The 57,671-nt window shown below is 75.2% G+C and carries 55 protein-coding genes (1 of these 55 running past the window's edge); 29 read left to right on the forward strand and 26 right to left on the reverse strand.

The annotated features are described in order from the left end of the window. Positions 1–66: 66 nt before the first annotated feature. The 10 genes from IEY37_RS14805 to IEY37_RS22825 form a co-directional block, all read right to left on the reverse strand. The gene (locus IEY37_RS14805) at positions 67–555 is read right to left on the reverse strand and encodes a hypothetical protein (protein WP_188942900.1); all 489 of its coding nucleotides are present in this window, start codon (positions 553–555) and stop codon (positions 67–69) included. Positions 556–695: 140 nt separating this feature from the next. Then, a complete protein-coding gene (locus tag IEY37_RS14810; protein WP_188942902.1) occupies positions 696–2,120 on the reverse strand; it encodes an NADH-quinone oxidoreductase subunit N in 1,425 nt (474 codons plus the stop codon). A gap of 5 nt (positions 2,121–2,125) precedes the next feature. After that, a complete protein-coding gene (locus IEY37_RS14815; protein ID WP_188942905.1) occupies positions 2,126–3,619 on the reverse strand; it encodes a complex I subunit 4 family protein in 1,494 nt (497 codons plus the stop codon). Positions 3,620–3,621: 2 nt separating this feature from the next. Beyond that, entirely contained in the window at positions 3,622–5,568 is a 1,947-nt protein-coding gene (locus tag IEY37_RS14820; protein WP_229674459.1) for a proton-conducting transporter transmembrane domain-containing protein, read from the reverse strand. 25 nt (positions 5,569–5,593) lie between these two features. Continuing rightward, complete coding sequence (locus tag IEY37_RS14825) at positions 5,594–5,896, reverse strand: NADH-quinone oxidoreductase subunit NuoK (protein WP_188942907.1); 303 nt, start codon at positions 5,894–5,896, stop codon at positions 5,594–5,596. After that, the gene (locus IEY37_RS14830) at positions 5,893–6,456 is read right to left on the reverse strand and encodes an NADH-quinone oxidoreductase subunit J (protein WP_188943129.1); all 564 of its coding nucleotides are present in this window, start codon (positions 6,454–6,456) and stop codon (positions 5,893–5,895) included. The genes IEY37_RS14825 and IEY37_RS14830 overlap by 4 nt, the downstream gene beginning before the upstream one ends. A 106-nt stretch (positions 6,457–6,562) precedes the next feature. Further along, complete coding sequence (locus tag IEY37_RS22180) at positions 6,563–7,507, reverse strand: complex I subunit 1 family protein (RefSeq protein WP_373298351.1); 945 nt, start codon at positions 7,505–7,507, stop codon at positions 6,563–6,565. Next, positions 7,504–8,736 (reverse strand): hypothetical protein, encoded by a 1,233-nt coding sequence (locus IEY37_RS22190; RefSeq protein ID WP_229674462.1) that lies wholly within the window; start codon positions 8,734–8,736, stop codon positions 7,504–7,506. The genes IEY37_RS22180 and IEY37_RS22190 overlap by 4 nt, the downstream gene beginning before the upstream one ends. Continuing rightward, positions 8,727–9,077 carry an NADH-quinone oxidoreductase subunit A gene (locus IEY37_RS14840; RefSeq protein ID WP_188942911.1) on the reverse strand — a complete coding sequence of 117 codons (351 nt, stop codon included), beginning with the start codon at positions 9,075–9,077 and terminating at the stop codon, positions 8,727–8,729. Before IEY37_RS14840 ends, IEY37_RS22190 begins: the two co-directional genes overlap by 10 nt. Positions 9,078–9,116: 39 nt before the next feature. Beyond that, the gene (locus IEY37_RS22825; RefSeq protein WP_373298352.1) at positions 9,117–9,521 is read right to left on the reverse strand and encodes a four-helix bundle copper-binding protein; all 405 of its coding nucleotides are present in this window, start codon (positions 9,519–9,521) and stop codon (positions 9,117–9,119) included. Between the two features lie 182 nt (positions 9,522–9,703). Between IEY37_RS22825 and IEY37_RS14850 the strand changes: the two genes are divergently transcribed. Beyond that, a complete protein-coding gene (locus IEY37_RS14850; RefSeq protein ID WP_229674463.1) occupies positions 9,704–10,039 on the forward strand; it encodes an ArsR/SmtB family transcription factor in 336 nt (111 codons plus the stop codon). A gap of 59 nt (positions 10,040–10,098) precedes the next feature. Here IEY37_RS14850 and IEY37_RS14855 read toward each other — a convergent pair whose 3' ends face one another. The 5 genes from IEY37_RS14855 to IEY37_RS14875 form a co-directional block, all read right to left on the reverse strand. Then, on the reverse strand, positions 10,099–10,308 hold the full coding sequence (locus IEY37_RS14855) for a hypothetical protein (RefSeq protein ID WP_188942915.1): 210 nt from the start codon (positions 10,306–10,308) through the stop codon (positions 10,099–10,101). Positions 10,309–10,440: 132 nt separating this feature from the next. Next, on the reverse strand, positions 10,441–11,079 hold the full coding sequence (locus IEY37_RS14860; protein WP_188942917.1) for a hypothetical protein: 639 nt from the start codon (positions 11,077–11,079) through the stop codon (positions 10,441–10,443). Next, complete coding sequence (locus tag IEY37_RS14865) at positions 11,076–11,666, reverse strand: C40 family peptidase (RefSeq protein ID WP_308426390.1); 591 nt, start codon at positions 11,664–11,666, stop codon at positions 11,076–11,078. The genes IEY37_RS14860 and IEY37_RS14865 overlap by 4 nt, the downstream gene beginning before the upstream one ends. A 629-nt stretch (positions 11,667–12,295) precedes the next feature. Next, positions 12,296–12,871 (reverse strand): GNAT family N-acetyltransferase, encoded by a 576-nt coding sequence (locus tag IEY37_RS14870; protein WP_229674464.1) that lies wholly within the window; start codon positions 12,869–12,871, stop codon positions 12,296–12,298. Positions 12,872–13,033: 162 nt separating this feature from the next. Beyond that, on the reverse strand, positions 13,034–13,318 hold the full coding sequence (locus IEY37_RS14875; protein WP_229674465.1) for a PIN domain-containing protein: 285 nt from the start codon (positions 13,316–13,318) through the stop codon (positions 13,034–13,036). Positions 13,319–13,556: 238 nt separating this feature from the next. On the opposite strand from IEY37_RS14875, the gene IEY37_RS14880 reads away from it, so the two are divergent. Beyond that, positions 13,557–14,411: a hypothetical protein gene (locus tag IEY37_RS14880; RefSeq protein ID WP_188942919.1), complete on the forward strand. Its 855-nt coding sequence runs from the start codon at positions 13,557–13,559 to the stop codon at positions 14,409–14,411. A 22-nt stretch (positions 14,412–14,433) separates the two neighbouring features. Here IEY37_RS14880 and IEY37_RS14885 read toward each other — a convergent pair whose 3' ends face one another. Then, positions 14,434–15,843: a purine-cytosine permease family protein gene (locus tag IEY37_RS14885; RefSeq protein WP_188942921.1), complete on the reverse strand. Its 1,410-nt coding sequence runs from the start codon at positions 15,841–15,843 to the stop codon at positions 14,434–14,436. 199 nt (positions 15,844–16,042) lie between these two features. On the opposite strand from IEY37_RS14885, the gene IEY37_RS14890 reads away from it, so the two are divergent. From IEY37_RS14890 to IEY37_RS14925, 8 genes are all read left to right on the forward strand, one after another. Beyond that, a complete protein-coding gene (locus IEY37_RS14890; RefSeq protein ID WP_229674466.1) occupies positions 16,043–16,759 on the forward strand; it encodes a class I SAM-dependent methyltransferase in 717 nt (238 codons plus the stop codon). Positions 16,760–16,956: 197 nt separating this feature from the next. Next, entirely contained in the window at positions 16,957–18,618 is a 1,662-nt protein-coding gene (locus tag IEY37_RS14895; protein WP_188942925.1) for a carbamoyltransferase family protein, read from the forward strand. A 65-nt stretch (positions 18,619–18,683) separates the two neighbouring features. Beyond that, positions 18,684–20,351, forward strand: a complete 1,668-nt coding sequence (locus tag IEY37_RS14900) for an HAD-IIIA family hydrolase (RefSeq protein WP_188943136.1) — start codon at positions 18,684–18,686, stop codon at positions 20,349–20,351. Continuing rightward, positions 20,348–21,463, forward strand: coding sequence for a glycosyltransferase family 9 protein (locus IEY37_RS14905; protein WP_188942927.1), 1,116 nt, complete (start codon positions 20,348–20,350; stop codon positions 21,461–21,463). Before IEY37_RS14900 ends, IEY37_RS14905 begins: the two co-directional genes overlap by 4 nt. After that, complete coding sequence (locus IEY37_RS14910) at positions 21,460–22,416, forward strand: glycosyltransferase (RefSeq protein ID WP_188942929.1); 957 nt, start codon at positions 21,460–21,462, stop codon at positions 22,414–22,416. The genes IEY37_RS14905 and IEY37_RS14910 overlap by 4 nt, the downstream gene beginning before the upstream one ends. Continuing rightward, entirely contained in the window at positions 22,413–23,669 is a 1,257-nt protein-coding gene (locus IEY37_RS14915; RefSeq protein WP_188942931.1) for a glycosyltransferase, read from the forward strand. Before IEY37_RS14910 ends, IEY37_RS14915 begins: the two co-directional genes overlap by 4 nt. Next, complete coding sequence (locus IEY37_RS14920; RefSeq protein ID WP_229674468.1) at positions 23,666–26,032, forward strand: PfkB family carbohydrate kinase; 2,367 nt, start codon at positions 23,666–23,668, stop codon at positions 26,030–26,032. The genes IEY37_RS14915 and IEY37_RS14920 overlap by 4 nt, the downstream gene beginning before the upstream one ends. A 26-nt stretch (positions 26,033–26,058) precedes the next feature. Next, positions 26,059–27,108 carry a glycosyltransferase family 9 protein gene (locus tag IEY37_RS14925; RefSeq protein ID WP_188942932.1) on the forward strand — a complete coding sequence of 350 codons (1,050 nt, stop codon included), beginning with the start codon at positions 26,059–26,061 and terminating at the stop codon, positions 27,106–27,108. Positions 27,109–27,141: 33 nt separating this feature from the next. On the opposite strand, the gene IEY37_RS14930 is transcribed toward IEY37_RS14925, so the two are convergent. The 4 genes from IEY37_RS14930 to IEY37_RS14945 form a co-directional block, all read right to left on the reverse strand. After that, the gene (locus IEY37_RS14930) at positions 27,142–27,480 is read right to left on the reverse strand and encodes a DUF3140 domain-containing protein (RefSeq protein WP_188942934.1); all 339 of its coding nucleotides are present in this window, start codon (positions 27,478–27,480) and stop codon (positions 27,142–27,144) included. Between the two features lie 71 nt (positions 27,481–27,551). Then, positions 27,552–29,381 carry a putative bifunctional diguanylate cyclase/phosphodiesterase gene (locus tag IEY37_RS14935; RefSeq protein WP_188942936.1) on the reverse strand — a complete coding sequence of 610 codons (1,830 nt, stop codon included), beginning with the start codon at positions 29,379–29,381 and terminating at the stop codon, positions 27,552–27,554. 102 nt (positions 29,382–29,483) lie between these two features. Beyond that, positions 29,484–29,999 (reverse strand): MarR family winged helix-turn-helix transcriptional regulator, encoded by a 516-nt coding sequence (locus IEY37_RS14940; protein WP_188942938.1) that lies wholly within the window; start codon positions 29,997–29,999, stop codon positions 29,484–29,486. An 11-nt stretch (positions 30,000–30,010) separates the two neighbouring features. After that, positions 30,011–30,907 carry a glycosyltransferase family 2 protein gene (locus IEY37_RS14945; protein ID WP_229674469.1) on the reverse strand — a complete coding sequence of 299 codons (897 nt, stop codon included), beginning with the start codon at positions 30,905–30,907 and terminating at the stop codon, positions 30,011–30,013. A gap of 245 nt (positions 30,908–31,152) precedes the next feature. On the opposite strand from IEY37_RS14945, the gene IEY37_RS14950 reads away from it, so the two are divergent. Next, positions 31,153–31,905, forward strand: coding sequence for an SDR family NAD(P)-dependent oxidoreductase (locus IEY37_RS14950; RefSeq protein ID WP_188942940.1), 753 nt, complete (start codon positions 31,153–31,155; stop codon positions 31,903–31,905). An 87-nt stretch (positions 31,906–31,992) separates the two neighbouring features. Here IEY37_RS14950 and IEY37_RS14955 read toward each other — a convergent pair whose 3' ends face one another. Further along, positions 31,993–33,684 carry a CYTH and CHAD domain-containing protein gene (locus IEY37_RS14955; RefSeq protein ID WP_188942942.1) on the reverse strand — a complete coding sequence of 564 codons (1,692 nt, stop codon included), beginning with the start codon at positions 33,682–33,684 and terminating at the stop codon, positions 31,993–31,995. A 62-nt stretch (positions 33,685–33,746) separates the two neighbouring features. Here IEY37_RS14955 and IEY37_RS14960 point away from each other — a divergent pair, with 62 nt between their 5' ends. From IEY37_RS14960 to IEY37_RS14975, 4 genes are read left to right on the forward strand one after another with little or no spacing between them, the layout of a single operon-like run. Further along, a complete protein-coding gene (locus IEY37_RS14960) occupies positions 33,747–35,030 on the forward strand; it encodes an amidohydrolase family protein (protein WP_229674470.1) in 1,284 nt (427 codons plus the stop codon). Further along, positions 35,027–35,440 (forward strand): TIGR04076 family protein, encoded by a 414-nt coding sequence (locus tag IEY37_RS14965; RefSeq protein WP_188942945.1) that lies wholly within the window; start codon positions 35,027–35,029, stop codon positions 35,438–35,440. The genes IEY37_RS14960 and IEY37_RS14965 overlap by 4 nt, the downstream gene beginning before the upstream one ends. A 26-nt stretch (positions 35,441–35,466) precedes the next feature. Then, a complete protein-coding gene (locus IEY37_RS14970) occupies positions 35,467–36,468 on the forward strand; it encodes an LLM class flavin-dependent oxidoreductase (protein WP_229674471.1) in 1,002 nt (333 codons plus the stop codon). After that, positions 36,465–38,138 carry a DUF885 domain-containing protein gene (locus tag IEY37_RS14975; protein ID WP_188942949.1) on the forward strand — a complete coding sequence of 558 codons (1,674 nt, stop codon included), beginning with the start codon at positions 36,465–36,467 and terminating at the stop codon, positions 38,136–38,138. Before IEY37_RS14970 ends, IEY37_RS14975 begins: the two co-directional genes overlap by 4 nt. A 22-nt stretch (positions 38,139–38,160) precedes the next feature. On the opposite strand, the gene IEY37_RS14980 is transcribed toward IEY37_RS14975, so the two are convergent. Continuing rightward, the gene (locus IEY37_RS14980) at positions 38,161–38,988 is read right to left on the reverse strand and encodes a helix-turn-helix transcriptional regulator (protein WP_188942951.1); all 828 of its coding nucleotides are present in this window, start codon (positions 38,986–38,988) and stop codon (positions 38,161–38,163) included. Positions 38,989–39,599: 611 nt separating this feature from the next. Between IEY37_RS14980 and clpB the strand changes: the two genes are divergently transcribed. Continuing rightward, a complete protein-coding gene (clpB, locus tag IEY37_RS14985; protein WP_188942953.1) occupies positions 39,600–42,218 on the forward strand; it encodes an ATP-dependent chaperone ClpB in 2,619 nt (872 codons plus the stop codon). 203 nt (positions 42,219–42,421) lie between these two features. Here the strand turns inward: clpB and IEY37_RS14990 are convergent, their stop codons facing one another. After that, on the reverse strand, positions 42,422–42,844 hold the full coding sequence (locus IEY37_RS14990; RefSeq protein ID WP_188942955.1) for a hypothetical protein: 423 nt from the start codon (positions 42,842–42,844) through the stop codon (positions 42,422–42,424). Between IEY37_RS14990 and IEY37_RS14995 the strand changes: the two genes are divergently transcribed. The 8 genes from IEY37_RS14995 (at position 42,837) to IEY37_RS15030 (ending at position 50,499) form a co-directional block, all read left to right on the forward strand. After that, the gene (locus IEY37_RS14995) at positions 42,837–43,181 is read left to right on the forward strand and encodes a hypothetical protein (RefSeq protein WP_188942957.1); all 345 of its coding nucleotides are present in this window, start codon (positions 42,837–42,839) and stop codon (positions 43,179–43,181) included. The genes IEY37_RS14990 and IEY37_RS14995 overlap by 8 nt on opposite strands. 72 nt (positions 43,182–43,253) lie before the next feature. Continuing rightward, entirely contained in the window at positions 43,254–43,412 is a 159-nt protein-coding gene (locus IEY37_RS15000; protein ID WP_188942959.1) for a hypothetical protein, read from the forward strand. Between the two features lie 284 nt (positions 43,413–43,696). Then, complete coding sequence (locus IEY37_RS15005) at positions 43,697–44,725, forward strand: chorismate-binding protein (RefSeq protein WP_229674472.1); 1,029 nt, start codon at positions 43,697–43,699, stop codon at positions 44,723–44,725. Positions 44,726–44,864: 139 nt separating this feature from the next. Further along, positions 44,865–46,202 carry an MFS transporter gene (locus tag IEY37_RS15010; protein WP_188942961.1) on the forward strand — a complete coding sequence of 446 codons (1,338 nt, stop codon included), beginning with the start codon at positions 44,865–44,867 and terminating at the stop codon, positions 46,200–46,202. Beyond that, positions 46,189–47,883, forward strand: a complete 1,695-nt coding sequence (locus IEY37_RS15015) for a metallophosphoesterase (RefSeq protein WP_188942963.1) — start codon at positions 46,189–46,191, stop codon at positions 47,881–47,883. The genes IEY37_RS15010 and IEY37_RS15015 overlap by 14 nt, the downstream gene beginning before the upstream one ends. After that, on the forward strand, positions 47,880–48,602 hold the full coding sequence (locus IEY37_RS15020) for an MgtC/SapB family protein (RefSeq protein ID WP_188942965.1): 723 nt from the start codon (positions 47,880–47,882) through the stop codon (positions 48,600–48,602). Before IEY37_RS15015 ends, IEY37_RS15020 begins: the two co-directional genes overlap by 4 nt. Positions 48,603–48,621: 19 nt before the next feature. Then, positions 48,622–49,632 carry a LacI family DNA-binding transcriptional regulator gene (locus tag IEY37_RS15025; protein WP_188942966.1) on the forward strand — a complete coding sequence of 337 codons (1,011 nt, stop codon included), beginning with the start codon at positions 48,622–48,624 and terminating at the stop codon, positions 49,630–49,632. 93 nt (positions 49,633–49,725) lie between these two features. Next, a complete protein-coding gene (locus IEY37_RS15030) occupies positions 49,726–50,499 on the forward strand; it encodes an SDR family NAD(P)-dependent oxidoreductase (RefSeq protein ID WP_188942968.1) in 774 nt (257 codons plus the stop codon). 54 nt (positions 50,500–50,553) lie between these two features. Here the strand turns inward: IEY37_RS15030 and IEY37_RS15035 are convergent, their stop codons facing one another. After that, positions 50,554–51,627 (reverse strand): alpha/beta hydrolase, encoded by a 1,074-nt coding sequence (locus tag IEY37_RS15035; RefSeq protein ID WP_229674473.1) that lies wholly within the window; start codon positions 51,625–51,627, stop codon positions 50,554–50,556. Positions 51,628–51,725: 98 nt separating this feature from the next. Here IEY37_RS15035 and pyrE point away from each other — a divergent pair, with 98 nt between their 5' ends. The 3 genes from pyrE to IEY37_RS15050 all read left to right on the forward strand — a co-directional run bounded on the left by pyrE (position 51,726) and on the right by IEY37_RS15050 (position 53,418). Further along, the gene (gene pyrE / locus IEY37_RS15040) at positions 51,726–52,310 is read left to right on the forward strand and encodes an orotate phosphoribosyltransferase (RefSeq protein ID WP_188942970.1); all 585 of its coding nucleotides are present in this window, start codon (positions 51,726–51,728) and stop codon (positions 52,308–52,310) included. 107 nt (positions 52,311–52,417) lie between these two features. Continuing rightward, positions 52,418–53,023, forward strand: coding sequence for a TrmH family RNA methyltransferase (locus IEY37_RS15045; RefSeq protein ID WP_229674474.1), 606 nt, complete (start codon positions 52,418–52,420; stop codon positions 53,021–53,023). A 125-nt stretch (positions 53,024–53,148) separates the two neighbouring features. After that, positions 53,149–53,418 (forward strand): hypothetical protein, encoded by a 270-nt coding sequence (locus IEY37_RS15050; protein ID WP_188942971.1) that lies wholly within the window; start codon positions 53,149–53,151, stop codon positions 53,416–53,418. Between the two features lie 104 nt (positions 53,419–53,522). Here IEY37_RS15050 and IEY37_RS15055 read toward each other — a convergent pair whose 3' ends face one another. After that, positions 53,523–54,176: a DedA family protein gene (locus tag IEY37_RS15055; RefSeq protein ID WP_188942972.1), complete on the reverse strand. Its 654-nt coding sequence runs from the start codon at positions 54,174–54,176 to the stop codon at positions 53,523–53,525. A gap of 133 nt (positions 54,177–54,309) precedes the next feature. Between IEY37_RS15055 and IEY37_RS15060 the strand changes: the two genes are divergently transcribed. Continuing rightward, a complete protein-coding gene (locus tag IEY37_RS15060) occupies positions 54,310–55,743 on the forward strand; it encodes an FAD-binding oxidoreductase (RefSeq protein ID WP_188942973.1) in 1,434 nt (477 codons plus the stop codon). A 223-nt stretch (positions 55,744–55,966) separates the two neighbouring features. Here IEY37_RS15060 and IEY37_RS15065 read toward each other — a convergent pair whose 3' ends face one another. After that, the gene (locus IEY37_RS15065; RefSeq protein WP_188942974.1) at positions 55,967–56,848 is read right to left on the reverse strand and encodes a manganese catalase; all 882 of its coding nucleotides are present in this window, start codon (positions 56,846–56,848) and stop codon (positions 55,967–55,969) included. A 243-nt stretch (positions 56,849–57,091) separates the two neighbouring features. Between IEY37_RS15065 and IEY37_RS15070 the strand changes: the two genes are divergently transcribed. Then, positions 57,092–57,671, forward strand: the 5' portion of a protein-coding gene (locus tag IEY37_RS15070; protein WP_188942975.1) for a lysylphosphatidylglycerol synthase transmembrane domain-containing protein. The gene runs 1,814 nt beyond the window's last position; the window shows 580 of its 2,394 coding nt (coding positions 1–580); its start codon is at positions 57,092–57,094; its stop codon lies off the right edge, out of view.

The raw sequence follows: 57,671 nt of genomic DNA on the forward strand, positions 1-57,671 counted from the left end.
TCCCCCAACAAGATCAATCAGATCGTGTCGCAACACCCGTTCAACCAACGTCTCCGGTCAGTACATCTAGACCCGGATCACGCACAAGGCCTCCCGAGGCCGGTTCTGACCCGGTGGACCACGGCGCCGCACCGGCCCCCATGACGTCAACGCTGCCAGCCGCGCTGCAGGATCGCGCCAGAGCCGGCCGGACAGCAGCAGCGCGAGCGTGAGCGCGGTGCCGGTGACCAGGAACAGGACGCAACCGGCCAGGTCGCCATGATCAGTCGGAGAATCCGCAGGCTTGGGCGCCGTCGCAGGACCATGCGCAGGATCGTTCACCGCGGGTGGCGCCACCTCTGCGGTCATCGCATCGACTTGGTCGTCGACGGTGATCATCATCGCGGTGGCGTCCCCGGTGGGCCGCTCAGTGGTCGCGTGGGTTGACTGCACTGCGTGTACACGGTCGGATGTACCGCTGGCGCCGGCGGGCAGCAGCGCGCCGTGCCCTCCGGCTGAGTCCTCAGCGGTGAGTACGTGCATGCCGAACAGGCCTGCGAGCACGGCGAGCAGCATCGCGCACCGCAGCGGCAGCGGCGCCCGCCGCCAGCTGACTCGCTGCCTACCGCCCCGCACGTGTTCAGTGTTCCATTCGATGCCCGGACGACCCGGCTTCCTCGACGTCCCGCGAGCACGCGTCTGATCCGCGGCCCGGGTCACGGGATGGCACCCAGGATCGGCAGCGAGCCAGCTCCAACACCGAGGAGCAGCACACCAGCGGCGGCGAGGACCACGGTCCGCTCCGCCCATGGCCGGCGCTCCGAGATGTCGCGTCGATCGACGTGTCCCTCAGCGCGGTCGCCTGCTCGCGCCGGGCGGGCGAACGTCGGGGCGAGCCAGCGCAGGAAGTAGAACAGGCTGGCCACGGTGTTGACCGCGGCGACGATGACGAGCCAGGCCAGTCCCCCGTCCCAGGCGGCGGTGAAGGTGGTGAGCTTGCCCAGGAACACCGCGGTCGGGGGGGTGCCGACCAGGGACAGCAGCGCGACCAGCAACGCTCCGGCCAGCCAGGGCCGGCTCGTGCCCAGACCTCGGTAGGCGGCCAGGTCGGTGCGGTGGGGCACCGCCGCGACGACGGCGAAGGCGGCGAGGTTGCTCACGGCGTACCCGGCCAGGTAGAGCAGCAGGGACGGTTCGGCCAGCGGGGTGCGGCCGGCGACGGCCACGGGCAGGAGCAGGAAACCGACCTGGCTGACGGTGGACCAGCCGAGCAGGCGCCGCGGGTCCCGCTGGGCGAAGGCGGCGAAGGTGCCCACCGTCATGGACAGCGCGGACAACGCGGCGACCAGCAAGGGCCAGTCGGCCACTCCCGGAAGCGCGTCGATGAGACGGTACATCGCCACCAGCGCGCCGACCTTGGGCACGGTGGTCAGGAACGCGGCCGCGGCGGTGCTGGCGCCCTGGGCGGCGTCCGGGACCCAGAAGTGCCCGGGCACCGCGCCGGCCTCGAACAGCAACCCGGCCAGCACCGCCACCGCACCGACAGCGACCACCGCCGGCACGACCGAACCCGAAGTGCTTGAGCCGGCGTACCCGGTGCCGCCGGTCATGGCGAACAGCAGGGTGACCCCGAGCAGCATCACGATGCCGAACAACGCCCCCAGCAGGTACGTCTTCATCACCGCTTCTGCGGCCCGGGCGGTGCGGCTGATCCCGATGAGCGCGTACAGCGGGATGCTGGTGAGCAGGTAGGCCACCGCGAGCACCATCAGGTCGGTGGTGCCGGCCAGCACGACGGCCCCGGTCGCGGACAGCAGCACCAGGCAGCAGGTCTCGCTCTCCCGCGGCGACCCGCGCAGTTCCTCGGTGCCCAGCAGCAGCACCAGCGCCGTGGCCACCGCGATCACCAGCCGGACGGTGCCGGTGGCCGCGTCGACGGCGTAGCTGTCGGCGAACACCGACCGGTCCGGGCCGGCCAGCGCGACGACGGCGGCCGTGGCGGCCGCCCCGCAGGCCGCCAGGGCGACGATCCGGGCGATCCACTGCCGCTGCCGGGGCAGGAACGAACCGGTCAGCAGGGTGGCGATGGCGCCGGCGAGCAGGCAGATCTCCGGGAGCAGGGCGAGCGGGTCCTCGCCCATGCCCGTCACCGGCCGACCAGGGAGACCACGACGTCCGCCGCGGGCTCGATGACCTCCAGCAGGAACCGGGGCACGATCCCGATGACCACGGCCAGCACCAGCAGCGGGCCGGCCGACAGCAGTTCGACCGGTCGCAGGTCGGCGAAGCCGGCCGACTTCGGACCCGGTGCCCCGGTGAGCAGCCGCTGGATCGCCCGCAGGAACAGCGCCGCGGTGATGAGGATGCCGGGCAGCGCCAGCGCCGCCCACCCGGTGGCGCCGATGCTGCCGGTGAAGACCTGGAACTCCGCGATGAACCCGCTGAACCCGGGCAGCCCGAGGGAGGCGAACGCCGCGACGGCCAAGAAGCCGGCGAAGCGCGGCGCCGGTCCGGCCAGCCCGCCGAAGTCGGCGAACTCGTAGCTGCCGGCGCGCCGGTGCAGCACCCCGGCCAGCAGGAACAGCGCACCGGTGATGAGCCCGTGGCTGACCATCTGGGTCACCGCGCCGGACACCGCGACCTGCCGGGCGGCGGCGTCGGTCCCGGTGACCACCCCGGCCGCACCGACGGCCAGGACGACGTACCCCATGTGATTCACCGAGGTGTAGGCGATCATCCGCTTGACGTTGCTCTGGGCCAGGGCCACCAGCGCCCCGTAGAGCACGGACACCACACCGACGGCCACGACGACACCCGCCCAGGCCCGCCAGGCGTCCGGCAGCATCGGCATGGCGATGCGCACGAAGCCGTAGGTCCCCAGCTTCAGCAGGACGCCGGCCAGCACCGCCGACCCGATGGCCGGAGCGTCGGTGTGGGCCGGCGGCAGCCAGGTGTGGAAGGGGAAGGTCGGGGTCTTCACCGCCAGTCCGACCAGGACCGCGGCGAGCACCAGACCGCCGACCGCTCCGCTGCCCTGCAGGGGGGCCGCGGCGATCAGCGCAGGGATGTCGAAGGTGTGCGGGTCGGCGGCCAGGTACAGCCCGATGAAGCCCACGAGCAGGGCGAGGGACCCAAAGAACGTGTACAGGAAGAACTTCAGCGCCGAACGGGCCGCGGTGACGCCGTGTCCCCAGCCGGCGATGACGAAGTACATCGCCACGATCGACAGGTCGAAGAACAGGAAGAACAGGATGAGGTCCTGCGCGACGAACACCCCGAGACAGGTCGTCTGCAGGAAGCAGAACAGCGCCGCCTGGGTCCGCGGCCGGGTGCGTTCGGCCAGCGCGTACACCGCGCAGGCAGCGAAGACGACCGTGGTCAGCGCGAGCAACGGCAGAGACAAGCCGTCGACGCCGACGTGGTAGCTGCTGCCCACCGACGGCAGCCACCGGACCTGCTCGACGAAGGCCAGCCCGCCGTCCGGCGGCGTCCGGTAGGCGATCCACAGTCCGACCACGATGCCCAGGTCGGCGACCGAGATCCCGACCCAGGTCCACCGGGCGACGCCGTCGGGCAGCCGGCGCGCCGCCGCGAGCACCGCAGCGCCGACCAGGGGCAGGAACACCAACACGCTGAGCACGTTCATCCTCCAAACACGAACAGGACGCTCACCGCGGCGAGCGCCGCTGCGGCGGTCAGGACGATGACGACCTGGGCGTAGTACTGGTGCAGCTGGCCGGTCTGCGGGCGCCGAGCCAGGGTGCCCAGCCCGCGGGCACCGCGCGCGATGCTCTGCACCGCGCGGTCGATGCCGGCCCCGTCGACCCGAGCGGTGACGCCGGCCAGTCGGACGCCGCCGCGCGCGGTCCCGTCCACCGCGCGATCGAGTGCCCGGTCGTCGAAGCGGGCCGCCCACCGACCGGCGGCCAGCACCGACGACGCCGCGGCGCGCACGCCGGCGTCCACCACGCGGTCGTCGAACCGAGCCAGCTGCTGCGCCAGGGCCAGGACCGGCCCGACGACCACCCGGTGGGCCGCGCCCTCCAGGCCGAGCCAGCCCACCGCCCAGCCCAGCCGAGGCGCTCCGCGCCACAGCACCAGCACGACCACGGCCACCGACACCACCCCGGACAGCAGCAGCGACGTCCAGTCGGCCGTGGGACTGGTGGTGTCCCCCAGCACCCGACGCACGGCCGACCCAACCGGCGGCAGCGCCAACACGCTCAGCACGGACGCCGCCCCGGCCAGCGGCACCATCGGCCACCGCTCGGCCCACCCGACCCGGCGGGTGCCCCGTTCCTGCCGGTCGTACCGGTCCTGGACCCCAACCGGAGCCGGAGCCAGGACGACCCGCAGCACCTTCGCCGCGTACGCCGCCGACAGCACCGCACCCACGAGCCCGGTCAGGTACAGCGGGAGCGAGGTCTCCCGGGCAGCGGCCAGGACCTCGTCCTTCGTCGCCCACAGCGAGAGTGGCGGCACACCGGCCAACGTCACCGCCCCGACCCCGGCGCACCCACCGACCAGCGGCCACCGCCGCCCCACCCCACGCAGCGCGGCAAGCTCTCTGGTCCCCAGCGCCGACAGCCAGGCCCCGGCGGCCAGGAACAGCAACGCCTTGGTGGCGGCGTGCGCGATGAGGTGGGCGGTGCCGCCGGCCACCGCCGACACTCCGGCGGCCAGCACCACGAAGCCCAGCTGGGCCGCCGTCGACGCGGCCAACAGCTGCTTGAGGTCACGCTGGGCCACAGCCACCAGCCCCACCAGCACCGCGGTCACCGCACCGGCCCACGCCGCCACCTGTGCCGCCCAGCCCGCCGCGGCCAGCAGCGGCGCCGTACGCAGCAGCAGGAACCCGCCCATCGCGACCATCGCGGCCGAGTGCAGCAGCGCGCTCACCGGGCTGGGACCCTGCATGGCGCGCGACAGCCAGAACGAGAACGGCAGCTGCGCCGCCTTGCCCAGCGCGGCGACCAGCACCCCACCGGCCGCCACGTGGAGCCAGATCCCGGACGCGGCGGGCAGGTCCGCCAGCGCCCAGCCGGCGCTGCCGGCCAGCGCCGCCGCCGCGGCCGCGTACAGCCCGAGATCGGCCAACCGGGTGGTCAGGAAGGCCGTCCCGCCGGCGGCGACGTCCTCGGGCCGGTGCCAGCGGAAGCCGATGAGCGCGTACGACGTCGCGCCCATCACCTCCCACGCGACCAGCAGCGTGGGCAGCGTCGTCGCGGTCACCGTGACGGTCACCGCCGCGGAGAACAGCAGCATCAGCCCGAAGAACCGACCGGTCGCACCACCGATGTCGCCGCCGGCGAACACCAGCACGAACAGCGTGACAGCCGCGACCGCGGGCAGCACGAGCGCCGCCAGACCGTCCACGGCCAGGGCGAAGTCCGCGCCGGCCAGGAACGGCACCGACACCACCGGCCGGGCCAGAGCCACCACCACCGCCAGCACCAGGTCGACGACGGCGACCGCGACGGCGACGGCCGCAGGACGCCGACCGTCGGACCCGAGCAGGCACAGCACGACCCCGGCCGTCGCCGGGAGCAGCACCGCGGCCACCAGCGCCGCCTGGCTCACCACGGCCACCGCCCCGAACCCCGGTAGGTGGGCGTCATCCGGCGAGGTCCGCAGCCATGTCGGTCATGTCCGACTGCCGAGAACGGTGCAACACGGTGGCCACGGCGAAGCCCATGGCCATCTCCACGGTCATCGCGGCCAGCACCACCAGCAGCAGCACCGCACCGTCGATCTGCGGAGCCAGGAACCACAGCACTGCCGCGACGGCCAGGATCACCGCGTTCAGCATGAGCTCCAGCCCCATCATCACCATCACCACGACCTGCTGGGACAGAGCGCCGTACAGGCCCACGCAGAACAGGGCCGCCACCACGATCAACACGGCCGGCAGGCTCACCGCCCCACCCCGCCCCGTTGCGGGTCGGTGGGCGGGCGCCGCCGCAGGTCGTCGCCGAGCCGGTCGTACCGGCCGCGCGGCATGGCCAGCACCAGGGCCGCCACGATCGTGGCGAACAGCACCGGGCTGACCGTGAGCATGACCAGCATCTTGGGTCCCATGATCGATTCGCCGAGCGCTCTGGTGACGTCCGCGATCGGAGTGCCGCGTCGAGATGGCCACGGCACCAGCAGCACCCCGACCGTGAGCACGACGAAGAGCCCGACCGACAGGCCCAAGGCGGTGCGCCTGCCGTGCACCATGCTCATCGGCATCAACGCCGGGTTCATGCCCATGAACATGACCATGTAGACGGCCATGATCGCCATCTCCATGATCATCATGAGGGCGGTGACGACCCCCAGGTAGTCCTGCCGGAACAGCACCAGGACCACTGCCACCGCGACGAACGAGGCAGCCAGGCAGTACGTCGCCCGCGCCATCGAGTCCACGCGGAACACCAGCGCCCCGAACACCACCGCGACGCCGGCCAGCACCCAGAACGCCACCGTGCTCAGCACTCCCACCGCTCCTCCTTCCAAATGCGGTCCCGGGGAGCCCGAGGACGCGCCGACGCCGCCCCGGTTCCTGTCGCTGTCGCTGTCGCTGTCGCCGTCGCCGTCCCTGTCACCGAGCCACCACCACGACCGAGACCACGAGCAGCTGCAGCAGTGTCACCGGCACCAGCACCAGCCACCCGACCTCCATGAATCGGTCCGGTCGCAGCACCGGCAGCCGGCGCCGCAGCACCACCAGCGCGGACAGCACGGCAAGCGTCTTGAGGGCCATCCACGCCCATGCGGGCAGCAGCGGTCCCGCACCGCCGCCGAGGAACAGCGCCGCGGCGAACCCCGAGCCCGCGGTGAGCAGCAGGTACCGGCCGGCCAGCACGATCAGCCGGTCGACGCCCGAGGCCTCGGCCAGCACGCCTCCGGCGATGTCCGAGCCGGCCGGGGCGCTCAGCGGTCCAAACACCGAGAAGCCGGCCACGCCCAGGCAGAAGGCGAGAAAGGCGACCGGCATCCACACCACGAACCACAGGCTCTGCTGGGCCTGCACCACCCCACCGATCCGCAATGTTCCCGCGGCCACCGCCGGTGCCGTCAGCGCGAACATCAGGGGAAGCTCGTAGGCAAGCGCCTGGGCCAGGAAGCGGTACCCGCCGATCAACGCGTGCGCGCTGTTGGGCCCCCATCCGGCCAGCCAGACCGCCGCCCACACCGCCACGTCCACCGCGTTGAACCACACCACGCCCACCGGCCAGTCGACGAGCGTCCAGCGGCCGAGCGGCAGCACCGCGGCCATGAGCAGCGCCGCGACCGGCAGCGCGGCCACCCCGATCCGCCACAGCAGCACGTCGGCCGCCACGGGGACCCGGCGCCGCTGCCGGAGCAATCGCGCCACCGCAGCGGTGACCGTGCGACGCCGACCCGGTCGAGCCCGGTCTGCCCGACCGGCCGGCACCGAGTCCAACGCTGCGTCCAGGGCCGCCGCGACCACCGCGCCGGCCAGCAGGACCAGGGCGACCACCGGCGCCCACCCCGCGCTCAGCGGCGTCACGCCCCCGGTCACGAGCCGGCCCCCGGATGCCGACGCACGATGGACGCGTCCGGGTCCAGGCTGGCCACGACCAGGCGTGCCGCGGCGAGGTCGAGCCCGGTCACCAGCTCGGGCAGCCGGTCGAGGCGTTGTCGTTCCAGCTGCGGATCGGCCGGTTCCCCGGCGCCTCGGTCCAGCAGCAAGTCCCGTGCGTGGTCGAGCCGCGTGAGCAGCCGGTCCCGCACGTCCCCGCGCAGCAGTGCCGGAACGTCGTCGGGGACGCCGCCCGGCGGCCACGGTGCCCGACCGAGCACGCCGAGCCCGCGCACCGACCAGCGCAGCAGCCGCGAGCGCCGGACCTGGCGGGTCACCTGCGCCACCTCCTGCGCGCAGTCCTCCAACGGTGCTCTGTCCAGGATGCCGTCGCGGACCCGCCGAAGACGCTGCGACAGGTGGTCCCAGCCCGCGACGGCCAGGAACCGCGCGGCGCTGTCGCACTCGGCGGCGGCGCGCCGGGCCTGCCATCCCTCCGTTGTGCCTGCCATGATCTTGGGCGCGTGGTCCGCAGCTGGTCCCAGCGTTGACACCTGGGCTTGGACCACAACGTCACCGTGCAGCACGCACCGCACGACCAGCCCGGCCGGCCAGTGCGGCAGCACCGGTCCCAGCGGCACCGTGAGCTCATCCATCTCCAGGCCGTCGCGGTCGTCCTGCGCTCCGCTCGCCAGCGGCACGCCGCCCGGCATCGGCATGTCCATGTTCATGTCACCGGAGTCGTCCATGTCGTCCATGTCGTCCATGTCGTCCATGTCGTCCATGTCGCCCGAGTGATCCACATGGTCAGATCGATTCTGATTGCCATCGGACTCGGCGGGTGCGGGTGCGGGTGCCAAGCTCGATTCCTCGAGATCGGTGGCCTGCCCTCGGCTGCCGGCGTCAGCGCGCTGTCGAGGGGTATCCAGCAGGGCAGTAGCGGCCTGCTCGAGAACGGCGGCGCAGTCCCGCACGTCGTCCACCAACACCCGCGCCCGAGGCCCCGGCAGCTGCATCCACACCGCCTGCACCGCCTGAGCGAACTCGCGACCGGGACGGCCGCAGACGGCCAGGACGTCCGCGTCGGCCGGGCTGGTCGCGAGTCGCCAACCGCGGCACCGGACCTGCCGCTCCACCGCGACCCGCGTGTCGGCCCACCCCGGAACCTCGACGAGCAGCACCGACGCCGCCCGCACCGCCGCTCCCGTCACCCGCTCGCTCAGACCCATCGCAGCGCTCCCTCACGCCACGCCCACAGCACACCGAGCAGGAGGAGCCCGAGGAACACGAACATCTCGACCACCGCGCCGGCGCCCACCTCCCGGACGACCACCGCCCAGGGGTACATGAAAACCATTTCGACGTCGAAGGCCAGGAAGATCAAGGTCGCTGGGTACCAGCGGACGTGGAACCGCGAGAGCGCGTGCTCGTTAGGGCGCCAAGCGGACAGGAACGGCAGCACACCCAGCGGGCGTGGGTCGACCGCGGTGCGGAGGGCGACCCACCACAGGAGGGCGACCGAGACAAGGGCGGTGAACAGCATCGAGGCCACCCCGACCAACGTCGACATTCAGCCCTCCTCACCACCGTGCCGAACCGGGCATGACGATCAGCCGAGGCTGTCGAGCAGTTGGCGGCACGCCTGCTCACAGCGCCGGCATGCCTGAGCGCAGACGCGACAGTGGCCGTGCATTCCAGCGTGCGACTCACACTCATTCCCGCACGCCTTGCACGCCGCCGCGCATGCCTCCAACACAGCGCGAGTCGCGCTCGCGTCGGACCCGGCAAGCCGAGTCAGCACCCGCCCGGTCGCCTCACACACGTCCGCGCAGTCCAGGTCGGTCCGGAAGCACGTGACGAGCTCGACGACCGTGTCCTCACTCACGCAGGCGTCGGCGCATGCCGCGCACGCCTGCGCACACTCCGCGCACGCTTGGATGCACTGCACCAGGACGTCCCGGTCGACTCCGGCCAATCCTCTGGTGCTGAGCACCGCGTCCGGACCGCTCATCATGGGTGCTCCCTTCCGCTCGAGTCGCGGGCACGCCCACCCTCTGACCTGTCCTCTCCCGTCACAATCGAGAGCGACTCACGCACGCACAATAACCGCAAACTCGTACGGATAACCGGCTGAGAGGCAACTCCACCATGACGTCGGACGCCGAGCCGCACCAGCACCCCGTCGACCCTGTGCGAGTGCAGTGCGCCCGCGACCATCTGCCCCCCCTGGAGGACGTCGCGCGCACCGCGAGCATCTTGAGCCTGCTCGGCGACCCCACTCGTGCCCGTGTCCTGTATGCCTTGGACATCGTCGAAGAGCTGTGTGTCGGTGATCTTGCCCTCGCCCTGGACAGCAGCGAAGACGCCATCGGCTACGCCCTACGGATCCTGCGCACCGCCGGCCTGGTCAACAACCGCAAACAAGGGCGCGTCGTCTACTACCGCCTCGCCAGCGGCTTCCCTGAACCACTGCTGGATCACTGCCTGCGCCGCCTGGTCGACCTGTCAGCGGACACCGAACCGGACGAGTGACCAGCTCGCGCCGGCCAGCTGACGCACCGGCGGTCGTGATGGTGCCGGCCGCGTACGGGCTACCGCTCGAGGTCTCGGCCGTCGTCCGCGGCTTCGAGGTGCCGGTCGTCATCGCGGACTCGGAGCCCGTCGACGCTGCGTCGCGCTGCCGCCGACCGCTGCTGCTGTTGCTGTTGTTGCAGGTTGGCGCGGTACCGCTCGGTCATCCGGGCGGTCCGTTCGTTGAGGTCGACGAGTCGTTCCAGGGCCTGGATCAGCCGCTCGGCCACCGGAGCCGTCGACCATCCACCGGGTGGCGGTGACCCGGGGAACGGCAGCCTCGCCCGCGGAAGCAGCGGATCGGCGTCACGGTCGGGTCGGCGTGGGGGTCCGGGTGCAGTCATCGCGGAGGGTCCTTTGCGTCAGTAGTCGCGGCTGGCGATGCGCCAGCCGTCGGCGGTGCGGACGGCGGTGAGGGTGACCGCCAGCGCCTCGTCGGGCGGGTCGCCGCCGGTGGCGCAGGTGGTGTGCAGGGTGCCGGCGGCCTGGACGTGGGCGGTGCTGTCGGTGCGGGGCGCTTCGGGCGGGATCACGGCGGCGGCGTCGACGACGCGGGCGGTGCAGCGGCGGTCGACGAAGTCCTGCCAGGCCACGCCGGGGCCGCGGCCGTCCCGTCGCAGCTGAAGGTTCTGCTGCGCGAGCTGCTCGGTGACGTAGGGGGCGGTGCGGTCGATCCAGGCATCGGCCGCGCCGGTGAAGCTGGCCGTCCGGTAGGCGACCAGCCAGGCCACCGCCAGCTGCTCGACCGCGGCGGTCGGTTCCTCGGCCGCTGAGAAGCCGGCCGAGTTCGTCGGCGGGGATGGCGGCGCGGCGACCCTCGTCTGGATGCCGGTCGGGCTGGCAGTGCCAGACGGTGTGGGGCTGGGAGCGGCGAGGCGGACGGTCGGCGGCGCGCCCGCCGTGGGTGTGCCGGCGGGCGCGGTGCACGCGGCCGTCCCCGCGGCGATCGGGGCGGCCAGCAAGGTCAGCAGCAGCCGGCTGGCGCCGGCGCGACCGCTCATGCGCCCGGCCGGACGGCGCCGATGAACTCGGCGCCGCGGTTGCCGCCCCAGATGCCGCTGCTGATCTTGACCACATCGCCGGACTGCGGCGCCTCGACCATGCGGTCGTCGCCGAGGTAGATGCCGACGTGGTGGATGCCGTTGGCGGCGCCGTTGCTGGAGTACAGGAGCAGGTCGCCGGGCTGCAGGGCGGCTCGGTCGGTCAGGTGACCGAAGGCGGCCCAGATCGCCTGGGTCTGGTGCGGCACGGCGACGCCGATGCCGGCGTAGGCGTACAGCGCGAGGCCGGAGCAGTCGAACCCGACCTTGGCGTAGTCGCCGTGGGCGTCGGCCACTCCCCCGTCCCGCATGCCCAGGGTGGGGCCGTTGGCGTCTCCGCCGCCCCATGAATAGGTCACGCCGAGCTGGCTCAGCGCCCGGTTGATCACCGCCTCGGCGCGCGGGTTGCTGGGCAGGCTGACCGACGTGCCGCCGCCAGGACCGGCCCCGGCGGAGGCGGTGCAGGTGCGGCCCTCGACGGCGCCGACGACCTGGTTGGCCGGCTGCTCCCACTTGGCGTAAGCGTCGGGGGTCTCGGACTGCTGCACCCGCTGCGCGGCCACGGTGACCGGCAGCTGCTCCAGCCGGCAATGTCCGGCAGGCCGGTGTAGAACATCGCCGCGGACTTCGCCGGGTCGAGCCGGTCAGCCAGCGGTCCAGGCATCGAGCTGCTGGAACAGCCCCCGGGAGGACGACATCGGGCCGTTTGTGATCGTCGCGCCGGTCCTGGTGGACCTCGGGTCCCAGACCCTGGCGCGTAGGGCGAAAGGTTGAGGATTAGCGCGTCACCGGTCGGGGGGGGGTGGGACGGGACGTCCTCGGCGCCGCTCGGGGTGGACGCTTGTGCCGCCGCGGCCTTGGCGCTGAGCAGGGCACCGGTGACGAGCAGGGTCCACGTGGAACCCGTGGCGATCCGGCCGGTGCTACGAGTGGTGGGGGGAACTGAGTTCCTCCAGTGCGTCATGGCGACCGGTGTGGTGCCGGCCGCCGGCCGGGCCCGTCCCGACACCCGTGAACCTGGCGGGGTGCGGCCGCCGGCGAGCCGGGTGATCGGCCGATGACCAGGGGAACGCGACTCCGTTCATCGATCGATCGATCGACCGACGGACCGACGGACGGTGCACAGCCGTGAGCGCCGTCCACGCCGGCCGCACGGTCCGCAGGACGGAGCGCCCGGTCAGTCGGCGAGGTGGCGCCACCAGGTGACGCCGTCGCCGATCCGGCGGAACCCGGCGGTCCGGTAGAGCAGCTCGCCGTCGGGGGTGGCGTTGAGCACCGCATGCCGCGCGCCGGCGCGCCGCGCACCCGCGCACACCGCCGCCAGCAGGGCGGTGCCCAGCCCGCGCAGCCGGAACGGCGGCCACACCTCCATGTCGAAGACGCCGGCCAGCTCGCCGTCGACGAACGACCAGGCGTGACCTGCGAACCGGCCGTCGACGTGCGCGCCCGCGTACCACGCGCGGGTCGGCTGCTCGCGAGCCAGCGCCAGGAGCCGGCCGTACGCCGCGTGCTCGCCCTGGTAGTCATCGGTCTCGAGCTGGAGGCGGACCCGCTGGTCGGCCTCGGCCGGGACGTCCACCAGCTGGGCGGCCATCCACCACGGCGACCAGCCGCGCTCGAACCCGACCTGTTCCAGCGGCGCGGGATTTACGTCCGGGCCGAGCCACGCCCCGACGACGTCCCGACCGAGCCCGCGGGCGCGGGCGACACCGCGACGGAGCGCCGGCGCGTCGAGGAGCGTCGGCAACAGCACGTTCCTGCCGTCAGGGCCCGTCCATCCACGACATCCCGCCGTCGTCCACACAGTCCCTCCGTCCGCGCGGGCTTGACTGCTGAACCACGCGGCCTGCACTCGCTCGCAGTCGGCCACCGTCACCGCGGGTGGGGAGGGCCGGCCCCCCGAACCCCGGCCGGATCACGACACCGAGAGCGACTCGACCGGCGCGAGCGGCACCACCCCCCGGGCGCGCGCGGCCATGTCCGGGTCCACCGTCACCAAGGCGTCCGCCTGCAGCCGCGTCACGGCCAGGTACTCGGCGTCGACGGTGGTGTCCCAGCCCTGCTCCTGGGCGATCCGCCAGGCGGTGCGCCGGGAGACCCGGTCGCCGAGCAGGCGCATCTTCAGCTGGGTCAGCCCCTCGTGCCGCTCCAGCGCGTCGGCCTCGGTGAGATCACCGCGCCGCACCGCGGCGAACAGCAAGGCCAGCGCCTGGGAGCACGGTGGCCGGCGCGACCAGGCTGTGCGACGGATGCACCTCGACCCCGGACGAAACGACGTGCAGCAGGGTGGGCGCGTCGAGCACGTACCGGGTCATGACGCAGGCCGGTCGGAGTCGATCATCCGCCGAGGGTAGGACCGGTTCAGGACGGCGGCCGTCCGGAACGGCCGGCACCGCGCGACCCTGCCGGTCCGCCTGCGCCGCGCCTACCGTGGAGCCGTGCGGACGGGACGCGGCGCCGGGGGACTCCTCCTGCTGGTGGCCGTGGCGGGCATGGTTGCGGTGGCCGCCTGGATCCGGCCGCCCATCTCCGGGTCGCCCGCCGCCGAGCCGGTGCCGGCCCCGCCCGCGGTGGGGGACTGCCTGCTGGTGGACCCCGCGGACGCCGTCGGCCCGCCGACCGGCCCCTGCACGCAGCGGCACCTCGGCGAGGTCGTCGCCGTGCAGCCCCGGGCGGCCGTCGGCCCCGAGTTGTCGGTGTGCTCGACGCCGGGCGCGGTCACCTACCTCGGCCTGCAGCCCGACGGCACCCTCGACGGCACCTGGTCCCCGGCGACGTTCGTCGCCGACCGCCAGATCGGGCCCAGCCGGCGCCAGCGGGCGGCCGGCCAGCAGTGGACGGCGTGCGTCCTCGTCCCGGCGCTGCCCGCGGCCGACACCACCTACACCGGCACCGCACGCGGCGCCTTCGCGGGCGGCCGGCTCCCGCAGGTGTACGCCGTCTGCGCCGGGACGGTGCTGGGGGAGCGGCCGATGCCGTGCGGGCGTGCGCACACCGTGGAGGTGATCGGTTCGACCTGGGTGACCGGTCCGGTGGACCGCGCCCGGCTGGCCCGGGGGTGCGCCGACCTGGTCCGGCGGGTCACCGGGCTGGCAGACCCGACGGCCGCAGGGGCGCTCACCCTGTCGTCCGAGGTCGTGGGCTGGTCCAGCGACGGCATGACCGGCGATCCTGCGGACGAGTCGGTGCGGGCCCGGTCGACCGGGACGGCGCTGTGCGCCGTGCACGCGTCTCGCGAGCTGCGCGCGACGCTCGTCGGGATCGGTGACCGCCCATTGCCGTGGGAGCGCTGACGCGACGACCGGACCGCCGAGGTCAGCGAGCCGGTGATCCGGGCCGATCCGCGGCCGCCGGGTCGGTGGGCGCCAGCCGCAACGCGAGGAGGTAGAAGACCACGCCGGCCACGCCGCCGACGATCCACGACACGTCGACGCCGCCCAGCCGCTCCACCAGCGGGCCGGTGTAGAAGGTCTGCGCGATGAACGGCACCTGCGCGGCGACGGCCAGGACGTAGGCGACCAGCCCGGGCCACAGGAAGCCGCGGTAGCGGCCGGCCGGGGTGAAGAACGACGGGACGTCGTAGTCCCCGCGTCGCACCAGGTAGTAGTCGGTCAGGTTGATCGCGCTCCACGGGATGAGCACGTAGAGCAGCACGCTGAGGAAGTTCTCCAGGTTCGCGACGAACTCCCGGTAGCCCAGCAGCGCGCACAGGGTGCCCACCGCGATGACCGCCAGCGAACCCGCCACCCGCACCACCACGGACCGGCGGACCGTCCGGAAGCAGCTCACGATGCTCGCGACGGCGAGCATGCCGGTGTACGAGTTCACGACGTCCGACCCGATCAGGCTCAGCGCCAGCACGGGCAGCACCCACCGGCCGGCCACCTCGCCGATCGCCGCGACGGTCGACTCCGCGTCCGGCAGCAGGCTGGTGACGTACGCGCCGAGGAAGGCGCACAGGAAGGTCGGGACGGCGATGCCGGCCGCCACCGCCCAGAACGTCCGGGCCAGGTTCACCGTCGGCGGCAGGTAGCGGGAGTAGTCCGAGACGTACGGCGCCCAACTCACCACGGTCACCACGAACAGCCCGGTCGCGGCCATGAACGTCGGGAACGACGGCGCCGCCGTGTCCGCCGCCGTGCCACCGGGCGAACCGTGCAGCAGCGCCTGCACCAGCACGACGACGAACGTCACCGCGAGCACGGGGGTCATGACCTTCTGGAACCGGTGGATCCAGTCGTAGCCGAACACGGTGAGCACCACGACCGGGACCGCCAGCACCGCGATCCACACCGGCACGCTGACCGATGACACCAGGAGGTTCAGGGCGTCGGCCTGGATGACCAGCTGCGCGGCCAGGAACCCGACGTCCAGCACGATCGAGGCGACGAGCACCAGCACCGCGCCGTAGAAGCCGAACTGGCCGCGGCTCTGGATCATCTGCGGCACGCCGAGCCGCGGTCCCTGGATGGCGTGGAACCCGACCAGGGTCAGCCCGACGAGCACACCGACGACGATGGCGATGCTCGCCCAGAGCAGGTTCAGCCCGAGGAACACCGTCACGCCGCCGAGCACGACGACGAAGATGTTGGCGTTCAGCCCGAACCACAGCGTGAACTGGTCCCGGACCCGCCCGTGCCGCTCGGCGAGCGGGATGGCCTCGATCGAGCGCACCTCGATGCCGCCCGGTCCCGTCGCCGGTCCTGCCGTCGTCCCAGTGCTCACGTGCCTCCGCCGGCTCTCTGCGCTGCGACATCACCGTCGATGGGAGGCGACGGTCGCCTCCGTCACGACCGTAGCGGGATCGGCGACCCGGTCTCGCAGCACGAGGACGGAGGTCGCGCGACCACGGCATCACCGCACCGGCGTTGCCGCGCACGCAAGACGACGCCCGACGCGCGCCTCGGTGCGCCACGGTGGACCGGTGACCGACCCCGCCGCGCCCAGCCCTCGTTCCGCCGCCCCGTCCACCGACCCCGTCCCGCCGACCCACGGCGTCCCGGCGCCGACCGATCCGGCCGCCCTCGCTCCGGGCGGCACCGAGGAGCAGGCCTGGGACCGGCGCTACCTGGAGCGCGAGCAGGTCTGGAGCGGGCAGCCGAACGGCGCGCTGGTGGCCGAGGTGGCCGGGCTTCCGCCGGGGCGGGTGCTCGACGTCGGGTGCGGGGAGGGCGCGGACGCCGTCTGGCTGGCCGCCCGCGGCTGGGACGTCACGGGACTCGAGGTGTCCGGCGTCGCGCTCGCCCGGGCCGCCGAGCACGCGGAGCGGGCCGGGGTGTCGGTGCGGTGGGTGCACTCCGGCCTGGTCGACGCGGGGTTGCCGGCGAAGGCGTTCGACCTGGTCTCGGCCCTGTACCCGGCGCTGCTGCGGGCGCCGGACCGGGCCGCCGAACGCGCGCTGATCGACGCTGTCGCCCCGGGCGGCCGGCTGCTCGTCGTGCACCACGCCGGTATCGAGGACCAGGAGCCGCACGACGGGTTCGACCCGGCGGATTACGTCTCGCCGCGGATGGTCGCCGAGCTGCTGGACGACGGCTGGGCGGTCGAGGTCGACGAGCGCCGCGCCCGGGTGGTCCCCCAGGGCGGGGGCGGTGCGCACCACACCGAGGACCTCGTGCTGCATGCGCGCCGGCTCGCCTGAGCCGTCCGACACCGCCGAACGGAGTCACCTTCCGTTGAGCAGTGCAGGTCGGAACGGGTGAAACACTTCGACGCTGAAGAGATGGAGGTTGACGCGGGCCCGTCCCGGGCACCAGAGTCCGAGTCGGATCGGTTCGAAGCCGAACCGATCACTGCACCGGACACTGCGGCCGGTCGTCTGCTGGGAGGGCTCTGCCTGTGCGAGTGCTGGGCGTCAACGCGATCTTCCACGACCCGTCGGCGGCGCTCGTCGTCGACGGCGAGGTCCGCTCGGCGGCCGAGGAGGAGCGCTTCAGCCGGCGCAAGCACGGCAAGCGGCCGGTGCCGTTCTCGGCCTGGGAGCTGCCGGAGCTGGCCATGCGCTGGTGCCTGTCCGACGCCGGGCTCTCCGTCGACGACATCGACGTGGTCGCGTACTCCTTCGACCCCGCGCTGGCCAAGTCGGCCGACGAGATGGGGCTGTCGGACCCGTGGGACCACCTGCGGGTGACCTACGCCGAGCGCGCGCCCGGCTTCCTCGCCGCCGCGCTACCCGGGCTGGACCCGGCGAAGGTGCGGTTCGTCCCGCACCACGTCGCGCACGCGGCCTCCGCGGCGCTGGCCTCGCCGTTCGCCGACAGCAGCGTGCTGGTACTCGACGGCCGCGGCGAGCGGGCGTCGCACCTGGCCGGGCGGTACACCGGCGGGCGTCTGGAGTACCTGGCCAGCCAGGAACTGCCGCACTCTGTGGGGCTGCTGTACGAGTCGCTCACCGAGCACCTGGGGTTCCTCCGGTCCAGCGACGAGTACAAGGTGATGGCGCTGGCCTCCTACGGCCGGCCGCGGTTCCTCGAGGAGCTCCGGGAAACCGTCCGGGCCACCGACGACGGCGGGTTCCTCGCGCCGATCCCGGACTGGGAGCGCTGGGCGCCCCGTCGCATCGACGACGGCACCTGGGGCGGCGTGCACGCCGACCTGGCCTGCTCCGTGCAGGCCCGCCTCGAGGAGGTGCTGGTCGACCTGGCCCGCTGGCTGCACGCGCAGACCGGGGACCGGGTGCTCACCATGGCCGGCGGTACCGCGCTGAACTGCGTGGCCAACTCGCGGATCTGGCGCGAGACGCCGTTCGAAGAGGTGTGGGTGCAGCCGGCGGCCGGTGACGCCGGCACGGCCCTCGGCGCCGCGCTGCAGGCCGGCGCGGATGCGGGCGACGAGGTGCTGCCGATGCCTGGCGCGGACCTGGGCCGGAGCTGGTCGGACGACGACCTGGCCGCCGTGCTGCGCACCGCGGCGGTGCCCTTCGAGACACCCGACGACCTGCCGGCCGCGGTCGCCGACATCCTCGCGGCCAACGGGATCATCGCCTGGTTCGACGGGCGCAGCGAGTTCGGGCCGCGGGCGCTGGGCCACCGGTCGCTGCTCGCGCACCCCGGTCCGATGGAGAACCTGGAGCGGCTCAACGACGTCAAGGGCCGCGAGCAGTTCCGCCCCGTCGCTCCGATGGTGCTCGCCGAGCACGCCGCCGAGATCTTCTCCGAGGGCCCCATCCCCAGCCCCTACATGCTGTTCGTGCACCGCGTCGCGCCGCAGTGGCGGGAGCGGATCGCCGCCGCCGTCCACGTCGACGGGACCGCCCGGATCCAGACGGTGGACCCGGCGACGCAGCCCCGGCTCGGCGCGACCCTGGAGGCCTTCCGGGCCCGCACCGGGCTGCCGGTCGTGATCAACACCAGCCTGAACACCGCGGGCCGGCCGATGGTCGACGACCCGCGGGAGGCACTCGAGCTGTTCGGGTCGGCGCCCGTCGCGGCGCTGGTCCTCGGGCCGCACCTGGTCCGCCGGTCGGCGCTGTTCGGGTCGGCGCCGGCCGCACGCGCGTGACGGTGGACGCGGCGGTGACCCGGCGGACGCCGGTGGCGGCGACCGAGCCGGTGGCCGGCACCGGTGTGCCCGAGGTCGCCGTCGTCGTGCCCACCATCGGCCGGCCGTCGCTGCGCCGCCTGCTGGACAGCCTGGGCGCGCAGGCCGCCGCCGCACCGGTGACCGCCGGGCCGGAGGGTGCTGCGGCCGCGGGACCTATCGAGGTCGTCGTGGTCGACGACCGGCCGCTGGAGCCCGCCGACCGCACCACCGGCCGCACCGCCGGCGTCCCGCCGGAGCCGCTCGACGTCCCCGCGCTGCCCTGGCCGTGCCGGGTGCTGCGGTCCGGCGGCCGCGGTCCGGCGGCCGCCCGCAACGTCGGCTGGCGGGCCACCGGCGCGCGCTGGGTGGCGTTCCTGGACGACGACGTGGTGGTGCCCGAGGACTGGTACGACCTCCTGCTCCAGGACCTGGCCGATGCCGAATCCGACCGGCCGGCCGGCGCCCGGACGTCCACCGGCGACACCGCCGCGGGCGCTTCGACGCCGGTCGGCGGGGTGCAGGGCCGGCTCGAGGTGCCGCTCCCCGTGGATCGCCGGCCCACCGACTGGGAGCGGAACACCGCGGGGCTGCGGGATGCCGCGTGGGCGACCGCCGACATGGCCTACCGGCGGGACGCGCTCGTCGGGGTCGAGGGCTTCGACGAGCGCTTCCCGCGGGCCTACCGCGAGGACGCCGACCTCGCCGCGCGGGTCCGCGCCGCCGGCTGGACGCTGCGGCGCGGGGGGCGGACGACGATCCACCCGGTGCGGCCCGCCGACGGCTGGGTCAGCGTCCGGGTGCAGGCCGGCAACCGGGACGACGCCCTGCTCCGCCGCCGGTACGGGCGGGACTGGCGCACGGTCACCGCGGCCGGTCCCGGTCGGGGGCCTGCACACCTGGGCACCGTCGCCGCCGCGGCGGTCGGGCTGGCCGGCCTCGCGGCCCGCCGCCCGCGCGTCGCGGCCGCCGGTGCACTGACCTGGACGGCGCTGACCACCGACTTCCTGCGCCGGCGGGTCGCCCCGGGACCGCGGCCCCGCGAGGCCGGCGGGACCGCCGAGCTCCGCCGGATGCTCGCCACGAGCGCGGTCATCCCGGTCGTCGCCGTCGCGCACCGGCTGGCCGGCAGCTGGCGCCACCGGACCGCCACCGCCTGGCCGCCGCCCGTCCGGGCCGTGCTGTTCGACCGGGACGGCACCCTGGTCCACGACGTCCCCTACAACGGCGACCCGGCCGCCGTCCGGCCCGTCGCCGGGGCCCGCGAGGTGCTCGACGGGTTGCGGGCGGCCGGCCTGGCGATCGGCGTGGTGAGCAACCAGTCCGGTATCGCCCGCGGGCTGCTGACCGCCGGGCAGGTCGACGCGGTGAACCGGGAGATCGAGCGCCGGGTCGGTCCCGTCGGCACCTGGCAGATCTGCCCGCACGGGCCGGACGACGGCTGCCCGTGCCGCAAGCCGTCGCCGCTGCTGGTGCTGCGCGCCGCGCGGGCGCTGGGCGTCCAGCCGTACGAGTGCGCCGTCGTCGGCGACATCGGCGCGGACGTCGAGGCGGCCAGGGCCGCCGGCGCCGTCGGCGTGCTGGTGCCCACGCCCGTCACCCGGCAGGCCGAGATCGACGCCGCCCCGCTCGTCGCCGCCGACCTGGCCGCCGCCGTCGAGCTGGCGCTCGACCGGACCGGCGGGTCGCGCCCGGTGCCAGGAAGCGTCCGGTGACCCGGGTGCTGGCCGTCCGGCTGGACAGCGACGGCGACGTGCTGCTGGCCGGCCCGGCCGTCCGCGCCCTGCGGCACGGCGGTCCCGGCACCGGCCCGGTCGAGCGGGTGGACCTCCTGGGGTCCCCGGCCGGGCGGCAGGCGGCCGGGCTGCTGCCCGGGGTGGACGACGTGCTCGTCTTCGATGCGCCGTGGACCGGCTACCGGCCGTCCGCCGTGAACCCCGCGGCGGTGCAGGCCCTGGTCGCCGACCTGGCCGCCCGCCGCTACGACCGGGCCGTCGTGTTCACCTCGTTCCACCAGAGCCCGCTGCCGATGGCGCTGCTGCTGCGGCTGGCCGGCGTCCCGTTCGTCGCCGCCGACAGCGCGGACTACCCCGGCGCGCTGCTGGACGTCCGGCACCGCCGCGCCGAGGTCCACGAGGCGGTCGCCGCGCTCCAGCTGGCCGAGGCGGCCGGGGGAGCCTTGCCGCCGGGCGATGCGGGGCTGCTCGCCGTCCGGCGGCCGCTCCCGCCGGTGGCGGCGCTCGTCCCCGCGGGGCCGTACGTGGTGCTGCACCCCGGCGCGTCCGTCCCGGCCCGGGCGCCGCTGCCCGGCCACGCCGCCGCCCTCGCCGCCGCGCTGCGGGACGCCGGCTGGCCCGTCGTGGTCACCGGCGGTCCGGCCGAGCGGGACCTGGGCGCGCGGGTGGCCCGGCAGGCGCGGGCCACCCGGGACGGCGTCACCGACCTGTCCGGCCGCACCGACCTGGCGCAGCTGGCGGCGGTGCTGGCCGGCGCGGCGGCGGTCGTCGTGGGCAACACCGGACCGGCGCACCTGGCCGCCGCGGTCGGGACACCGGTGGTGTCGCTGTTCAGCCCGGTGGTGCCGGCCGCGCGGTGGGCACCGTACGGCGTGCCCTCGGTGCTGCTCGGCGACCAGCAGGCGCCGTGCCGGGGCAGCCGGGCCCGCGACTGCCCGGTGGCCGGTCACCCGTGCCTGACGTCCATCGCCCCGGAGCGGGTGGTCGCCGCGGTGGCCGGGCTCGCCGGACCGCCGCGGCGCGTCGGGCGGGCACCGTCCGCGGGTACCTCCCACCGACCCGCGGCGACGACACGAGAGGTGGCGGTGTGAAGATCCTGGCCTGGCACGTGCACGGATCCTGGATGACCTCGTTCGTCCAGGGCCCGGACAGCTACCTCCTGCCGGTGCTGCCCGACCGCGGACCGGACGGCGTCGGGCGGGCCCGCACCTGGGACTGGCCGGCCAGCGTCACGGAACTCCCGCCCGAGCAGCTGCGGGACGCCGACGTCGACGTCGTCCTGCTGCAGCGCCAGCACGAGATCGAGCTGGTCGAGCGGTGGACCGGGCGGCGTCCCGGCCGGGACGTGCCCGCGGTCTACGTCGAGCACGACGCGCCGCGCGGCGGCCCGGTCGACAGCCGGCACCCGCTCGCCGACCGCACCGACATCCCGGTCGTCCACGTGACCCACTGGAACCGCGAGATGTGGGACAACGGCGTCGCCCCGACGTCGGTGGTCGACCACGGCATCGTCGACCCCGGCCCGCTGTACTCGGGTGAGCGCGACGGGCTGGCCGTCGCGGTCAACGAGCCGGTCCGGCGCACCCGGGTCGCCGGCACCGACCTGGTGGTCTGGATGGCCGACCGGGTGCCGGTCGACGTCTACGGCATGGGCACCGACCTGCTCGCCGCGCAGGCCCCGGCGCTCGCCGGCCGGGTGCACAACCTGTCCCAGGACGAGCTGCACCACGAGATGGCCCGGCACCGGGCCTATTTGCACCCGTACCGGTGGACCAGCCTGGGGCTGTCCCTGCTGGAGGCGATGACGATCGGCATGCCGGTCGCGGTCTTCGCCGGCACGGCCGCCCCCGAGGCGGTGCCCCGGGACGCCGGCGTGGTCAGCGCCGACCGCGAGGTCCTGCTCGCGGCCGCCCGGCGCTGGCTGGCCGACCCCGACGAGGCCCGGGAGGTCGGCGCGGCCGCCCGCCGCCACGCGCTGGCGCACTTCGGTCTCCAGCGGTTCCTGTCCGATTGGCAGCACGTCCTGACGGAGGTGGTCCGGTGAGGGTCGACCTGGTGTCCGAACACGCGAGTCCGCTGGCGACCCTTGGCGGGGTCGACGCCGGCGGGCAGAACGTGCACGTCGCGGCGCTGGCGGCGGAGCTGGTCCGGCAGGGCCACGACGTCACCGTGCACACCCGGCGGGACGCGCCGGACCTGCCCGGGACCGTCCGCACCGCGGCCGGGTACCGGGTGGTGCACGTGGACGCCGGCCCCGCCGAGCCGCTCGGCAAGGACGACCTCGCGGTGTTCATGCCGCAGTTCGGCCGGGAGCTGCGCCGGTCCTGGCTGCGCACCGGCCTGCCCGACGTGGTGCACGCGCACTTCTGGATGTCCGGCGTCGCGGCGCTGGACGCCGTCCGCGGCACCGCCGTCCCCGTCGTGCAGACCTTCCATGCGCTGGGCACGGTCAAGCGCCGCCACCAGGGCGACGCCGACACCAGCCCCGCCGACCGGGTCACCACCGAGACCCGGGTCGGCCGCCGGGTGCAGCGGGTGGTCGCCACCTGCTCGGACGAGGTGGCCGAGCTCGACCGGATGGGCGTCCCGGCCGACCGGGTCCGGGTCGTGCCGTGCGGGGTCGACGTCGAGCACTTCACGCCGCGACCGGCCGCCGACGGAACCGGTCCCGCGGCCACCGACCGGATCGACCCGGTCGGCAGCCGCGGCCGCCCGCGGTACCGGCTGCTGTCGGTGGGCCGGCTCGTCGGGCGCAAGGGCGTCGACACCGTGATCGAGGCCCTGCCCGCCCTGCCCGACGTCGAGCTGGTGGTGGCCGGCGGCCCGCCCGCCGCGGATCTGCACCGCGACCCCGAAGCCGTGCGGCTGACCCGGCTCGCGGTCCGGCTGGGGGTGGCCGACCGGCTGCGGCTGCTCGGCAGCGTCGGCCGCGCCGAGCTGCCCGACCTGTACCGGTCGGCGGACGTCGTGCTGGCCTGCCCCTGGTACGAGCCGTTCGGCATCGTGCCGCTGGAGGCGGCCGCGTCCGGCCGTCCGGTCGTCGGCTCCGCGGTCGGCGGCCTGCTCGACACCGTGCTGCCCGGCGTCACCGGGCTGCTGGTGCCGCCGCGCGACCCCGCCGCGCTGGCCGGCGCGGTGTCCGGGTTGCTCGCGGACCCGGCCCGCCGGGAGGCCCTCGGTCGGGCGGCCCGCCGGCGCGCCGTCGACCGCTACGCCTGGCCGGCCGTGGCCGCGGCCACCGTGGACGTCTACCTCGAGGTCGCCGAGCCAGCCACGGTCGCGGCGGTGGCCCGATGACCGGGTGGGCGTGGTTCGAGACGCACGGCGGCGAGTTGGAGCAGGCCCTGGCGTCGTTGCGGACGCACGAGCAGCGGCTGCTGGACTGGGGCCGTGAGCTGGCTGGGGTGCTCGACCGCGGCGGCCGGTTGCTGGCCGCCGGCAACGGCGGCAGTGCGGCCGAGGCGCAGCACCTGACGGCCGAGCTGGTCGGGCGGTTCGTCGACGAGCGGCGGCCGCTGTCGGCGATCGCGCTGGCGGCCGAGACGTCGAGCCTGACGGCGATCGTCAACGACTACGGGATCGACGCCATGTTCGCCCGCCAGGTGCAGGCGCACGGCCGGGCCGGCGACGTGCTGGTCCTGCTGTCGACCTCGGGCCGCAGCCCCAACGTGCTGCAGGCCGCGGAACGGGCCCGCGAGCTGGGCATCCGCACCTGGGCGCTGACCGGGCCCGGCCCGAACCCGCTGACCGAGCGGTGCGACGACGCCGTGGCGATCGACGCGCCGTCCACCTCCGCGGTGCAGACGGCGCACCTGGTCGCGGTGCACGCCCTGTGCGCCGCGGTCGACGAGGTGCTGGTGCCGGCGGCGGAGCGCCGGACGGCGATTGCGGCCGGTGCGCGTGCGGTGGCCTCGCCGCCGAGGACCGCGACCCCGGCAGCCGCGGCGCCGGTCCCCGGAGCGGGTGCAGGCAGCGGTACGGCCGCGCCGGTCGTCCGGTCGGGCGTCACCGACCCGTTCGCGGTGCCGGGACCCGTCCCGGAGCCCCGGGCGGCCGAGCAGGCCCGCCCGTCCGGCCCGTCCGCGGCATCGCCGTCCGCGGCGTCAGACGCGGCGCCGGACGCGCCGCTGCCGGACGCGGCGCCGCACGTGGTGGTCGTCGGCGACGTCGTCCTGGACCGTGACGTCGACGGCCGGACCGAGCGGATCAGCCCGGACGCGCCGGTGCCCGTCGTCGACGTGACCGCCGTCCGGGAGAGCCCGGGCGGTGCCGGACTGACCGCGCTGCTGTGCGCCGCGTCGGGCGCTCGGGTGACCCTGGTGGCGCCGCTCGCCGAGGACACCGGCGGCCGGCGGCTCCGTGACGAGCTGGCGGCCGGCGGCGTCGCGGTGGTCGGGCTCGGCCACGAGGGTGGCACTCGGACCAAGACCCGGGTGCGCAGCGCCGGGCAGTCGGTCGTCCGGGTCGACGACGGCGGCCCCGGCGCGCCGGCCCCGGTCGACGGCGAGCTGGCCGCGGTCGAGGCGGCGCTGGCGGCGGCGGACGTGGTGCTGGTCTCGGACTACGGCGCCGGCGTCACCCGGCACCCGGAGGTGCGCCGCCTGCTCGGTGCCGCGGCGGCCCGCACTCACGTGGTCTGGGACCCGCACCCGCGCGGCGGCGACCCGGTGCCGCGGTGCGTGCTGGTGACGCCGAACCTCGCGGAGGCGGCCGCGGCGGTGGCCCGCGCGGGCGGTGCCGCGACGGGCGGCCGGCATCCCGACGAGCTGGCCGTCCGGCTGCGCACCGAGCTGTCGGCGACCGGCGTGTGCGTCACGGCGGGCGAGGCCGGCGCCTACCTGGCGCTGGCCGGCAGCGACCCGTTGTTCGTGCCGGCGGCGGCCGTCACCGGCGGGGACCCGTGCGGGGCGGGGGACCGGTTCGCCGCGACCGCCGCCGTGGCCCTGGCCCGCGGTGCGGTGCTGTCCGAGGCCGTGCAGCGGGCGGTCGGTGAGGCGTCGGCCTGGGTGGCGACGGGCGGCGCCGACGGTTTCCGGCGACGCCGGGACGAGGCACCGGTCCGCGTCGGGTCCGGGCCGGACGGCGGCGGACCGGACGGCGGATCCGCCGGGCTGCCCGTCGGGGTGGCGTCGGTCGCCGGGCTGCCCGGCATCGACGCCCCGGCCGACGGGCCCGACGAGGTCCGCCGGCTGGGGGACCGGCTGCGCTTGCGCGGCACCGTCGTCGCGACGGGTGGGTGCTTCGACATCGTCCATCCCGGTCACGTGGCGACCCTGCAGGCGGCCCGACGGCTCGGCGACGCCCTGGTCGTGGTGATCAACTCCGACGAGTCGGTGCGCCGGCTCAAAGGTCCGGACCGGCCGGTGGTGGGCGTCGAGGACCGGGCCAGGGTGCTGCGGGCCTTCGACTGCGTCGACGCCGTCGTGGTGTTCGACGAGGACGACCCGCGGCAGGTGCTGGACCTGTTGCGGCCGGACGTCTGGGCCAAGGGCGGCGACTACGGCGCCACCCCGCTCGTCGAGTCCGGGACGGTGCGCCGGCACGGCGGCCGGGTCGTCCTGCTGCCGTACCTGGACGGCCGGTCGACCACCGGCATCCTGCAGCGGTCCCGGGCAGCCGGAGACGCCCGGCCGGCCGTGCCGGCCGCGCCGCCGGAGTGAGCGGCGGGATCGGCGGCCTCACGGACATGCCGGGACCCGGTGCCGGCGGCATCGGGTCCAGGGGCGACGACGGCCCCACCGGCGGCCGGGCGCTGGGGCCCGGAGACGTGCTGGTACTCCGGGCGCTCGGGCTGGGCGACGCGCTGGCCGGGGTCGCGGCGCTGCGCGGCGTGCGCCGGGCCTGGCCGGACCGGCGCATCGTGCTCGCCGGCCCGGCACACCTCGGCCGCTGGCTGCAGGGGTACGGGCTGGTGGACGCGGTGCTGCCGGCCCACGACCTGGAGCCGCTGGCGCTGCCGCCCGGCGGCGGGCACGTCGGGGTGGACCTGCACGGGCGCGGGCCGGCCAGCCACGCCGTCGTCGCGGCGACCCGACCGGAGCGCCTGGTCAGCTGGGCGTCACCGGAGGCCGGCTACCCCGACGGCCCGGTCTGGCGGCGCGACGAGCACGAGGTGGACCGGTGGTGCCGGCTCGTCACCTGGGCCGGCGGCCCGTGCGGGCGCGACGACCTGCGCCTGCCCAACCCCGCCGCGCCCGGCGACGCCGTCGTCGTGCACCCCGGCGCCGCCTTCGGGTCCCGCCGGTGGCCGCCGGACCGGTGGCGCGCCGTCGTGACGGCGCTGGCCGGCGCCGGGCATCCGGTGCTGGTGACCGGTAGTGCCGCCGAGCGGGACCTGTGCGCGGCGGTGGCCGGCACGGCACCTGCGGGCGGCCCCGTCGGCGGATCCGCGGCGGTGGACCGCGGCGAGGTCCGCGACCTGTCCGGCCGGCTGTCCGTGCCCGAGCTCGCCGAGGTGGTCGGCGCGGCCCGGCTGGTGGCGTGCGGCGACACAGGCGTCGCGCACATCGCCACCGCGCTCGGAGTGCCCTCGGTGCTGTTGTTCGGACCGATCCCGCCGGCCTGGTGGGGACCAGCGGTCGACCCCGAGCTGCACACCGTCCTCTACCGCGGCGACCCGGCCGCGCCCGGCGACCCGCACGGCAGCGCGGTCGATCCCGCGCTCGCGCGGATCACCGTCGACGAGGTGCTCGACGCGGTGGACGCGCAGCTCGGCGCACCCGTGGCGGGCCGCTGACCCGGTTCCGCCGGAACCGAGCCCGCACGGTGCCTAGCGGGCCGGCTTGAGCGGGTCGTGCCCGACGGTCATCAGCCGGTACCGCCAGTGGGCCTCGCCGGCCACCGGCTCCAGGTCCTCGCGCCGCTCGCTGCGGACCAGATCGACCACCCTGCGCATGACGCGGGCGTCGTCCTCGGTGAGGTCCGTGCGCCGCTTGCGCAGTACGCCCAGCACCGCCTGGCCGGTGGGTGTGCCGGCCTCGTCCGGCACCGGCTCGGCGTCCGGACCGGAGTCGCGCACCTCGAGCCACTCCTGCAGTTCCCGGGACGTCATGTTCACCACGGTGTGGAACTCGTCCCACAGTTCGTCGTCGACGTGTGACTGCGCCATCCCGCCATGCTGCCGCATGCCGTCGCGGGCCGCTGGATCGCGTCCGGGTGCCGGCCGCCCGGCGCAGCGGCTCAGTGCGCCGGCACACCGCTCGCGGTCAGCAGTGCCGTGACCTCGGTCGCCGCCATCGGCGCGCCGCACCGGAACCCCTGGAGCAGGTCGGCGCCGGCCTCGACCAGGCAGCGCGCCTGCTCGGGGGTCTCGACGCCCTCGCCCACCAGCTGCAGCCCGAGCCCGGTGGCGATGGCCGCCACCGCGTCCACCACCGTGCGGGCGCGCCGGTCCGCCGGCAACCGCGCGGTGAACGACCGGTCCAGCTTCAGGTGGCTGACCGGTAGCTCGACCAGCCGGTGCAGCGACGAGTAGCCGACGCCGAAGTCGTCGATCGCGACGGGGTGACCGGCGCTGCGCAGGCGGTCGAGCACGGGGACCAGCCGGTCGTCGCCGAGGTGGCTCTCCAGGACCTCGACGCCCAGGTCGGCAGCGGTCAGCCCGTCCGTCGCCAGCACCGTCGCGATGTGGTCGATCAGGTCGTCATCGACGATCTCGCGCGGGCACAGGTTGCAGAACACCGTCCCGGGTGCCGTGTCCGGGAGATCGGCGCGCCACCGGCGCAGCTGGCCGGCCACCTCCGTGAGCAGCCAGCGGCCGATGGGCACGATCGCCCCGGTGGCCTGCGCGGCCTCGATGAACCGGACGGCCGGGAGCAGCCCCTCGTCGGGGTGCTGCCAGCGCAGCAGCGCTTCGACGGCCACCACGCCGCCGTCGGTCGTGACGATCGGTTGGTAGTGCACGCGGAACTCGCCCCGATCGAGCGCCTCGTACAGCCGGCGGCGCTGCACGGCGCCGCCGGGCGTCGGCGGCACGAACCGGCGGACCACCGTCCGGCTCCGGCCGGCGGCCTTCGCCGCGTACATCGCCGCGTCGGCGTGGTCCAGCAGGTCCGTGGCCGCCGGCCGGTCGGTGGTGACGGTGATGCCGATGCTGGCGGACACCGTGACGTCCGTGGACCCGGCCGGGACGGGCGTCGCCACGGCGGCGGACACCCGGTCGGCCAGTGCCACCAGGTGCCGGTGCTGCTGGTCGGCCTCGGCGGGCAGGTCCTCGACCAGGACGGCGAACTCGTCCCCGGACAGCCGGCCCACGGTGTCGGCCGACCGGACCGCGGCGCGCATCCGGCTCGCGACGGCCTGCAGCACCCGGTCGCCGACGGCGTGCCCGTGGGTGTCGTTGACCTCCTTGAACCGGTCCAGGTCGACGAAGAGCACCGCCACCGGGCGGCGGTGCCGCTCCGCGGCGGCCAGGGCGTGGTCGATCAGCTCGTGGATCAACCCGCGGTTGGGCAGGCCGGTCAGCTCGTCGTGCAGCACGCGGGCGGCCAGGTGCTCCTTGTCGGCCAGGACGTCGGCCCGGTCGGCGGCCATGACCAGGTAGGAGGTGGCGACGTCGGCGAGCAGCTGCGCCCCGACCCGGTCCGCCGCGGTCCACCCGCCCGGGGCGGCCCGGTAGAGGTCCAGCGTCCCCCAGCAGCGGTCGCGGGCGGTGAGCGGCAGCACGGCCAGCGACCCGACGCCGGTGTCCGCGGCACCGGCACCGACGCCCGACCAGCGCCGGGCGATCTCCTCGGCGCCGTCGGCCGACACGGCGACCCGGCCGTCGACCGCTTCGCGCCACGGTCCGCCGTCCGGCGGCTGCAGCAGCCGGGTCAGGGGATTCCCGGGCGGGCAGGCGTGGGCCAGGGTCGGGGACCCGGTGTCGACGACCCGCACGGCGACCCCGTCGGCGTCCAGCGAGGTCACGGCGACCTCGCAGAGGCGGCGCAGCACCTGGTCCGCGGCCGGCGCCCCGACGGCCGTCCGGGCCAGGGCGCCCACGGCCAGGCTCAGTCCGGTTCCGTCCACTCGACCGTCCCTCCGGCAGGATCGCCGCTGTCGGACGACGCGCGAGCGGTACCCAGGGCGACGGGCCCTACACGTCCGTTTCGCGACACCGGACCGGCTCGCTCAGTCGGCCGACAGCGAGCCGGACAGCCTCCGCAGCACCGCGTCCATCCGGGCGGTCTCCACCGGCGACAGCGCGGCCAGGATGCGCTGCTCGGCGGCGAGCCGGTCCGCCACGGCCGTCTCGACCACCGTCCGGCCGCGCTCGGTGAGCAGCAGCGACAGGTTGCGCCGGTCGGGGTGCACCCGCTGCCGCAGCACCAGGCCGGCGGCCTCCAGCCGGTCCACCCGGTGCGTCATGGCCGCGGCGGACAGCAGCAGCTGCGCGCCCAGCTCGCTGATCGACATCGGCCGGCCGGCCGCACCGGCCCGCAGCAGCGACAGCAGGTCGAACTCCCCGGCCGTCAGCCCGTGCGCGGCCACCGCCGCCTCGACCTGGCGGTTGACCAGGGCGGCCACCCGCACCAGCCGCGCCAGCGCCGCCGAGCCGGACCAGTCCAGGTCGGGACGGACGGTGCGCCACCGCTCCACCGCCTCGTCCAGCGAGTCGGCGGGCTGGGATCGACGTTGCGTCACCATGGCGGGCCGGATCACTCCAGCATCCGGCGCAGCGCCCGGACGTGCGGCGGGACCACCCGGCGGGCGCGCAGCGCGGCCGCCAGGTCCGGCAGCGCGGCCCGCACGCCGGCCCGCGTCGCGGGCCCCCCGCGCACCGCCCGGAGCAGGGCGCGGCCGACCCAGGTCCACGGCAGCCGCTGCACCGCGGTGAGCAGGGCGGACCGGGTGACGGCGGCGACCCGTGCGGCCCGGTCGTGCCGGCGCGGCGACGGGTGGTGGTGCACCACCACGTCGTCCCGGTAGACGATCAGCGACCCGGCCGTCGCCAGGTCCAGCGCCAGCCGTTCCTCCTCGCCGGGGAACCGCACGACGTCGTCGAACCCGCCGGCCGCCAGGAACGCCGAGCGGCGCACCATCGCGCCGCAGGCGATGAACCCGAGCAGCACCGGCCCGGGGGCGCCGGCGGGACGCGGCAGCGGCGAGTCCGGCAGCTGCGCGCAGAGGCCGTCCAGCCGCTCCTCGGGTCCGACGAGCACCCGCGCCTGCACGACGGCGACGTCCGGATGGGCGGCCAGCACGTCGGCCGCCGCGGCCAGCGACCCGGGTGCCCACCACGAGTCGTCGTCGGCGAACGCGACGAACTCGGTGGCGGCCCGGCGCACGCCGATGGTGCGGGCGTGGGCGCCGACGTTGTCGGGCAGCGGCACCAGCTGGACGCGCGGGTGCGCCCGGTGCACCGCGTCAGCGGTGCCGTCGTCGGAGCCGTTGTCCACCAGCACCACCGGCGCGCGGTGCCGGCCGAGCGAGCCGAGCAGCTCGTCCCGCCGATTGCGGCTCATCACCACGACGGTCACCCGCGGGTCCTCGTCCGGTGGCACCGCTCCGGCCGGGGGTGCGGCGGCCTCCGGCGCGGGGACGGTGGTGGACACGGTCGGACCTCGCGGCGGGTCGGGCCGGCTGCCGGCGCGGACGGGGGAGGGGACGGACCCGTGCTGCGGGTGCTGCCCGGCCTGCGACCCGGCACCGGGCCACCTGCCCGTCCTGCAGGTGACGCTACCGTCACGGCACGGCCGGTCGTCGCACGGGTGACCCGTGCGGCGCACCGGTCGCGGGCCGCGCCGGGACGGTGTCCCGGATGCGCTCGGACCAGCCACGACCATCACAGAGGAGCACGATGCGCCCGCTCGCCGACCGAGTAGTCCTGATCACCGGAGGAGGCAGCGGTCTCGGCCGGGCCACCGCCCTCCGGCTGGCCCGCGGCGGCGCCGTCCCGGTCGTCGCGGACGTCGACACCGACGGGGCGCAGGAGACCGTCGCGCAGGTCGAGCGCGCCGGCGGCCGCGCCGAGTGGACCCGGCTGGACGTCACCGACTCCGCGGACGCCGACCGGGTCGTGGCGCAGGTGCACTCGCGGCACGGCGACCGCTTCGACGGTCTGGTCAACAACGCCGGCACCGACCGCGGCGCCGGCGTCGTCGACGTCACCGACGAGCAGTGGAACCAGGTCGTCGCGGTCAACCAGAGCGGGCCGCTGTTCGTCACCCGGGCGTTCCTGCGGGCGGTCGGCGCGGGGTCGAGAACGGCCGAGCGCGAGTTCCCGGCGGACGTCGTCAACGTCATCTCGATCTCGGCGATCTCGGTCGGCGCCGACGCCGCGGCCTACAACTCGTCCAAGGCCGCGCTGGCCATGCTGACCCAGGTCATGCAGCGCGAGGCGCACGAGTACCGGTGGCCGGCGCGCATCCACGGGCTGATGCCGAGCGCGATGAACACGCCGATGATGGAGCAGTGGCACCTGTCCGACGAGGTGATGATGGCGCCGGACACGGTCGCCAGTGCCGTCGAGTTCGTGCTGACCCTGCCGCCGGACACCTTCGTGCAGAACCTGGTGATCAACTCGCGGCGGGAGCCCGGCTGGCCCCGGTGAGCCGGCGCGGCCGGTACGCCGGTGGGTGCGTGACGACAGGCGAGTGAGCCGGTCCGGCCGTCGTGGGGCATCCGCGGCCGGGCCGGCTCAGCGCCGCAGCGCGGCCAGGAGCTCGCCGTCCTCGATGCGTGCCCAGGCGTCGCCGAAGTCGTCGACGGCGCCGTGCGCCACCGCCTGCTCGAACGCGTGCAGCCGGCCGAACGTGAAGCCCGCGGTGCCGTCCGTGTCCGGCCGGCGGGCCAGCTCCACCAGCAGCGCCGCCGAGGTCAGGGCGTCCTGGTGCTCGCCCAGCACCTCCTGCAGCTGCTCGACCGCCGCCGCGAACACCACGGCGGGGCTGCCGAGCGCCGGCACCGCCGCCTCCACGGCGTACCGCAGGGCCTTGGCGCGCTTGCGGGTCTCGTGGACGGCGTCGCCACCCTCCTCGGCCTGCGTCTGGGCCAGGGCGCGCACGGCCGAGGACCGCAGCGACCGCCACCGGGCCGCGACCAGCTCCGGCAGCTCCGCCGTCGCCGGCCGGCCGGACCGCCGGGCGAGGGCCGGTTCGGCGAGCAGCTGGTCGATCCCGCGCAGCAGCTCGAAGTAGCGCTCCGACCGGATGTACTCGCCGACCGCCGCCAGCAGGGCCGGCTCCGTGCGCCGGTAGTGCGCCGCCAGGCGGTCCTGCGCCGCGGCCGCGAACTCGGCGGGCTCGTCCACCAGCTGGGCGGTCAGCCGGTCCCGCAGCACCTCCAGGTCCCGGGCGCCGGACAGCACCCGCCCCAGGTCGCGGAGCTCCGCGCGGAGCAGCGGCACCGCCGGGGTGTCGAACAGTGGCGCGTAGGCGCCGAGCACCGACCGCAGCCGCCGGGCCCCGGCCCGCGCGTCGTGCAGTGCCTCGCCGGCGCCCTCGCGCAGCGCCCGGTCGGCGACGATCTGCGCGTCCCGCAGCCGGGCGAGCGCGGCCAGCACGGCGGCGCCGGCGGTGCGGTCGGCCTTTCCGGTCCCGGATCCGGTCCCTGACGCGGATCCGGTCGCGGTCCGGTCGCCGTCCGGTGCGGCCGGCTCGCGCCCCAGCGCCCTGGCCAGCTTCGACGCGGACGAGGCCGGGCGGGCGCCGGCAGCGCGCAGGGCCGCGACGGTGGCGGCCAGCTGCTCGGCGGTGCCGGCCAGCAGCTCGACCTCCAGCTCGCGCCAACGCAGCGGCTCCGTCCCGGTGTCCGCGGTGCCGGTCGCGGTCAGCCGGGACGCCGCGACGTGGTCGTCGGCCAGCTCGACCAGGTCGGTGCCGGCCGCGTCGGCCAGCCGGCGCACCACCCGACGGTTGCGGATCCGGCACACCGGCACCAGCGGCCGGCCACGCGCCGCCCCGGCCACCAGCTCGGCCAGCGCCGCGGGTACCCGCTGCGGGACGCCGCCGTCACCGTCCGGACGGTCGACAGCCGGTCCACCGGCCGGGTCGGCAGCCGCCGCGCCGTCCTCCAGCGGCAGGGTGACCTCGGTGCGGGCACCACCGCCGGCCGGGAGCTTGAGGTGCCAGCCGGCGTCGTGGCCGCCGGTCCGCCGCCGCAACGTCAGCCGCGACGACAGCAGGTCCAGCCGCGCGGTGTCGTAGTAGACGGCGTCGAGCTCGTACACCTCGGGAGCGGACACCGTGCGGATCCCGGACCCGCGGAGCCGGCGGTGACCGGACAGGTCCGGCAGGTCCTCGTCGCCGGCGATCTCCAGCTTGGTCTCCACCTCCAGCTGCCGGTTCGGCACGGGGCGCCGGGTCTCGTCCCGCAGGCGGCCGGATGTCATGCCCCGTTGGTACCGCACCGCGCCGGGGCCGGCACCTGCGGGGCCCGTGCGACAGTGGTCGCGTGCACGCGACCCCCACGGCCGGATCCGCCGACGGCGCAGCTCCGTCCACCGTCTGGCGGGGGGCCCGGCTCGCGGGCGGGGCGGCACCGGGCGCGGACGCGCAGGCGGACGCCGTGTGGGTGACCGGCGGCCGCATCGCCGCGGTGGGGTCCGCGGACCGGGTGCTCGACCAGGCGCGCGAGGCCGGCCCGGCGACCGTGGTCGACCTGGACGGCGCCGTCCTCGCCCCCGGGCTGGTGAACATGCACGTCCACCTCGGCCTGGGCCTGCCCGGACCGATGGCCGACGCCCTGCACGCCGCGAACCTCGCCGAGCTGGTGCTGCTCATGGCCGACGCGGCCCGGCGCACGCTGCACGCCGGCGTGACCACCGCCCGGCTGGTCGGCGAGAGCCGCTACGCCGACATGGCTCTGCGGCGGGCCATCGACACCGGCGCCGTCCCCGGGCCGCACCTGGTCACGGCCGGGCATGCGCTGTGCTGCACGGGCGGCCACGGCCACGACGCCGACGGGATGGAGGCCGACGGGGCCGACGGCTTCCGGCGCGCCACCCGCGAGCAGCTGCGGGCCGGCGCGGACCTGATCAAGGTGTGCATCTCGGGCGGCATCGCCGGCGAGCACGAGGCCATCGACACCCCGCAGCTGACCGACGAGGAGATGGCGGCCGTGCTCTCGGTGGCCCACGACTGGGGACGCCTGGTCACCGCGCACGCCGGGCCCGCCGACGCCATCCAGCGGGCGGTCCGCCTCGGGCTCGACGGCGTCGAGCACGGCTACCGGATGGACCGGGCGACCACCGACCTGCTGGCCGAGCACGGCGTCTGGTACGTCCCGACGATCACCGTCTCCCGCTGCGAGGAGTTCTTCGACCTCCACCGGGTCCCGCGGTGGATGAAGGAGCGGGCGCTGGCGGCCGGGCCCGACCATTGGCAGAGCCTGCAGAACGCCATCGCGTCCGGCGTCCCGATCGCGATGGGCAGCGACATGCCGCCGTTCGCCCCGTTCGACGGCACCACCGCCACCGTCCGCGAGATGGAGTTCATGGTCGAGGCCGGCATGTCGGACGCCGCGGTCTTCGCCGCCGCCACCAGCGAGGCGGCGCGCTACCTGGGGACGCCGGACGAGCTCGGGTCGCTGGTGCCGGGCGCCCGTGCGGACCTCTTGGTGCTCGACGGTGACCCCGCCGCGGACGTGTCGGCCCTGCGCGGCCTGCACGCCGTGCTCAAGAACGGCGACATCGTGCGCGACGACCGGCATCTCGCTGCCCGCGCGGTCGCGGCATGACCGCTCCGGAGGCGGGTCGCGCGGCACCGGACGCCGGCTCGCAGCCCGAGGGCGTGCCGGGCGGGAGCAGCGGTGCCGACGAGTCCGCCGGGACGGATGCGGTGACCGAGCTGTACGACCTCGCCGTGGTGGTGGACCGCATCGAGGGTCGCAGCGTGTGCGGGCTGGAGCCCGGCGACCGGTGCGAGGTCACCGGTTCCAACCGGCTCACCATTCCGGCGGGGCATCATTTCTGCCTCTACGCGCTCGCCGCGGTGCTGCCCCTGCTGCCCGCCAAGCAGCGCCGGCTCCCGGCCCAGGACTGGCTCGACCGGGACACCGAGGTGGCCTGCCCGGACCCGGACGAGCGGGTGGTGCTGCGCATCGACCGCGGCCCGCTGCGCCGCTACCGCACCGGCGACCTGACGTGACGGCCCCTGCCGATACCGGGCTCCGGGTGTCCGTCGCGCTGCAGACGGACAAGACGCCCGCGGCGTACGCCCGGCTCGGCGCGGCCGTCGAGACGCTGGGGTTCGACGGGCTCAGCGTCTTCGCCGATCTGGGGTACCAGCCGCCGCTGCCCGCGCTGCTGGCGGTGGCGGGGGCGACCCGGCGGATCCGGCTCGGTGTGGCCGGCTGGAGCCCCGCGCTGCTGCACCCCGTGGAGATCGCCGGGCAGCTCGCCGCCCTGCACGACGCCGCGCCCGGCCGCGCCTACCTGGGCCTGGTCCGCGGCAGCTGGCTCGATCGCATCGGCGTGGCCACCGACCGGCCGGTGCGCCGGCTGGCCGAGTGCATCGGCGTGCTCACCCGGCTGCTGGGCGGTGACGACCAGGGCTACCACGGCGAGATCTACACGCTGGCACCGGGTTTCCGGCTGGCCTACCCGCTGCCCGACCGGATGCCGCCGCTGCTGGTCGGCACCTGGAGCCCGACGACCGCGCGGCTCGCGGCGCTGCACGCCGACGAGGTCAAGCTCGGCGGCTGCACCAATCCCGACATGGTGGCGCTGATGCACAGCTGGCTCACCGGGGCCGCGGCCGCCGCCGGGCGGCCGGACGCCCCTGGCGTCGTCGCCGGCGCGGTGACCGTCGTCGACCTCGACCGCGGGGCCGCGCTGCGCCGCGCCCGCCGGGAGGTGGCCATGTACCTGGACGTGGTGGCGGAACTGGACCGCACGCTGGAGGTCGACCCGGACCTGCTGGCGCGGTTGCGGTCCCGGTTGCGGGACGGCGACGCGGACGGGGCGGGCGCGGTCATCGACACGGACCTGCTGCGGCGCTTCGCGTTCGCCGGGACGCCGGCCGACATCGTCGAGCAGTGCACCGCGCTGGCCGCTGCCGGAGCCGGGCGCATCGAGTTCGGCACCCCGCACGGGCTGACCGACGACGGCGGGATCGAACTGCTCGGCCGCGCGGTGCTGCCGGCGCTGCGGTCCACCGCCGGGGACGCCCGGTGACCGGCGCGACCGGCCCGGCCGGCTCGGGCGTCGCCGCCACCCGGGCGGTGGCCGACGAGCACGTGCGGGCTCTCGCCCGGCTGGACCCCGCCGCCGCCCAGGTGCTCGGTGCCGACCCCGAGGTGCTCGTCCCCGACCTGTCCCCGGACGGCTGGGAGCGGCGGCGTGCCCTGGACGGCGCCACGCTGGCCGCCCTGCAGGCACTTTCGGACGCCGGACCGCCGGACGCGCTGCGGGCCGCGATGACCGAGCGTCTCGGGTCCGACGCCGCCCTCCACGACAGCGGTTTCACGACCGGGTTGCTGGCCCCGCTGGCCACCCCGGCGCACCTGCTGCGGCAGCTGTTCGACAACCTGCCGACCGCCGGCACGGCCGACTGGGAGCGGGTGGCCGTCAACCTGCGCGCGGCGGCGGCCGGCTACCGGGACTGGGGCACCACCCTGCGGTGGTCCGCCGCGAGGTTCCGGCCACCGGCGGCCCGCCAGGTCCGGGGGGTCGCCGCCGCCGTCCGGTCGTGGACCGACCCCGCGGGCATCGACTACTACCGAGGTCTGGTGGCCGGTGCGGAGGTCGCCCCGGCGCTGGAGCGCGAACTGGTCGACGCCGCCGAGCAGGTGTCCGCCGCCGCCGACGGCTTCGCCGATCTGCTCGAGCGCGAGCTGGCCCCGTCGGCGGACCCCCGGGACGGCGTCGGGCGCGAGCGCTACGCCGTCACCAGCGCCGCCTTCCTGGGCACGGAGGCCGACCCGGACGAGCTCTACCGGTACGGCTGGGCGGAGCTGGCCCGGCTGGGCGCGCAGGCCCGGGCGCTCGCCGGGTCGCTGACCGGGTCGGCCGACCTGCCGGCGGCGCGCGAGGCGCTGGACGCCCGCCAGCAGGGCCGCGTGCCGGTCGGTGCCGCGCTGGTCGACTGGCTGCAGGGACGGCTGGACGCCGCGGCGGACCAGCTCTGGGGACACCACTTCTCCGGCGCCCCCGCACCCGTCGAGGCGCGCATGGTCACCGCCGGGTCCGGCGTCCTCTACTACACGCCGGCGGATCCCGCGGGCACGCGGCCGGGGCGCGTCTGGTGGTCCGTGCCGCCCGGCACCGCGTCGGTGCCGACGTGGCGCGAGGTGAGCACGGTGCACCACGAGGGGTTGCCCGGGCACCACCTGCAGCACGCCGTCACCGCGGGCCTCGCCGACCTGCACCCGTGGCAGCGCCACCTGTGCCACGTGCACGGCTATGCCGAGGGCTGGGCGCACTACGCCGAACAGCTCGCCGTCGAGCTCGGGCTGGTCCGCGACGACGCGGAGCTGCTCGGGGTGCTCGACGCGCAGCTGTGGCGGGCGGCCCGGATCGTCGTCGACATCGGCCTGCACCTCGACCTGCCGATCCCCGCGGGGACCGGGCTGACCGACGCCGGGCGCTGGACGCCCGAGGTCGGCGCGGACCTGCTGCACCGCGCCGCCGGGGTGGACCCGTCGACGGCCCGGTTCGAGGTGGAGCGCTACCTCGGGTGGCCCGGCCAGGCGTTGGCGTTCCGGGTGGGTGCGCGGCTGATCGGGGCGATCCGGTCCGACGCCGAGCGTCGCCCCGGTTTCGACCGGCGCGCCTTCCACGACGGTCTGCTGGCGCTGGGCCCGATGGGACTGGGGCCGCTGGCCCGGCAGGTCGCCACGGGCTGACCGGCCGGCCGGCCCGGTGCGGTCAGCCGTCGGCCGGCAGGTCGGTGCCGGTGACCGGGACGTGCAGCAGGTACGAGGTCGAGTTGTCGTCCACGGCGCGCAGCACGGTGACCCGGAAGTCGCGCCGGCCGTGGACCGGGTGGCGCATCCGCCGCAGCCAGCTCCGGTTCTCCAGCACCCGCTGCTCGTCCCACCAGCGGACGAAGTCCGGGCTGCTCTCCCGGAGCTCCAGGACGGCGGCGCGGAGCCGGTCGTCGTCGGGCCGGTCGGCGAAGACCACCCGCATCCGCGCGACCGTGTCCCGCACGTGGTCCGCCCAGTCGACCAGCCGCTCGCGGGCCTCGGGCTCGGTGAGCAGCCAGCGCACCAGGCTGCGCCGACCGGGCAGGGCGCCGAAGTCGGTGAACCACTCGGCCGCGGCGTCGTTCCACGCCAGCACGTCACCGGAGAGGTTGCTCGCGTAGAACGGGTGCGGCGACTGACGCAGCGACTCCGCGATCGACGGCACCAGGTCGGCCCGGGGGCCGTCCTCCGCCTGGGCCGGCACCGCCCGTCCGGAGGCCATGGCATGCAGGAACCGGCGCTCGTCCGGGGACAGCGCCAGCACCGTGGCGATCTGGTCCAGCGTCCCGGCCGACGGACGGATGTCCCGGCCCTGCTCGAGGAACGTGTACCAGGTGGCGCTGAGGCCGGCCAGCTGCGCGACCTCCTCCCGGAGCAGGCCGCGGGCCCGGCGCCGCCCGCCCACGGCCAGGCCGCGGTCGGCCGGGTCGATGGCGGACCGGCGGGTGCGCAGGAACCGTCCCAGCTCCTCGCGCCGGAACCGGTCCTGGACATCGCCCGGTGTCACGGTCGCAGCGCCCCCTCCTCGGCGGCATTCGGGATGCTGGTACTGCCGGTAGTGGCATCACCATACGTCTGGCAGGCCGCCGGGGAGCTTTCGCACAATGGGTCCGCCCGCGGATCAGCCGACGAGGGGTCGGCTGAACCCACCGGGATGCGATCGGCACGGTCCGCCCGCGCCGCCCGGCGCCGGGGCCTACCGGCGACCGGGTGCCGCGGACGGCGACGGCAGCCCGATGGCGCCGTCGTCCGCCCGGCGGGCCCTGGTCCGGCGCCGTCGAAGCCGAGCGGTCGCGGCTGTGGCGCTTCTCCGGTGGCCGTCGCCCACCCGCGACCCGGGACGGGCATGCCCGTCCGCACCCGCCGCGCCCGTCCCTTCGACGCGACCCGGGTTCGTCGACCGAGCGACCCGGGTCCGTCGACCGAGCCCGCTCCGCGCCGCCAGGACCTCTCCACCGACGCCACCGGTCCCCAGGATCAGCCGCGCCCTCCGGGCGTCACCGGGACGGTCGACGGACAGGGTTGAGTGGAATAGACTCAACTTGCCTGCGTTGGAGTCAGCGGCCGAGCCGTCTGGACCGGTCGCCCCCCGTTGACACCTCACGAGGACCACCGAGCATGAACCTGGACATCCTGACCACCAAGAGCCGCGAGACGCTGGCCGCTGCCATCTCCGGCGCGACCCAGGCGGGCCACGCGACCGTCGAGCCGGTGCACCTGCTGGCCGCGCTGCTGTCCACCGAGGGATCGACCGCGCCGGGCCTGCTCCGGGCGGTCGGCGCGGACGCCGCGACCGTGGCCGCGCGCGTGCAGGCCGTGCTGGGCCGGCTGCCGTCGGCCAGCGGACCCACGGTCGGCCAGCCGCAGCTGTCCCGCGCCGTGGCGAACGTGCTGACGAACGCCGAGTCGATCATGCGCGCCGGCGGTGACGAGTTCGTCTCCACCGAGCACCTGCTGGCCGCGCTCGCTCGGCCGGGCACCGACGTCGGTGACCTGCTGACCGGCCTGGGCGCCACCACCGACGCGCTGGTCGAGGCGTTCCCGCTGGTCCGCGGCGGCGACCGGAAGGTCACCTCCGCCGACCCCGAGGGCTCCTACCAGGCACTGGAGAAGTACGGCGTCGACCTGACCGCCCGCGCCCGCGAGGGCAGGATCGATCCGGTGATCGGCCGGGACGCCGAGATCCGCCGGGTCGTCCAGGTGCTGTCCCGCCGCACCAAGAACAACCCGGTGCTGATCGGCGAGCCCGGCGTCGGCAAGACGGCCGTCGTCGAGGGCCTCGCGCAGCGCATCGTCGCCGGCGACGTGCCGGAGAGCCTGCGCAACAAGCGGCTCATCGCGCTGGACCTGGGCGCCATGATCGCCGGCGCCAAGTACCGCGGCGAGTTCGAGGAGCGGCTCAAGGCCGTCCTGGACGAGATCAAGGGCAGCAACGGGGAGGTCGTCACCTTCATCGACGAGCTGCACACCGTGGTCGGTGCCGGCGCCACCGGCGAGGGCGCCATGGACGCGGGCAACATGCTCAAGCCCATGCTGGCCCGCGGCGAGCTGCGGATGGTCGGCGCCACGACGCTGGACGAGTACCGCGAGCACATCGAGAAGGACCCCGCGCTGGAGCGGCGGTTCCAGCAGGTGCTCGTCGGTGAGCCGAGCGTCGAGGACACCGTCGGCATCCTGCGGGGCATCAAGGAGCGCTACGAGGCGCACCACGGTGTCCGCATCGCCGACTCGGCGCTGGTCGCCGCGGCGACGCTGTCCGACCGGTACATCACCAGCCGGTTCCTCCCGGACAAGGCGATCGACCTGATCGACGAGGCGGCGTCCCGGCTGCGCATGGAGATCGACTCGCGGCCCGTCGAGATCGATGAACTGCAGCGCGCCGTCGATCGCCTGAAGATGGAAGAGCTGGCGCTGGCCAAGGAGTCGGACGAGGCGTCCCAGGAGCGGTTGTCGCGGCTGCGTCGCGACCTCGCGGACCGCAGCGAGCAGCTGGCGGCCCTGACCGCGCGCTGGGAGCAGGAGAAGCAGGGACTGAACCGGGTCGGCGAGCTGAAGAAGAAGCTCGACGAGCTCCGGGTGCAGGCCGAGCGGGCCCAGCGCGACGGTGACCTGGCGGCGGCGTCCGAGCTGCTCTACGGCCGCATCCCGGCACTGGAGCGGGAACTGGCCGAGGCCTCGCGGACCGAGGACCAGCTGCTGACGCAGGCCCCGATGGTCAGCGAGGAGGTGGGACCGGACGACATCGCCACGGTCATCGCCGCGTGGACCGGGATCCCGGCCGGCCGGTTGCTGGAGGGTGAGACCGCCAAGTTGCTGCGCATGGAGGACGAGCTCGCCACCCGGGTCGTCGGCCAAGGGGACGCGATCACAGTGATCTCCGGCGCCGTCCGCCGGGCCAGGGCCGGCATCTCCGACCCCGACCGGCCCACCGGGTCGTTCCTGTTCCTCGGCCCGACCGGTGTCGGCAAGACGGAGCTGGCCAAGGCGTTGGCGGACTTCCTGTTCGACGACGCCCGGGCGATGGTCCGCATCGACATGAGCGAGTACTCGGAGAAGCACAGCGTGGCCCGGCTCGTCGGTGCCCCGCCCGGGTACGTGGGCTACAACGAGGGCGGCCAGCTCACCGAGGCCGTGCGGCGCCGTCCGTACACCGTGGTGCTGCTGGACGAGGTCGAGAAGGCGCACCCGGACGTGTTCGACGTCCTGCTGCAGGTGCTCGACGACGGGCGGCTGACCGACGGGCAGGGCCGGACGGTCGACTTCCGCAACGTGGTGCTGATCCTGACCTCCAACCTGGGCAGTTCGGCGATCATGGACCCGACCCTGGACGACGAGCGGCGCAAGGACGCGGTGATGGCCGTGGTCCGGGCCTCGTTCAAGCCGGAGTTCCTCAACCGGCTCGACGACCTGGTGTTCTTCCACCCGCTGTCGACCCAGGACCTGGCAGGCATCGTGGACATCCAGGTGGCGGCGCTCGGGGCCCGGCTGGCGGCCCGCCGGCTGACCCTGCACGTCACCCCGGCTGCGCGGGACTGGCTGTCGCTGAACGGTTTCGACCCGCTGTACGGTGCCCGTCCGCTGCGCCGGCTGATCCAGTCGGCGATCGGCGACCCGCTGGCCCGGGAACTGCTGTCCGGGCGGGTGCGCGACGGCGACACCGTGCGGGTCGACGTCAGCGACGTCGATCCCGCGTCGCTGACCGTCGGTGCCGACCTGCCGGTCGGCGTGGCCGGCTGAGTCACCGGGTCGGCACCGGGTCGGCACCGGGTCGGCACGGAGAACCGGCCGTGCCGGGGCGCATTCGCCCCGGCACGGCCGGTTCGCGTTGCGCGGGTGGGCTCCGAACGAGGGACGTGCCGCCGGACCGTCCGTGCCGGCCACGGCGGCGGGTTAGGGTCGATGTCGATCATGACCGTCTCGGAAGGACTCTCGTTGCGCCGTCACCACCTGCTCGTGCTCGTCGCTCCCGTCGCCATCGCGCTGACGGCCGGGTGCGGCTCCTCCGATCCCGGCCCGGCAGCCTCGACGTCCACCTCCACGTCCATGTCGTCGTCAGGGGCGGCATCGTCGTCGGCGGCTCCTTCGTCGGCGCCGGCTCCCTCGTCCGCGCAGTCGTCGGCCGGCGTGTCGGCTGCCGGTAGCACCTCGGCCGGATCGACGCCGGCCGGATCCTCGGCCGCCGGCCCGGCATCGACACCGGCGTCCGGCGCTGGCTTGCCGGCGGCGAGCTCGCCGGCGTCCACCGGGACGTCCGCTGCACCGTCGCCGACCTCGTCGGCCACTGCTGCCACCTCGTCGGCGACGGGCCCGGCGGCGGGCTCCACCGGGTCGGCCCAGGCCGCGCCGAACGGCGCGGTGATCAAGGCCGGCGCCGCCAAGGCGTTGCCCGCCGCGGTCGGCGCCTGGACGTCGGCGGCCGGGTCGTCCGGTCCCGGAACGATCTACACCAGCGGCAACAGCACGGTGATCGTCAGCTTCCTGGCCGGCGCGAAGTACGCCGGGCTGGCCACGAACGTCACCCGCTCGGTCACCAAGGCAGGGACCGGCGTGTGCGGGTCCACCTCGGAACCGAGCAACCTGACCTGCTACCTGGCGACCGCCGACGGCGTGCTGAACCTGTCCGCCGACGCGGGCGACACGCCGCTCCCAGCGCTGGTCTCGTTCGCCGGGGCGCTGACCGCCCGGCTCGGCACGGCATGACCCGCGGACACCGCCGGCGCGGCGGGCCGGCCCGCTCCGCGCCTCGGACAGCGCAGTGACACACTGATCCCCATGGGTCTCCTCGTCGCACTGCTGGTCATCTGGGTCGTCCTCGCCGTCCTCGGCTTCGTCATCAAGGGCCTCCTCTGGCTGGCGATCATCGCTCTCGTCCTGTTCGTCCTCACCGCCATCTGGGGCGCCATCCGCCGCCGTACCACCGGCGTCCGCTGACCCGGCCCGTCCGGTGACCCGGTCCGGCTCCTGCGCCGGACCGGGCCGCGGGACGGATCCGGCCCACCTGGTCAGGCCGACCGGACCAGGCGCTCCGAGCGGAGACGCCCGGATCTGCCCAGGCCGGTGCCCCGGCACCGGCCCGGCCGTCACGCGGTGGGCTCGGGCCGCTCCGTACGCCGGGTATCGCGCGCCCGGGTCCCGCCCGCCGACCGGCGCGGATCGGCACGGGCGGAGCGCAACGCGGAACGGACGGCCGCCGGTGGGCCCGCTACCCTCGTGCGGTGCTCCGCCCGGCCCTGGCCTCGTTCGCCGGGCTGTACGCCACCGACCTCGTCGAGACGGTCGACCTGCGGGCGCACCCGGAGGCGCTCGACCGCGGATGGTGGGCCGTCGTCGCCACCTTCGAAGGGCGGGTCACCGGCCACCGGTTCGCCCGGGTCGGCCGCGGCCCGGTGCCGCCGGCGTCCCGGCCCTGGCACGGACCGGCGCCGGAGGCGTGGACCAGCTCCCTCGACCGGGCCGGCTACCTCGCCGGCGTGCAGCGCATCCGCGAGCGGATCGCCGCCGGTGACGTCTACCAGGTCAACCTCTGCCGGCTGCTGTCGGCGCCGCTGCCTGCGGACGCCGACCCGGTGGTGCTCGCGCACCGGCTGGCCGCGGCCAACCCGGCGCCGTTCGCCGGGCTGGTCGTCACCGGCGACGGGGAGTGGGTCGTCACCGCCTCGCCCGAACTGTTCCTGGAGCGCGCCGGCGACCGGGTGACCTCCGGCCCGGTCAAGGGCACGGCACCGCCCGGAGAACCGTTCGCCGCCAAGGACCTCCCGGAGAACGTGATGATCACCGACCTGGTCCGCAACGACCTCGGGCGGGTCGCCAGGCCGGGCAGCGTCCGGGTGACCGCGCTGGCCGCCACCGAGGACCACCCCGGCCTGCGGCACCTGGTCTCGACGGTCACCGCCGAGCTGCGGCCCGGCGCCGGCTGGGCCGACCTGCTGCAGGCCGCGTTCCCGCCCGGGTCGGTCAGCGGCGCGCCGAAGCACACGGCGCTGCAGGTGATCCGCGAGCTGGAACCGGTGCCGCGCGGCCCCTACTGCGGCGCGGTGGGTTTCGTCGACGGCGACCGGGCCACGGCCCGGCTGGCCGTGGGCATCCGCACCTTCTTCACCACCGCCGGCCCGTCGCGCCCGGCGTCGCGGCTGCACTTCGGGACGGGCGCGGGGATCACCTGGGCCTCGGACCCGGCGGCCGAGTGGGCCGAGACCGAGCTCAAGGCCGGCCGCCTGGTCGGCGCCGCCTCCGGCCAGGGCTGAGAGCCGCCGGCAGCCGGCGGATCCACGGCAGGGCCTTGACGGGCGCCGGACGCAGTCCTACGGTCGGTGCCTAAATCGTTTAAGGCTTCGTCGGAGCGGCCGTACGGTGCCTTGGCGTCCCCTACGAGGAGGTATCGGGATGCACTTCGACGACCAGGACACCCCGCGGGTACGGCGGTTCCAGCGCAAGGTGACGCTGCTGTCCGCCGGCGGCACCTTCCTGGACGGTTACGACCTGACCGTCATCGCGGTGGCGCTGCCGCTCATCGCGGAGCAGTGGCCACTGACCGCGGGGACCAAGAGTCTGATCACGGTGGCGGCGATCGCCGGGTCGTTCCTCGGGGCGACCTTGCTGGGCCGGTTGACCGACCGGCTGGGGCGCAAGGCCGTGTACGTGATCGACCTGCTGGCCTTCGTGCTGTTCGCGGTGGCCACCGCCTTCTCGCAGACCGTCTGGCAGCTGGTGCTGTTCCGGTTCCTGCTCGGGGTGGGCATCGGCGCCGACTACCCGATCTCGGCGACCCTGGTCTCCGAGTTCAGCTCCAACAAGCGCCGCGGGCGGCACGGCACGTCCTTGGCGGCCATGTGGTTCGTCGGTGCACTGGCGGCCTACGTCGTCGGTCTGGCGGTCGCGCCGCTGGGCGACTGGGCCTGGCGGGCGCTGCTGCTGGTGGGCGCGGTGTTCGCGCTGGTGGTGTTCCTCTTCCGGATGACGCTGCCGGAGTCGCCGCGCTGGCTGGCCTCCCAGGGCCGGCACCAGGAGGCCGTCGAGGTCCTGCGCACGGTCACCGGGCGCACCGACATCACGATGGTCGAGGCCGCGCCGGTGGCCAGGCCGCCGGTGTCCTCGCTGTTCGTCGGGGCGGCCCGCCGGCGCACGCTGTTCGTCTGCGGGTTCTGGTTCTGCTACGCGACGGCCTACTACGGCATCTCGCTCTACACCCCGACCATCCTTGCGCCGCTGACCCACGGGTCGCGGACGCTGACCATCGTCGGCTCCGGCGCGGTCGCCCTGATCGGCCTCGTCGGGTCGATCGTCGGCATGAACCTCGTCGACGGCTGGGGACGCCGGCCGCTGATCATCACCTCGTTCGCCGGGCTGACCGTCGCGCTGGTGGTGCTCGCGCTGAACAGCTCACCGAGCCTGGGCTTCCTGATCGCGCTGTTCAGCGTCGCCGTGCTGTTCGCCAACAGCGGCGGCGGCATCCTCAACTTCGTCTACCCGACGGAGCTGTTCCCGACCGCCCTCCGGGCCACCGGCACGGGCGTGGCCACGTCGGTCAGCCGGATCGGGTCGATCCTCGGCGTCGTGGTGTTCCCCAACCTGGTCGCGGCCTGGGGGACGAACGTCGCGCTCTGGTTCTTCGCCGCCGTGGGCCTGGCCGGCCTGCTGATCTGCGTCTCTCTGGCCCCGGAGACCCGCGGCCGGACACTCGAGGACATCACCCGGGAGGAGCGCGTCCGTGTCGCGGGCTGACCGCCCCGGCGCGGCGGTGCCCGACGCGGCCGCCGGACCGGGGCCGGGCCGGGGCGACACCGCCCGCCGGACGCTGATCCGGCGGGAGCCCGGCCCGGGCGGCTACCGAGGGCTCGAGGACGGGCCCGGCGAGCCGCACGTCGTCCGCGACGATCTGTGCCCGGCCGGCGGCGGCGGCTGGCCGGCCGGCGGCGACCGGGTGGCGGAGCTGCTGCACCTGACCGACTTCCAGCTGGCCGACCTGTCGTCGCCGAGCCGGCTGGAGTTCCTGCAGCGACTGGCCGGCGTGCCGGCGTGGCGACGGATGCTGCCCGCCGTCCGTCCCCAGGAGTTCCTGCTCGAGCAGGCGCTGGAGATGGTGGCCCGCACGGTGCGCCGCGCGGTGGCCGACGGCACCGTGTCGCCCGACGTCGCGGTCTCGACCGGGGACAACACCGACTCCGCCCAGCTCGACGAGCTCCGCCGGTACCTGGCGCTGCTCGACGGCGGCCCGGTGCGGCCCGCCGCCGGCACCGGTGACCCGTACCCCACGACGTCCGGGGACCCGCACTACTGGAACCCGGAGCCCGGGTCGACGGACCGGTGGCGATCCGATCGGGGCTTCCCGCAGTACCCGGGCGCGGTGGCCGCGGCCGCGGCACCGTTCACCGCGACCGGGCTCGGGCTGCCCTGGCTGGCCTGCTTCGGCAACCACGACTGCCTGCTGCAGGGCCGGGTCCCGGCGCCGGCCGGGTACGACGACTTCCTCACCGGTGACCGCAAGCCCGTCGCCCTGCCGGCCGGCGCCGAACCCGGGGACGACGCGCTCGACCGCTACCTGCAGGACCCGTACCGCTTCTCCGCCGGCCCGGCGGTCCCCGTGACGGCCTCGGCCGACCGCCGGATGGTCAGCCGCGCCGAGTGGGTCGGCGCCCACCTGGACGGCGGCGAGCCGGCGGGGCACGGCTTCACCGAGCGGAACGCCGACGACGGCACCGGCTACTACTGCTGGGACGGCGTCCCCGGGCTCCGGGTCGTCGCGCTGGACACCACCAACCCGGCCGGCGGCGTCGACGGGTGCGTCGACGAGCGGCAGTTCGAGTGGCTCGAGCGGTGCCTGGCGCAGGTGCACAGCCGTTACACCGGCACGGACGGCCGGGAGGTCGACGGCGGGGGCCAGGACCAGGTGGTGGTGGTCTGCTCGCACCACGGCCTGTCGACGCTGACCAACGGGACGGGCGACGGCACCTGGGGCGGCCGGCTCCGGCTGGCGGCCGAGGTGGAGCGGCTGCTGCACCGGTTCCCGAACGTCGTGCTCTGGCTGTCCGGGCACACCCACGTGAACCGGGTGACGCCGCGGCCGGGTCCCGCCGGCGGCTTCTGGGAGGTCTCCACCAGCTCGATCGCCGAGTGGCCGGTGCAGGTCCGCTCGCTGGCGCTCACCCTCGTCCCGGGGCACGGCATCACGGTGCGCAGCACGGTGCTGGACTCCGACGCGCCCGCGGCGCCGGACGGCGGCACCGGCGTGGAGCAGCTCGCCTCGCTGCACCGCGAGGTCGCCGCCAACGACGACGGGTCGGTGGGCGGTCTGCAGGCGCAGGGCGCCCGGACGGATCGGAACGTCGAGCTGCGGACGCCCCGTGCCGCGGGGGTGCTGGAGGCGCTCGTCGCGGGCCGGCGCCGGAGCGCGGTCCCGACGTGAGCCTGGTCCCGGTCGTGACGCACAGCAGCGTGCTCGAGGCCGAGCTGCTGCTGGCGACCTTCGTGCTGTGCTCGCTCATCGGTCTGGAGCGGCAGTCCCGGCAGAAGAGTGCCGGCTACCGCACCCACGTGCTGGTCGGACTGGGCGCGTGCTCGTTCACGATCGTCTCCGGTTTCGGGTTCACCCTGGTGCTGGGGCAGGAGGTGAACCTGGACCCGTCCCGGATCGCGGCGCAGGTGGTCAGCGGCATCGGCTTCCTCGGTGCCGGGGTGATCTTCAAGGGCGGCGACGTGGTGCGTGGTCTGACCACCGCGGCGACCATCTGGCAGTCCGCCGCCGTCGGCATGGCCTGCGGGGCCGGGATGCTGTCCCTGGCCGTGCTGCTCACCGTCCTGCACCTGGTCACCCTGTACGTCGTGGCGCCGCTGATGCGCCGGGTGCCGAACGCCGACCGCAAGCGGGTGCTGCGGGTCACCTATCTGGACGGCCACGGCGTGCTGCGGGACATCCTGGCCCTGGCGTCCTCGACCGGGTTCGCCTCGACCATCGAGCGCAGCCACCGCCGCTCCGGCGCCGCCGGCCCGACGATCACCATGGACATCCGGTTCCTGGGCCGGCTGCCGGTGCGGGACCTGGTGCCGCCGCTGATGCAGCTGGACGGCGTGGAGGACATCGCCCTGCGCGACGCCGCCCAGGACGACGACGGGGACGGCGACTGACACGACCTACGATCCGCCGGTGGAGGCGCACCGCGAGCAGGGCCGCCGGCCGACCATCGATGCCGTCGCGCGGGCGGCCGGGGTGTCGCGGGCGCTGGTCAGCTTCGCGTTGAACGGAAAGCCGGGCGTCTCGGCCGAGCGCCGCGCGGCCATCCTGGCGGTGGCGGAGGAACTGGGCTATCGCCCCGATCCGGTCGCCCGGGAACTGCGCACCGGCCGGTCGCAGATGTTCGGCTTCATCGTCCGCAACGTCGCCAACCCGTTCTTCAACGACGTCCTGGCGGCCATGCAGGAGGCGGCCTTCCTGGACGACGTCACCGTCGTCGCCATGGACTCCGAGTACTCCGCCGACCGCGAGCGGCGGCACATCCGCACGCTCGCCGGGCGTCGGGTCGGCGCGCTGGCGATCGCGCCGGTGGGCGACGCCGCTGCGGTCGCCGAGTGGCAGGCGCTGCGGCCGGGAGCGCGGACGGTGATCGTCAACTCGAGCGCCGCGACCGCCGGGCCGGTGTCCAGGGTGGCGCCCGACTCCACGGCGGCGGTCACCCTGGCGGTGGAGCACCTGGTCGCCCGCGGCCACCGGGACATCGGCTTCCTGACGGCGCCGGTGGGGCTGCTCTCCGACGAGGACCGGCTGCGGACCTACCTGGACGTCTGCCTCCGGCACGGCCTGACGCCCCGGCTGCTGCAGACCGACCTGCGTGGCGACGCCATCGCCGCGGACGTGGCCGCCGTGCTGGGCGGCAGGGACCGGCCGACGGCCGTCGTCACCAACTCCGACTTCGCCGCGCACTTCGTCTACCACGCGGCGCGGCGCGTCGGGCTGCGCGTCGGGGCGGACGTCTCGGTGGTCGGGCACGACGACCTGGAGACCTCGGCCCTGCTGGACCCGCCGCTGACGACGGTGCGGGTGGACCGGCGGTGGATCGGCGCGGCGGCCTACCAGCGACTGGCCGGCCGGGCGGACCAGGACGCCGCCGCGCCCGTCGAGCTGGTGGTGCGCGGCTCGACGGCCGCCGCACCCGGCTGACCGCCGCGGCCCCGGCCACCGCACTCCGACCGCCGCGACCCGACCGCCGCGACCCGACCGCCGCCCGGCACGGCCGCTGGCTACCGTCGGGGGATGCCCACCGCTCTGGTCACCGGCGCCTCGTCCGGCATCGGCGCCGCCTTCGCCCGCCGCCTCGCGGCCGCCGGTCACCACCTGGTGCTCGTCGCCCGGGACGCGGCCCGGCTCGAGGACGCGCGCGGGCCGCTGCGCGCGCAGGGCGCCCCCGACGTCGAGGTGCTGGCCGCGGACCTGACCGATCCGGCGCAGCTGCAGGCCGTGCAGGAGCGGCTCGCGGACCCCGGTCGCCCGGTGGACCTCCTGGTGAACAACGCGGGGCTGGCCGTCGGCCACGACTTCCTGGACGCACCGCCCGCGGAGCTGCAGCACCAGATCGACCTGAACGTGACCGCAGTGACGCTGCTGGCCCGGGCCGCGCTGCCCGGCATGGTGGCCAGGGGGCACGGGGGCGTCATCAACGTGGCGTCCGTCGCCGGGCTGATCCCCGGACGCGGCACCACCTACGCCGGGTCCAAGGCGTTCGTCGTGGCGCTCACCGAGGGACTGACGACGCCGCTGCGCGGCACCGGGGTGCGGGTGCAGGCGCTGTGTCCCGGCTTCGTCCGGACGGAGTTCCACCGGCGCGCCGGCATCGACATGAGCCGCGCCCCGGGTTGGGTCTACGTCGACGTCGACACCGTCGTCCGCACGTCGCTGGCGGACCTGCGCGCCAACCGCCCGGTGTCGGTGCCCGGCCCGCTGTACCGCACCCTCGTCGGGGCGGTCCGGGTGCTGCCGCGCGGGCTGGTCCGGCGGGTGGCCGGCGGCCTGGAGCGCGGCCGGACCTGACCGGCCCGGCGGGTGTCGGGGCGACGTCCGCCGGGGATGCCGGCAGCGGAGCGGTCAGGCGTCCAGGTGCATGAGCAGCGCGCCGAGCACCTCGTCGGTCCGCTCGATGTGCGGGCTGTGCCCGGCGCCGGCGACGACCGTCTCGGTGTACACGCCGCCTCCGGAGCGGTAGGCGTCGAGCACCGAGCGGGTCTGCGCGACCATCGGCTGCGCCGGGACCCGGTCCGCGCCCGGGTAGCCCGGGACCGCGCCGAGCGCCCCGAGGTGCGCCAGGTCGAACATCGACGTGTCCGAGACGATCTGGTCGAGCTCGCCGCGGAGCCACAGCAGCGGCGGCTTGGGCTCGACGTCGGTGACCGCCGACAGGTCCAGGTGCGTCGGCGCCATGGTGTTCAGCACGCCGCGGCGGCCGGGTGCGACCCCGGGCCAGGACGGCGACGTCGTCGAGTCCCCGGGGTAGTTGTCCTCGCCGACCGCGGTCGAGAGCATCGAGGCCAGGTACAACTCCTCGTCGGCGCCGTCCCAGCCCGGCGCGACGTAGAAGGAGCGCAGCACCGTCAGCGGCGACGCCGCCGACGTGGTGCCGTCGTCACCCGTGCGCAGGCCCTCGACGAAGTCCGGGTTCACCGTGCCCGCGCCGGAGCCGGCACCGTCCGGTGCGATCAGCCGGCCGTCCACGCCGACCGTCCCGCCGAACCCGTACGGCGACAGCGGGTTGATCAGGGTGGCGGTGCGCACGTCCGCCGGCCGGTCGCAGATCATCTGCAGCACCACGCCGCCGCCCATCGACCAGCCCAGCAGGTCGACCTGACCGAGGCCGAGCGCGTCGACGGCGGACCACACGTCGTCGGCGAAGTCGGACAGCCCCCGGGTCGCGTCCACCGGCAGCGTGTCGGTGCCGCCGAACCCGCGCAGGTCGACCGCGATGGGCCGGATCCGCGGCGCCTCGTGCTCCAGTCCCGCCATCAGCGGGAAGAAGAACGGCGACGACGAGACGTTGCCGTGCACCAGCACCAGGGGACGGCCGTCCACCCGGTCGGCCAGCTCCCGCACGCAGACGGTGAGCCGACCGGTGTCGATCGAGTTGACGGCGAAGTTCTCGAGGTGGTGCCGGCTGTGACGAGCCACGATCTGACCTTTCGGCGGGGACGTCCCGCGAGCATGCCACCGCCGCCGGGTCCGTACGGACCGGATCGGCCCAGGACCGCTGCACTAGGGTGACCCGGGTGAGCGGAGCGGAGCCCCCGGTGCAGGACGACCGGCCACCGGCGGTCGACGCCGCGGCCAAGGCGCGGCTGGCCGAGCTGGTCCGCGAGCTGGCGGTGGTGCACGGCCGGGTGGTGCTGGCCTCCGGCCGGGAGGCCGACTACTACATCGACGGCCGGCTGCCCAGCCTGCACCACGAGGCGGCGCCGCTGATCGGCCGGTTGCTCCGCGAGCTGACGGCCGACTGGGACTACGACGCCGCCGGTGGATTGACCCTTGGCGCCGACCCGGTGGCCTCGGCCATCCTGCACGCGCCGGGTCGCCCCGTCGACGCCTTCGTGGTGCGCAAGCAGACCAAGGACCACGGGCTGCAGCGCCGCGTCGAGGGACCCGCCGTGCGGGGCCGCCGGGTCCTCGCCGTCGAGGACACCTCCACCACCGGCGGGTCGGTGCTGCAGGCCGTGGACGTGCTCCGCGAGGAGGGCGCCACGGTCGTCGGCGTCGCCACCGTCATCGACCGGGCCACCGGCGCGGCCGAGGCGATCCGGGGACGGGGCCTGCCGTACCGCCACCTGCTGGACATGGCGGACCTGGGGCTCGCCTGACCGGCTCGGGAGCCGGGGCGCCGACCCCCGGCGACCACCGGGCCGGGACGGCCCGGACCGCCGACGCCGGCGCCGGGCCCACCGAGTGGGAGACCGGGCCCGCCGGCGTGGGCGTCGGGCCGCACCCGCAGCCGTGGCCGTCCGATCCCCGGCTCGACCCCGACCTGCTGGCGGCGGGGGACCGGCGCAACGTGGTGGACGCCTACCGGTACTGGCGGCGGGAGGCCGTCGTCGCCGACCTGGACCGTCGCCGGCACCCGTTCGAGGTCGCGATCGAGAACTGGGGGCACGACCACAACATCGGCACGGTGGTGCGCACGGCCAACGCGTTCGCCGCCGCCCGGGTGCACATCGTCGGCCGGCGGCGGTGGAACCGGCGCGGCGCCATGGTGACCGACCGGTACCAGCACCTCGAGCACCACGACGACACGGCGTCGCTGGTCGCGCACGCCCGGACCCACGAACTGGTCGTCGTCGCCGTCGACAACCTGCCGGGAGCCGCGCGGTTGGAGACGGCGGAGCTGCCCCGCCGGTCGCTGCTCCTCTTCGGCGCCGAGTCGACCGGGCTGACCGCCGAGGCGGCGGCCGCCGCCGACCTGGTGGTGGCCATCGCGCAGTGGGGGTCGACGCGGTCGGTGAACGCCGGCGTGGCCGCCGGCATCGCCATGCACGCCTGGATCCGGCGGCACGCCGACCTGGGCACGGCCTGGTGAGCCGCCCGGTCACCGGCCGGTGACCGGCGGACGGCCACCCGCACGGCGGAGGCCGATCCGGTGGTGCCACGCCGTCCTGCCCGATGCGGCCCGTGACCATGGTGACTCTCGGTAGATTGCCGGCCATGAGCCTGGACTACTCGGCCGTCAAGGACGCCGCTCCCTGGGCGCTGGTCGCGGTGGCGGCGGTCGGCGTCGTGGTGGCAATCGTGATCAGGAAGATCGTCGGCAAGATCCTCACGCTGGTGCTGGCCGCCGCGCTCGTCTTCTTCGGCTGGCAGCAGCGGGACCGCGTCATGGACTGGGCGGGCAGCACGGCGAGCGGAGTCCGCTCGGGCGCCTGCGCGTCCCAGCCGAGCTTCTTCGGAGTGGACGTCAGCTTCCCGGGCTGCTGACCGGGCCGCTCATCGGGTCGCGGACGGCGCTGCCCCGAGCGTGCCGGCGGGGAGCTGCTCGCCGTGGGCGCGGCGACCCGGGTCAGGGCGGTGTCAGGGCGGTGTTAGGGCCGGCCGGCGCGGCGCCGCTGCGCCATGTGCAGCAGCGCGGGCACCGCGGAGACCAGCACGACGATCACCACGGCGGCGACGAAGATGACGTCGACGTTGTTCTTGACGAAGTCGATCTGGCCGAGGAAGTAGCCGGCCAGCGTCACCGCGGCCACCCACAGCAGACCGCCGATCGCCGAGTAGACGGTGTAGATCCGCACGTTCATCCGGGACGCCCCGGCCATCACGGTCGCCACCGTCCGCACCACCGGCACGAACCGGGCCAGCACCACGGTGACCTTGCCGTAGCGGTCGAAGAAGGCCTGCGACCGCTCGATGTACTCGGGCTTGAGGAACTTGGCGTCCGGCCGGCGGAACACGGCCGGCCCCACCTTGTAGCCGATGGCGTAGCCGACCATGTTGCCCGCGAACGCCGCCACCCACAGCAGGGCGATGAACAGCACGAGGTTGATCCGCAGCGACCCCTCGGCGACGAACAGCCCGGCGATGAACAGCAGCGTGTCGCCGGGCAGGAAGAAGCCGATGAGCAGGCCGCACTCGGCGAACAGGATCGCCATCACGACGACCACCGCCCACGAGCCGGTCGACTGGATCAGGTGGGACGGGTCCAGCCAGCCCGGGAGGATGGCCATCGAGGAGGTGGTCACCCCGCAGAGACTACCGGCGCCGGGGCGAGCTGCCTGTGAGTTCACCCCGGTCGCGCTGCCCGTCTGTGCAGGTGGGAGACCTGCGTCACCCACCGGGCGGCGCCAGGGCGGCCCGCCACGCTAGCGTGCGTCCATGGCCGCACCCGTGCTGCGCCCGCCGTCGACGCCCGCCGGTGCGGACCTGCCCGCCACGCTCCGGTCGGTCCTGCGACCGGACCAGGTGCTCACCGATCCCGACGTGACCCGCGGCTACGCCAGGGACATGGTGCCCACGGCTCCGTCCGGGCTGCCCCTGGCGGTGGTGTTCCCGGAGAGCACGGCGGACGTGGTGGCCGTGGTCCGGCGGTGCGCGGCAGCCGGTGTGCCGATCGTCCCGCGCGGTGCCGGGTCCGGTCTGACCGGCGCGGCCAACGCCGTCGACGGAGCGGTGTCGCTGGTGATGACCCGGATGAACCGCATCCTGGAGATCGACGAAGGCAACCGGCTGGCGGTGGTGCAGCCCGGCGTCGTCAACCGCGCGCTGCGGACCGCGGTCGAGGCCCGCGGGTTGTTCTACGCGCCGGACCCGTCCTCCTACGACTGGTGCACCGTGGGCGGCAACCTGTCGACGAACGCCGGCGGGCTGTGCTGCGTGAAGTACGGGGTGACCACCGACGCCGTGCTCGGGCTGGAGGTCGTGCTGGCCTCCGGCGAGGTGCTCCGCACCGGTCGCCGGACGGTCAAGGGCGTGGCGGGGTACGACCTGACCCGGCTGCTCGTCGGGTCGGAGGGCACCCTCGCTGTGATCACCGAGGCCACCGTGCAGCTGCGGCCGCTGCCAGCGGCGCCGTGCACCCTGGTGGCCGCCTTCGACTCGGCCGAGGCGGCCGGCGCCGCGGTCAGCGGGGCCATCCGCGCCGGGCTGGTGCCGAGCCTGCTCGAGATCATGGACGCCACCTCGATCCGGGCGGTCGAGCGGCACACCGGCGTCGAGCTGCTCGGTCCCGGCGCCGACACCCCGGCCGCCCTGCTGCTGGGTCAGTCGGACGCGGGCGGCGCCGTCGGGCTGTCCGAGATGGAGCGGTTGGAGCAGGTGTGCCAGGACAGCGGCGCCACCTTCAGCTACGTCACCGCCGACCTGGCGGAGGGACGGATGCTGCTGCAGGCGCGCCGGGACGTGCTCACCGCGCTGGAGACCGTGGGCACCTGGCTGACCGACGACGTGTGCGTGCCCCGCACCCGCATCGCCGAGCTGATCGCAGACTGCGAACGCATCGCCGCGCGGGAGGGCGTGACCATCGCCGTGGTCGGGCACGCCGGTGACGGCAACATGCACCCGACGGTGGTCTACGACGCGGCGGACGCCGAACAGGCCGCCGCCGCGGAGCGGGCGTTCGGCGCCATGCTGGACGCCGGCCGGGCGCTCGGCGGCACGGTGACGGGGGAGCACGGGGTCGGCCGCATCAAGCAGCCGTACCTGGCCGCCGAGATCGGCCCGGTCGGGCTCGCCGTGCACCGCGCGGTCAAGCGTGCGCTGGACCCGGACGGGTTGTTCAATCCCGGGTCGATGTTCTCCCTCGTCGACTGACCCGTACGACGCCGACCGGCGCACGGGCGCTGCACGACGCCGCACGACGTGGCACGGCACGACGGGCACGACGCGGGCCGGCCCCAGCCCGACTCCCGCCGGAACCGGCCAGCGCCGAACGGAACCGGCTGGCCCCGACCGGGCGCCGGCCTGCCGGGGCCGGCCTGCCGGGGGCGTCCTGCCGGGGGCGCGGGTCCTGCACGGACCCGCAGCCCCTGGCGGATTACTCCCGGTTCAGCTTGTCCTGGATGACCCCGGCGACCTTCTCCACCACGTTCGGCAGCTCGGTCGTCCCGTAGAACCGGGAGTCCGGGTGCGTGGGCGGCGGCATCGGCACCCCTGCCGGCGGCTCGGCGACGTAGCTGAACTCGCCCTTGCCGTCGATCGACGGGCCGCTGGCCCACCGTCCGTCACCGGCTTGGCCGCCGTCGGAGAAGTTGATGTACTGGTAGGACACGTCGGTGTCCTCCTGCGACTGCGGGAAGTTGCTCGGCACGGGCAGGCTCTCCACGCCGGACTCCTTGAGGTCCTCGATCGCCGCGAGCCACTGGTTCTGGTGCATGGTGTCCCGGGCGATTAGGAACTTCAGCAGGTCACGGACGCCGTGGTCGTCCGTCATGTGGTACAGCCGGACGGCCTGCACGCGGCCCTGCATCTCGGCGTTGGCGTTGGCGTGGAAGTCGGCCATCAGGTTGCCGCTGGCCGTGATGTAGCTGCCCTGCCACGGGTTGCCCATGCTGTCCACCGGGCGGGCGCCGGCACCGGCGACGATGGCGTGCTGGATGTCCGTCCCGCCGACGACCGCGGCCACCGTCGGGTCCGACTGCACCGCATCGGAGGTGATGCCCAGCGGTGCCTTCTCGAGCAGCTGCGCGATCATGGTCGCCAGCATCTCGACGTGCCCGAACTCCTCGGCGCCGATGCCGAAGACCATGTCGCGGTACTTGCCGGGGATGTGCATGTTCCAGGCCTGGAAGGCGTACTGCATGGCCACGGAGATCTCGCCGTACTGGCCGCCCAGCACCTCCTGCAGCTTGCGGGCGTACACGGCGTCGGGCTTGCTCGGCTTGACCTTGTGCTGCAGTTCCTGACGGTGGAGGAACATCGGCAACGCCTCCTCGAGGTGGAACTCCTGGATGCTGACAGTCCCGTTCCCGGGCTGCGCGAGCCGAAAACCGGCGACGGCGGAACGGTTCTCGTCTACAGCGCTGTCGTCGCCGGCGGTCCGTGTTGCGTCGGGGTTCGGCGGCGGTTCCGCCCGCCCGGCCGCGTCGGACCGCCGCCGCGCCCGCGGAACCCGCACGATGGGACCGGGCCGGGACGACCGGTCCGACGGCGAGAGGGAGCGATGCGGTCACGGGACATCGACGCGGCGGCGATCCGGCGGACGGCCGCCGGACTGCTGTCCTCGTTCTGGTCCCGGCCGCGGGTCCGGCGCCCGCTCGACCTGGCCAGGCTGCTGCTGGCCCTGGCCGGTCTGGTGGTCCTGGCGACCGTGGTGGTCCTGGCCGGAGCGGGCATGCCGGACCCGACCGCCCTGGTGCCCGCGGTCCCGGCCAGGACCCTGACCCGCAGGGCGATCTCTCTGGTCAACGCGGCGTCCTCGCTGGCGATCCTCGGGATCCTCGCGGTCGTCGCACTGCGCGCCCTGCGGTTCCGCCGGTTCGCCGTCACCTCGGCGCTGCTGTCCTGCGGGCTCGGCGTCCTCGCCGGCTGGCTGCTCCCGGAGGGCGTGCGGCTGCTCGCCGGCCACGCCTCGGCACAGGTCCTGATCGGGCCGCCGGTCCAGTCGGCCGGCATCCCGGTGACGGCCGCCATCGCCCTCTTCGTGGGGGCGGACCTGCAACGGCGGCGCTGGTGGCTGGTCAGCCGGCTGGCCGTGGCCGTCGTGGTCGGCTGCTCGCTGCTGCTCGGCAGCCTCACCGTGC

Origin of the sequence: Nakamurella endophytica, assembly GCF_014646215.1 — a bacterium.
Classification (GTDB): Bacteria; Actinomycetota; Actinomycetes; order Mycobacteriales; family Nakamurellaceae; genus Nakamurella; species Nakamurella endophytica.

Bases quoted from the DNA above. Each gene is read 5' to 3' on its own strand.
- IEY37_RS22825 (WP_373298352.1), bottom strand. From the start codon at position 9,521: ATGATGAGCGGTCCGGACGCGGTGCTCAGCACCAGAGGATTGGCCGGA.
- IEY37_RS14925 (WP_188942932.1), top strand. From the start codon at position 26,059: ATGCCGGGACCCGGTGCCGGCGGCATCGGGTCCAGGGGCGACGACGGC.
- IEY37_RS14950 (WP_188942940.1), top strand. From the start codon at position 31,153: ATGCGCCCGCTCGCCGACCGAGTAGTCCTGATCACCGGAGGAGGCAGC.
- IEY37_RS15060 (WP_188942973.1), top strand. From the start codon at position 54,310: ATGGCCGCACCCGTGCTGCGCCCGCCGTCGACGCCCGCCGGTGCGGAC.
- IEY37_RS15030 (WP_188942968.1), top strand. From the start codon at position 49,726: ATGCCCACCGCTCTGGTCACCGGCGCCTCGTCCGGCATCGGCGCCGCC.
- IEY37_RS14940 (WP_188942938.1), bottom strand. From the start codon at position 29,999: ATGGTGACGCAACGTCGATCCCAGCCCGCCGACTCGCTGGACGAGGCG.
- IEY37_RS14860 (WP_188942917.1), bottom strand. From the start codon at position 11,079: ATGAGCGGTCGCGCCGGCGCCAGCCGGCTGCTGCTGACCTTGCTGGCC.
- IEY37_RS14930 (WP_188942934.1), bottom strand. From the start codon at position 27,480: ATGGCGCAGTCACACGTCGACGACGAACTGTGGGACGAGTTCCACACC.
- IEY37_RS15050 (WP_188942971.1), top strand. From the start codon at position 53,149: ATGAGCCTGGACTACTCGGCCGTCAAGGACGCCGCTCCCTGGGCGCTG.
- IEY37_RS15010 (WP_188942961.1), top strand. From the start codon at position 44,865: ATGCACTTCGACGACCAGGACACCCCGCGGGTACGGCGGTTCCAGCGC.
- IEY37_RS14840 (WP_188942911.1), bottom strand. From the start codon at position 9,077: ATGTCGACGTTGGTCGGGGTGGCCTCGATGCTGTTCACCGCCCTTGTC.
- IEY37_RS14965 (WP_188942945.1), top strand. From the start codon at position 35,027: ATGACCGCTCCGGAGGCGGGTCGCGCGGCACCGGACGCCGGCTCGCAG.
- IEY37_RS22190 (WP_229674462.1), bottom strand. From the start codon at position 8,736: ATGGGTCTGAGCGAGCGGGTGACGGGAGCGGCGGTGCGGGCGGCGTCG.
- IEY37_RS14955 (WP_188942942.1), bottom strand. From the start codon at position 33,684: ATGACATCCGGCCGCCTGCGGGACGAGACCCGGCGCCCCGTGCCGAAC.
- IEY37_RS15065 (WP_188942974.1), bottom strand. From the start codon at position 56,848: ATGTTCCTCCACCGTCAGGAACTGCAGCACAAGGTCAAGCCGAGCAAG.
- IEY37_RS14920 (WP_229674468.1), top strand. From the start codon at position 23,666: ATGACCGGGTGGGCGTGGTTCGAGACGCACGGCGGCGAGTTGGAGCAG.
- IEY37_RS15000 (WP_188942959.1), top strand. From the start codon at position 43,254: ATGGGTCTCCTCGTCGCACTGCTGGTCATCTGGGTCGTCCTCGCCGTC.
- IEY37_RS14810 (WP_188942902.1), bottom strand. From the start codon at position 2,120: ATGGGCGAGGACCCGCTCGCCCTGCTCCCGGAGATCTGCCTGCTCGCC.
- clpB (WP_188942953.1), top strand. From the start codon at position 39,600: ATGAACCTGGACATCCTGACCACCAAGAGCCGCGAGACGCTGGCCGCT.
- IEY37_RS14805 (WP_188942900.1), bottom strand. From the start codon at position 555: ATGCTGCTCGCCGTGCTCGCAGGCCTGTTCGGCATGCACGTACTCACC.